The sequence below is a fragment of the Asaia krungthepensis NRIC 0535 genome (genome assembly GCF_025995175.1).
In the GTDB taxonomy this organism is placed as follows: Bacteria; Pseudomonadota; Alphaproteobacteria; order Acetobacterales; family Acetobacteraceae; genus Asaia; species Asaia krungthepensis.
This window is the reverse complement of record NZ_BAPV01000003.1, coordinates 230687-272055: the sequence shown is the minus strand read 5'-3', so window position 1 is coordinate 272055 and position 41369 is coordinate 230687. Positions and strand designations below refer to the sequence as shown.

30 protein-coding genes, 1 tRNA gene and 1 pseudogene (1 of these 32 cut by a window edge) are annotated in these 41369 nt (G+C 60.5%); 20 read left to right on the top strand and 12 right to left on the bottom strand.

Features of this window, described 5'->3' with window-relative positions; translation table 11 throughout:
* Positions 1–409: 409 nt before the first annotated feature.
* Positions 410–483 (bottom strand) — tRNA-Cys (locus AA0535_RS02475).
* Positions 484–690: 207 nt separating this feature from the next.
* Here AA0535_RS02475 and AA0535_RS02470 point away from each other — a divergent pair.
* The 3 genes from AA0535_RS02470 (at position 691) to AA0535_RS02460 (ending at position 8481) form a co-directional block, all read left to right on the top strand.
* Positions 691–2145, top strand: a complete 1455-nt coding sequence (locus AA0535_RS02470) for a TolC family outer membrane protein (RefSeq protein WP_373319258.1) — start codon at positions 691–693, stop codon at positions 2143–2145.
* A 256-nt stretch (positions 2146–2401) separates the two neighbouring features.
* Positions 2402–5089, top strand: coding sequence for a valine--tRNA ligase (locus AA0535_RS02465; RefSeq protein WP_264814317.1), 2688 nt, complete (start codon positions 2402–2404; stop codon positions 5087–5089).
* A gap of 1019 nt (positions 5090–6108) precedes the next feature.
* Positions 6109–8481 carry a TonB-dependent receptor gene (locus AA0535_RS02460; protein WP_264814316.1) on the top strand — a complete coding sequence of 791 codons (2373 nt, stop codon included), beginning with the start codon at positions 6109–6111 and terminating at the stop codon, positions 8479–8481.
* A gap of 95 nt (positions 8482–8576) precedes the next feature.
* On the opposite strand, the gene AA0535_RS02455 is transcribed toward AA0535_RS02460, so the two are convergent.
* Together AA0535_RS02455 and AA0535_RS02450 are read right to left on the bottom strand one after the other, a co-directional pair.
* On the bottom strand, positions 8577–9392 hold the full coding sequence (locus tag AA0535_RS02455) for a DUF1868 domain-containing protein (protein WP_264814315.1): 816 nt from the start codon (positions 9390–9392) through the stop codon (positions 8577–8579).
* Positions 9393–9562: 170 nt separating this feature from the next.
* Positions 9563–10633, bottom strand: coding sequence for a hypothetical protein (locus AA0535_RS02450; RefSeq protein ID WP_264814314.1), 1071 nt, complete (start codon positions 10631–10633; stop codon positions 9563–9565).
* A gap of 300 nt (positions 10634–10933) precedes the next feature.
* Between AA0535_RS02450 and AA0535_RS02445 the strand changes: the two genes are divergently transcribed.
* Complete coding sequence (locus tag AA0535_RS02445) at positions 10934–12067, top strand: porin (protein ID WP_373319257.1); 1134 nt, start codon at positions 10934–10936, stop codon at positions 12065–12067.
* A gap of 95 nt (positions 12068–12162) precedes the next feature.
* Positions 12163–12543 carry a hypothetical protein gene (locus AA0535_RS02440; RefSeq protein ID WP_264814312.1) on the top strand — a complete coding sequence of 127 codons (381 nt, stop codon included), beginning with the start codon at positions 12163–12165 and terminating at the stop codon, positions 12541–12543.
* A 125-nt stretch (positions 12544–12668) separates the two neighbouring features.
* On the opposite strand, the gene ilvD is transcribed toward AA0535_RS02440, so the two are convergent.
* Positions 12669–14519 (bottom strand): dihydroxy-acid dehydratase, encoded by a 1851-nt coding sequence (gene ilvD / locus AA0535_RS02435; RefSeq protein ID WP_264814311.1) that lies wholly within the window; start codon positions 14517–14519, stop codon positions 12669–12671.
* Positions 14520–14746: 227 nt separating this feature from the next.
* Between ilvD and AA0535_RS02430 the strand changes: the two genes are divergently transcribed.
* Both AA0535_RS02430 and msrA read left to right on the top strand, forming a co-directional pair.
* On the top strand, positions 14747–16648 hold the full coding sequence (locus AA0535_RS02430) for a CocE/NonD family hydrolase (protein WP_264814336.1): 1902 nt from the start codon (positions 14747–14749) through the stop codon (positions 16646–16648).
* A gap of 7 nt (positions 16649–16655) precedes the next feature.
* Entirely contained in the window at positions 16656–17201 is a 546-nt protein-coding gene (gene msrA, locus AA0535_RS02425; protein ID WP_264814310.1) for a peptide-methionine (S)-S-oxide reductase MsrA, read from the top strand.
* A 115-nt stretch (positions 17202–17316) separates the two neighbouring features.
* On the opposite strand, the gene AA0535_RS02420 is transcribed toward msrA, so the two are convergent.
* Genes AA0535_RS02420 through AA0535_RS02400 form a run of 5 tightly spaced genes read right to left on the bottom strand, consistent with a single transcriptional unit; the run spans position 17317 to position 22853 of the window.
* Positions 17317–18636: an ABC transporter ATP-binding protein gene (locus AA0535_RS02420; protein ID WP_264814309.1), complete on the bottom strand. Its 1320-nt coding sequence runs from the start codon at positions 18634–18636 to the stop codon at positions 17317–17319.
* Positions 18637–18650: 14 nt separating this feature from the next.
* Positions 18651–20354 (bottom strand): ABC transporter permease subunit, encoded by a 1704-nt coding sequence (locus AA0535_RS02415; RefSeq protein ID WP_264814308.1) that lies wholly within the window; start codon positions 20352–20354, stop codon positions 18651–18653.
* 36 nt (positions 20355–20390) lie between these two features.
* Positions 20391–20852: a dUTP diphosphatase gene (gene dut, locus AA0535_RS02410; RefSeq protein WP_264814307.1), complete on the bottom strand. Its 462-nt coding sequence runs from the start codon at positions 20850–20852 to the stop codon at positions 20391–20393.
* 6 nt (positions 20853–20858) lie between these two features.
* On the bottom strand, positions 20859–22061 hold the full coding sequence (gene coaBC, locus AA0535_RS02405) for a bifunctional phosphopantothenoylcysteine decarboxylase/phosphopantothenate--cysteine ligase CoaBC (protein ID WP_264814306.1): 1203 nt from the start codon (positions 22059–22061) through the stop codon (positions 20859–20861).
* Between the two features lie 6 nt (positions 22062–22067).
* A complete protein-coding gene (locus AA0535_RS02400) occupies positions 22068–22853 on the bottom strand; it encodes a class I SAM-dependent methyltransferase (RefSeq protein ID WP_264814305.1) in 786 nt (261 codons plus the stop codon).
* Positions 22854–22883: 30 nt separating this feature from the next.
* Here AA0535_RS02400 and mutM point away from each other — a divergent pair, with 30 nt between their 5' ends.
* Positions 22884–23747: a bifunctional DNA-formamidopyrimidine glycosylase/DNA-(apurinic or apyrimidinic site) lyase gene (mutM, locus tag AA0535_RS02395; RefSeq protein WP_264814304.1), complete on the top strand. Its 864-nt coding sequence runs from the start codon at positions 22884–22886 to the stop codon at positions 23745–23747.
* A 134-nt stretch (positions 23748–23881) separates the two neighbouring features.
* The gene (gene rpsT / locus AA0535_RS02390) at positions 23882–24151 is read left to right on the top strand and encodes a 30S ribosomal protein S20 (RefSeq protein WP_264814303.1); all 270 of its coding nucleotides are present in this window, start codon (positions 23882–23884) and stop codon (positions 24149–24151) included.
* Here rpsT and AA0535_RS15735 read toward each other — a convergent pair.
* Positions 24152–24208 (bottom strand): annotated as a pseudogene (locus AA0535_RS15735) ((2Fe-2S)-binding protein); the annotation flags it as partial.
* Between the two features lie 227 nt (positions 24209–24435).
* On the opposite strand from AA0535_RS15735, the gene dnaA reads away from it, so the two are divergent.
* The 7 genes from dnaA (at position 24436) to AA0535_RS02355 (ending at position 34808) form a co-directional block, all read left to right on the top strand.
* A complete protein-coding gene (dnaA, locus tag AA0535_RS02385; protein ID WP_264814302.1) occupies positions 24436–25845 on the top strand; it encodes a chromosomal replication initiator protein DnaA in 1410 nt (469 codons plus the stop codon).
* A gap of 70 nt (positions 25846–25915) precedes the next feature.
* On the top strand, positions 25916–27040 hold the full coding sequence (gene dnaN, locus AA0535_RS02380; protein WP_264814301.1) for a DNA polymerase III subunit beta: 1125 nt from the start codon (positions 25916–25918) through the stop codon (positions 27038–27040).
* Between the two features lie 23 nt (positions 27041–27063).
* Entirely contained in the window at positions 27064–28170 is a 1107-nt protein-coding gene (gene recF, locus AA0535_RS02375) for a DNA replication/repair protein RecF (RefSeq protein ID WP_264814300.1), read from the top strand.
* Between the two features lie 474 nt (positions 28171–28644).
* A complete protein-coding gene (locus AA0535_RS02370; protein ID WP_264814299.1) occupies positions 28645–29793 on the top strand; it encodes a hypothetical protein in 1149 nt (382 codons plus the stop codon).
* A gap of 238 nt (positions 29794–30031) precedes the next feature.
* A complete protein-coding gene (gene guaB / locus AA0535_RS02365) occupies positions 30032–31540 on the top strand; it encodes an IMP dehydrogenase (RefSeq protein ID WP_264814335.1) in 1509 nt (502 codons plus the stop codon).
* 23 nt (positions 31541–31563) lie between these two features.
* Positions 31564–32856: an RsmB/NOP family class I SAM-dependent RNA methyltransferase gene (locus tag AA0535_RS02360; RefSeq protein ID WP_264814298.1), complete on the top strand. Its 1293-nt coding sequence runs from the start codon at positions 31564–31566 to the stop codon at positions 32854–32856.
* 50 nt (positions 32857–32906) lie between these two features.
* Entirely contained in the window at positions 32907–34808 is a 1902-nt protein-coding gene (locus tag AA0535_RS02355) for a cation:proton antiporter (RefSeq protein ID WP_264814297.1), read from the top strand.
* Between the two features lie 186 nt (positions 34809–34994).
* Here the strand turns inward: AA0535_RS02355 and AA0535_RS02350 are convergent, their stop codons facing one another.
* Entirely contained in the window at positions 34995–35498 is a 504-nt protein-coding gene (locus tag AA0535_RS02350) for a L,D-transpeptidase family protein (protein ID WP_264814296.1), read from the bottom strand.
* A 200-nt stretch (positions 35499–35698) separates the two neighbouring features.
* On the opposite strand from AA0535_RS02350, the gene AA0535_RS02345 reads away from it, so the two are divergent.
* Positions 35699–36418 (top strand): response regulator transcription factor, encoded by a 720-nt coding sequence (locus tag AA0535_RS02345; RefSeq protein WP_264814295.1) that lies wholly within the window; start codon positions 35699–35701, stop codon positions 36416–36418.
* 253 nt (positions 36419–36671) lie between these two features.
* Here AA0535_RS02345 and AA0535_RS02340 read toward each other — a convergent pair whose 3' ends face one another.
* Complete coding sequence (locus AA0535_RS02340; RefSeq protein WP_264814294.1) at positions 36672–37475, bottom strand: exodeoxyribonuclease III; 804 nt, start codon at positions 37473–37475, stop codon at positions 36672–36674.
* A gap of 78 nt (positions 37476–37553) precedes the next feature.
* On the opposite strand from AA0535_RS02340, the gene AA0535_RS02335 reads away from it, so the two are divergent.
* From AA0535_RS02335 to pgsA, 3 genes are all read left to right on the top strand, one after another.
* Positions 37554–38543 carry a dipeptidase gene (locus tag AA0535_RS02335; RefSeq protein WP_264814293.1) on the top strand — a complete coding sequence of 330 codons (990 nt, stop codon included), beginning with the start codon at positions 37554–37556 and terminating at the stop codon, positions 38541–38543.
* A 330-nt stretch (positions 38544–38873) separates the two neighbouring features.
* Entirely contained in the window at positions 38874–40748 is a 1875-nt protein-coding gene (gene uvrC, locus AA0535_RS02330) for an excinuclease ABC subunit UvrC (RefSeq protein ID WP_264814334.1), read from the top strand.
* 113 nt (positions 40749–40861) lie between these two features.
* Positions 40862–41369: the 5' portion of a CDP-diacylglycerol--glycerol-3-phosphate 3-phosphatidyltransferase gene (pgsA, locus tag AA0535_RS02325; protein ID WP_264814292.1), read on the top strand. Its footprint extends 98 nt past the window's final position; 508 of the gene's 606 nt are visible here — the first part of the coding sequence; its start codon is at positions 40862–40864; its stop codon lies beyond the right edge, outside the window.

Below are 41369 nucleotides of genomic sequence, written 5' to 3'. Positions count from 1 at the left end.
GTCAGCACGCCACAAACCAGAAATCAGGAGCCAGCCGCGCCAATCAACGGTTCTTCGAACCCCCCACCTGATAGCGTTCGGACCTGTGCTTGCCGGTATGTGCAGACTGACGCGAGCGGCGGTTGCCAGACCTATAAGTGTGCGGGTCGAACTTCGCTATTTGGTGCGTGCCATTGATGTACGACAGCGGCGCGATAGGTCTGCGTGCTGCTGTACCGCAGTGCCCGCAACATGCTGCAACGAGGTCGCTTCCTTCATCTGCGTGCAGCAAGCAGAAAATCGCCTCGTTCATGATCGCCGGGCCCGTGCCGTCAGGGTCAGGAAGAAAGTTTACATCCTGCTAGGCAGTCCACATGCTACGGGGAGGGACCGCAGGAACTGCTATCTATTTGTGATTTTTCAGGGAATATGGAGGTCCGGGCGGGAATCGAACCCACGTACGCGGATTTGCAGTCCGCTGCATCACCATTCTGCCACCGGACCGGCTGGTGTGTGGGCTATATCTCTTTCTCTGCGTCTGCGGTCAAGAGGTCATCTGAAGGGAAAGCGAGAAATAAGAAGAAATTTCCGAACTCGTCTAAATATGGCATAGGAGCCGTGAGGGACGCCTGAAACCGTGCGGATGATCTGTACCATTCCGTGATTGCAGCGCCGTCGTCATTCGAGAGGGCATCCATGAAAGCGGACCATTTGAAAGTCTATACTTCGCTCGGCGTTGGCCTCGTCGTGCTTCTTAAAAGTACGACTTCTCTCGCTCAGACCTATGACGGCAAGGGGGCCCCTGAATTCATTCCCCATACGCTTCAGGAAGCCCTTGCAACTGCGTATCTCACGAATCCGACGCTCCAGCAGGAGCGTGCGAAGCTTCGTGCAACCGACGAGCAGGTTCCTCAGGCTCTGGCAGGCTGGCGGCCCCGTATTCAGGGGCAGGCCGCGCTCACCTATTATAAAGGCATCAACGCCTATGGTGCGCAGGGGCCGGAGCCTGGCTCCAATTTCGGTACTCCCGCCTATAATCGTACCTATTCCACACCGGGTTATCAGGGTGGCGTGACGATTACCGAAAATATCTATCAGGGTGGACGCACCACGGCTCAAACGCATCAGGCCGTCAACACGGTGATGGCGGAACGTGCCCAGCTGATCGAAACAGAGCAGCAGGTGTTCACTGATGTGGTGAATGCCTATCTCGGCGTGGTGCGTAGCGAGCAAATTCTTCAGATCAATATCAATAACGAGCACGTGCTCGAAGAGCAGCTCAAGGCCACGCAGGATCGTTTCCAGCAGGGGGAAATCACCCGTACAGACGTCGCACAGGCTCAAGCCGCGCTGGCGACGGCAAAGGCAACGAGACAACAGGGCGAGGGCACGTTACGCGCCGCTCAGGCGACATATCTTCAAGTTGTAGGGGTGCCACCAGCGCCCAATCTCGTAGCGCCCCAGCCTCTCGCGTTGCCCATCAAGGCGGAGAAGGATGCTGTGGCTGAGGCCACGCGCAACAATCCGAACATCATCAATGCGCTGTTTAATGAGGCCGCCCAGAAAGACAATTTCTCGGTCCAGTTTGCGGCCATTCTGCCCAAGATCACCGCGACGCTTGGTTATTCCTATGTGAAGAACCAGGGCTACGGAAAAATGGTCACCGACAACAAATATGGCATGATCAATTTCGACGTTCCGATCTATCAGGGCGGTTCGGAATATGCGGCCGTGCGTCAGGCGCGACAGCAATATCTGGCAGCGCGTCGCGCAACCGATATCGCCCGTCGTTCTGCGGCGCAGACGGCCTCGGCCAACTGGCAGCAGTTCCGCTCCTACACGGACTCGATCTCGAGTAACCGCACGGCAATCGCGGCAAACGTGATCGCACTCGATGGCGTTGAACGTCAGGCGATTGTCGGTACCAGCTCCACGCTCGAGGTCCTTCAGCAGCAGCAAACCCTGCTTCAGGCACAGACGGCACTCGTCCAGAATCTCAGCGGTCTCGTGCAGTCTTCCTATGCTGTCGCCGCTGCCATGGGACGCCTCACGGCGGCGGACCTGAAGCTCGACGTGCCCGTGTACGACGAAAAGGCGTATTACAAGGCGGTCAAGGACCGTCTCTGGGGCATCAATGACTACGCCGTCAATCAGCCCGGCCGCTGAGCAGCGCCGGATTGCTTTTTGGGGGGCGCTCGCATCTGGTCGGAGGCCTCTTCGCAGCTTTATGTCACCATAGTTCCGCGCCTCTCACTCTGAGACTGCGCCCATCACGGCAGTTCCGGGGAAACGCTATCGCGCCCCCTGGGCTGGGGTTTGGCTTAGATCGCCAGAAACGGTAGACTGGCCCTCTTAACAGAAAGACCCGCATACGAAAGGCCGATCAGGCTCCGCATGCGACCAGACAGGTGACAGGAAGACGATGCTCGAGAAGACCTTTGACCCCGCAGCGTGCGAGGCGCGCCTTTATGCCCAGTGGGAAAAGTCCGGTCTTTTTGCGGCGCATCCCGAGCAGCCCGGCACGCCTTTCTCGATCATGTTTCCCCCGCCGAATGTCACCGGGACGCTGCATTTCGGCCATGCGCTCGATTTCGTGCTTCAGGATATCCTGATCCGTTCGAAGCGTCTTGGAGGGTGCAATGTGCTCTGGCAGCCGGGCACAGACCATGCAGGTATCGCGACCCAGATGGTTGTCGAGCGCGTGCTCGACAAGGAAGGCCTGAGCCGCAAGGATATGGGGCGCGAGAAGTTCCTTGAGCGGGTCTGGGCCTGGAAGGAGCAGTCGGGCGGTCAGATCATCCAGCAATTGCGTACACTTGGCGCCTCGGCCGATTGGGAGCGCGAACGCTTCACCATGGATGAGGGACTGTCGCGCGCCGTGCGTGATGTGTTCGTCACCCTGCACCAGCAGGGGCTGATCTATCGGGCGAAGCGCCTCGTGAACTGGGATCCGGCATTCCGCTCCGCCATCTCCGACCTTGAGGTCGAGAACCGCGAGACCAAAGGCTCGATGTGGTATCTGCGCTACCCTGTCGAGGGCGGCGGCATGATCGTGGTGGGGACGACGCGCCCGGAAACCATGCTGGGCGATACAGCGGTCGCCGTTCATCCCGAAGACGAGCGCTATACCGGGCTGATCGGCAAGTTCGTCACGCTGCCCCTGACCGGGCGCCGCATCCCCATCGTGGCAGATACCTATTCCGACCCTGAGAAGGGTAGCGGGGCGGTCAAGATCACGCCGGGTCATGACTTCAACGATTTCGAGGTCGGTAAACGCCATGATCTGCCCATGCCGAGCATCCTCGACGAGGCCGCTGCCATCTGGCTCGATGAGATCGCCAGCGAGTTGCAGGATATCGAGGGGTTGTCCTCGATCGCCTTCGTGCGCTCTCTCGAAGGCATGGATCGTCTCGAGGCACGCAAGCTGATCGTCGAGGAACTTGAGCGTCTCGAGCATATCGAGAAGATCGAACCGCACACGCTGCAGGTGCCGTACGCCGAGCGTGGCGGGGCGATTGTCGAGCCGCGATTGACGGAACAGTGGTATTGCGATGCCGCTACTCTCGCCCAGCCCGCCATCAAGGCCGTAGAAGAGGGCCGGATCCGCTTCGAGCCTCAGCAATGGGAAAACACCTATTTTGCCTGGATGCGCGATATCCAGCCTTGGTGTATCAGCCGTCAGCTCTGGTGGGGCCATCGCATTCCTGCCTGGTATGGCCCGGAAGGCAGCGTGTTCGTCGCGCGCAGTGAGGAAGAGGCGTTCGAACAGGCGCGCGCGCAATTCGGCGCTGAGGTCAGTCTGACCCGCGACGAGGATGTGCTCGATACGTGGTTCAGCTCCGCACTCTGGCCTTTCACAACGCTGGGCTGGCCCGACAAGACGCCTGAGCTTGCCCGGTATTACCCGACCAGCGTACTCGTGACCGGCTTTGACATCATCTTCTTCTGGGTGGCCCGGATGATGATGATGGGTCTGCATTTCATGGATGACGTACCCTTCCATACGGTGCTGATCCACGGTCTGGTGCGTGACGAGCGCGGCCAGAAAATGTCCAAGAGCAAGGGCAATGGGCTCGACCCGCTCGATCTGGTGGCCGAATTCGGTGCCGACGCCACGCGTATGGCGATATGCGCTTTGACCGGTCCCGGTCGCGATATCAAATTCGGCCGCAAGCGTGTCGAAGACTACCGCACTTTCATCACCAAGATCTGGAACGCCGCGCGCTTCTGCGAAATGAACGGTGTCAAGCCGGTCGAGGGGCTCGATCCCTCTGCGGTCAAGAGTGTTCTGGGGCGCTGGCTTCTCGATGAAGCATCGAAGGCTGTCAGCGCAGCCCGCGGCGCTCTGGATTCCTACCGCTTCGATGAATATGCGGGCAGCTGCTATCGCTTCGTCTGGAACGTGTTCTGCGACTGGTTCCTTGAACTGGCCAAGCCCGCTTTTGCCGCCGAAAACACGCCGGAACAGGACGAGATTCGGGCGGTTGCCGCCCATGTGCTCGGGATGATCCTGCAGATCATGCATCCGGTCATTCCCTTCGTCACAGAGGAACTCTGGCAGTCGTTCGGTTTTGGCGGCAGCGTTGCGCAATCGGCCTGGCCGGCTCTGCCGCAGCCTCAAGGCGCCGCCGAGGCATCAGCGGAGATGGATTGGGTGATCCGTCTGATCAGCGAAATCCGCACCCTGCGCTCGGAAATGAACATTCCTCCGGCTCAGATGGTGCCTGTGCTTCTGCGTGACGCGACCCCAGAAACCCTTGCGCGTGCCGAGAACTGGGCTGCGGTCATTGGCCGCATGGCGCGTGTGGCCTCGGTCTCACCCTTGGCGGGTGAACCGCCCAAGGCCGCAGCGCTGACCGTGATCGACGAAGCAACGCTCGTTCTGCCACTCGAGGGGCTGATCGATATCGCTGCCGAGATCCAGCGCTTGGAAAAGGAAATCGATCGTCTGGGCAAGGAAATCGACAAGGTCGAGCGCAAGCTGGGCAATGCCGATTTTGTTGCGCGTGCCAAACCGGAAGTCGTCGACGAGAACCGTGACCGCCTCACGAGCTTCACCCATGATCGCACGCGGCTTCAGGCTGCCCTTTCCCGCCTCTCCGGCGCCTGAGATGAATGGGGCGTCCGTCACGGGACGCCCCGTGGGTCCTGAGGCGAAACGCTTGGGACGGATCTCGGGGAGGCGGCGAATGGCGCTTTGATTGATTTGACGCCGCTTGTCAGGCCGGTCTCAGGCTCATGCTTTTCCTTACGAAGTCGGATTCATTTCTGAGGGCTTTTCTCGCGCCCGCGATGATCCCCCTGGTGAGAGAATTCCAACCGTCACTCGAAGCTGATCACATCTTCTGAGCCCAGGCGTGTCGACGGCATGGGTTCAATCCGCCGTCGCTCCGGGGAGAGACGGCGTTTCGATGCCCACACCTTTTTCCAATCTACGCAATTGGGGTGATTTACGGTGCGCTTGGCGTCATTCGTGTTCGGGAATGCGGCTGTGTGGCCGGTCCGTTCAGGGCCGTTGCCATGCATCTGATGACACGGTGCCAACGCTCCGTTCCATCCGAAAACCTGCGGCTCTGTGTGGGTCGTTGAATACACGCCGTTCCATTGGGCGCCCTCTCTTTTCCGCATTCCATCCTTAAGCCGCCTCGCGGAACGCTTACGTCCCTGATGCATCGTATTGCGGCGTCCTGAATCATAATTTGATCCCGAGACCGTCGACCAGGCGTGCTTCGGTCACTCTGAATTTGCCTTCCGCAAGGGGAAAAGCGGTGCCGCGAGAGGCTATAACAAAAGGCCGGACCAGCTTTGAGACTTCGTAATCCCCACATAGTGGTAGGGCCGCACAAGTCTATTCTCGGCCCACAGGACAAGGAAATCGGCACCTCACCGTCAGACCTGCCTTGCGGCTTAGTCACGGGGCCTCGCGCCGACGATCAGGGCGATGCTGCGGCTTATCCAAGTAGTGGGATCATCCTGAATGACGATGATCGCCAAAGGCACGAGACATCGAGTGTCGCACATTGGCAACACAAAGACATAAACGCGCTGACTGCGATTGCGAGCGGATTGCAACGATGAAGGGCGGAAGATAGGAACCATTCTCAATTGCAGAATGATTTCCCTGTCTGAATGTGGAGACCGCTTTTGTCCAAGAAATGGGTCCGCCCCGCCTATCCCGTGTCCCTGCTGGCCGGGATGACGCTTGCCTGTACCACGGCGCATGCGCAGCCCGTGCAACAGGATGACGATGTCCCGCATCGTGACAAGGTGAAGGGCACGGCTCGACCCGACATCAAGGCAAAACAGCCCGATACCGCTGATGCCGTGTCCGGCAAGGGAGGGGAGGAGCATCTGCTGGTACGTGGCACCGGCATGAATATTCTTCATGAGCCGATTGGTCTGGGGCGTATGCCTGAGGACATCATGCACACGCCGCAGACCGTCAACGCGGTTCCTCAGATCCTGATGCAGCAGCAGAACGTGAAGTCGCTCGACGAGGCTCTACGCAATGTGCCGGGCATCACGGCGTCTGTTGGCGAGGGTGAGGGCGGCATGGCGGGCGATCAGTTTCTGATACGTGGCTTCGCGGCCCAGAACGACATCTACGAAAATGGTCTCCGTGATTTCGGCGTCTATACGAGGGACAGCTTCGATTACGACCATATCTCGGTCATCAAGGGCCCGTCCTCCGAGGTGTTCGGTAATGGCACGACGGGTGGTGCTATCAATATCGTAACCAAGGTCGCTCATCTTGGGGACAGCTATAGCGCGCAGTTCTCGGGTGGGTCAGGCGAGTATTATCGCGGTACACTCGACGTCAACAAGCAGATCGGTGAGGCCTCGGCCATTCGCATAACCGGCATGGGCAACGAGAATAACGTCGTCGGACGCGACAACATCTATTCGCACCGATGGGGCCTTGCCCCCTCTATCGGCTTCGGGCTCGGACGCCGCACAAGCTTCACCCTCGAGTATTTTCATCAGTCGGATAATCGTATCCCCGATTATGGCGTCCCGATCGTCACGAAGCCGGGCGGCACGATTGGGCGTCCGGCGACGGAATATGGACTGAACCGTCACAACTGGTATGGCACGAATTATGATCAGGATGTTTCCAATGTGAACATGCTGACTGCGCGCCTCAATTCCGAAATCAGCCAGCATCTGACGATTTCCGATGATCTGCGGGGCGGGTTGTACGATCGCTATTTTTCGGCATCGCAGCCGGGTTGCGATGCGACGTGCCAGAAGCTGTTTTTCACTAATCCTTCGGCAGCCCAGGTCAACAGGCGCGGACATCTGGGCGGCCCCGAACCCTATCAGCAGAATGACTGGTCCGTGCAGAATGTGTTTTCGGCGCGTGCCAATTTCCGCACGGGCTTTATCCGTCAGCAGATCATCGCTGGCTGGGATGTCGAGCATATCTATGACCGTCGAAAAAACTACGCGTATAATTTCAACGGGCAGAACGGCACGCGCACCGATACGACGAGCCTGATCAATCCCTCGCATGTTCAGCCGGGTCTGCTGCTCGGTGGTTTCGGGCAATATCAGTACGACCTGGTCAATCTTTCCGGCGGAGCAGGACGTAAACTCTACAAGACCGGTGATGCCACCGATGTGGGCGCATTCTTCTCAGAGCAGATGTGGCTCGCGCCTTGGTTCTCCATCCGTGGTGGCTTCCGTTGGGATCACTGGGACAGTCATTATTCCGCTACTGAAGGGGCGACGGCTGCCGATACGCGCCTGTCCCAGCAGCAGAACACCATCAACCCGACCGTCAGTCTGATGTATACGCCCAGCGACAACACGATGGTCTATTTCAACTGGGCGCGTTCGACCACGCCGCTTGGACTTTATGTGACCAATAGTGCCGAGCCGCTCAAAAGCTCGACCCAGGGATTCAAGCCAGAAAAGGCAAGTCTGTATGAAATCGGGGTCAAGCAGCAATTCCTGCATGGCCGACTGGGCGCGACGGCCTCGCTGTTCCGTCTGGAAAAGGGCAATGCCCTGATGACCGATCCCTCCACCGGAAGTGTGTCGTCATCGAGCGACAGCCAGCGCAATCAGGGCGTGGAACTCAGCCTTTCGGGGCAGATCACCCGTAACTGGAGCCTGATCGGCACTTATGCCTATTACGATGCCACGACGACGGGCTCGCTGACACCGGCCGATATCGGCAAGCGCATCCAGTATGCGCCCAAGAACATGGCGACGATCTGGAGCACCTATACGATCGCGCCCGACAAGCCCTGGAACCTGACATTCGGCGGCGGTCTGACCTGGCGTGACTCGGTCTGGCTCGACGCAGCCAACACAGCGCGTGTGCCTCATACGACGGAATGGGATGCCATGATGTCGCATATGGTCGGGCATCGCTGGCGCCTCGCGCTCAATGGCTACAATCTGGCCAATCGTCTGAACTATTCAAACCTGTTTAGCGACCGCGCCACGCCTTCTGTCGGACGGACCTTCCTGGGGAGTATTTCCTTCACCTATTAACCGTAGGGGCGCGCTACGCTCTCTTCAGCCGGGGTCTCTGCCAAAGCCATGACCGGAGCGCCCTCCACCCACCAGGTGAGAGGGCGTTTTGCCGCTCAGCCCTTGTGCAGAAGGGGCAGGAGCGGGGTGAAAGCAAACATCGTTTCGAAACTGCAAAATACCGGGGCAGGAATCTCGATAATGCCCAGTTTCTCGGATGTGACACGGCGCCATTCATGGACCGCCCTGCGGAGCGGGGCTTTCTGCGTATGGGGTATATGGCGGTACTTGTAACCATAGGTCGCGTGGAACATGAAGCTCATCAGATTGTCAGGGTGAAACCCGATGGCCTCCGCAAGCTGACGGCGCAGATCATAGAGAGCCGTGGCCATTGCGGCATTGGCTGGGCGCAGGGGGACCCCGACGAGCGGCGCATGAAAGCGATCCGCGTCGATTTCCATCTCGATCTTTTCCGGGAAATCGAAAGTGGTGGCCGCGATGCGCTCGCGTAGGATCGGTGTCGTTTGCGCGAGCGTCACGGAAGGGGAAATACCTGACGGCCAGTTATTCTTGGCCTTTTGTTCCGGATCGACCCCACCGAGGATGGTCATGTGATAGCTCGATGGCGGGGTCGGGACGATATGGTCCGACCAGTCGCGGCGTATCAGCGCATTCATCTCGAGCATCGCGACGGAGAGGGGGTGCGTCTCGGCGAAGGGGCATATCGTTGTATTCCCTGGCCAGAGCAGAGGCTTACCTTGTGCATCGAACTTGCCCTGGCGGTCTCCGCCGCCCTCGGGCATGGGGGGGCCATCGCAGCTCGGCTCTTTATCCTCTGGCGAAGCCGGGGCAGCGCCAGTCAGAAGCAGAGCCCCCAAACCAAGCAGGAGGGTACGCCTGCGTGAGGCAAATGGGGCAGGGAGGCTGTGCATGGAAGGTATTCCGATGGGCTGGGGCGCTTTTGCCCGCGGCAGGTAACGAGGAGGTATCTCCATGGCACGAAATATCACTTCTGTGCATGACAGCTTCACTAAAGATCTGTGAGAAAATGCGGTCTCTGCATGGGCAATCATGCCGAATCAGCGCGTTTCTCAGGGGCCGCTCAATTCGTGCCGGACCGCTCAGCTGTTGCCTGTCGGGGTGTGTCATGCACCGTGGCAATGCCCTCATGGGAAGCATCGAAATGCAGCCCCAGATCAGGCTGGTTCACTTGAGATGTCGCAGGTGCGAACAGAAACTTTCCATGATCGAAATCGATCAGCGTGACCTCACGACGGAAAAAGCTCGCGCCCAGAGCCCCCTCGTCGAGATTTTCCAGCACGAGAAATTCTGTCGCACCAAGATCGCGCGAGCCCAGGCGCAGGCTTTTGAAGCGATGGCGCACTCCGCGCTCCATCGTCCCGAACTGCGTGACCACGGGTTGATCCTGTCCCAGATCCCCTGCCGTAGCGAGTGTGCCGAGCACCACGTCCCTAGGCAGTGCGCTGCGCACAAGGTCCGGGTCCAGCCTGATGCGGACAGGGTGATTATCGATGAGCGCCGTGATCCGGGCATCCGCGTCCAGATCGATCACCACGGGCTTGCGAGTGAAAAGTCCCTGAGGCCCTGCAGCGCATTGTGGCGCATCGCGCCAGACAAGCAGCCCGAGTTTCTCATGCGGTACGTCGAGCATGAGCATGAGCCTGAAATGTTGAAGTAGGGGCCTGCCAATAACACCCACCAAGGGGCGTCCCTTCACTAATCTGATCGGCGCATCCTCCAAGCGTTCGGCAAGCAGGTCATGAAGGACGATCGGTCCGATCTCGAGCGTATCAACTTTCGTGATTTCTGTCAGGGTAACGGCATGATCCTGGGCGATCATCTTGTGCGTCGGCCCCTGTTCGAACCAGATTGCCCCCGCATTCCTTACAAAGAGATGGCCGAAAAGCGGACTGACCACCATGGCAGCGTCTTTCCCCTCGATCCGCACCGGAATGACGGGGGCATCGTCCGGCCCGCCCAGAAGCGGAAGGGTCGTGGCGCTCTCGACGCAGGTTTCCGCCAATGAGGCCGCGAAACGAGCACGATCTTCCGACAAAGTTTGCATCTCAGCCTGAGCAGGGGGGAAACCGGGTGGAAGGAAACCGCATAGAACGAGTATCGGCAGGAAAAGAGACGGCTTTAGGCGAGGCATGGATGTGCTTCCCCTTCATGAGTGAGCGGTGCTCCAAGCCCATGCAGCGCACCCGTTCTGACAGGCCATCGGCAAGGCGACTCTTTTTCGGGAGTGCTCATGTTACTCACTCTCAGCATGGGCAGGGCCGCCAATCGCCCCCGGCATAAGTAATTCTACGCATTTATGCGGAATGATCTCAAACCGTAACGTCTCCTCAGTTTCCGTTAACGCCTCGGGGCGATCAGGAGGATGGGAGACATGGAAAAGGGACGGACTCGTACCCGCGGAGGTCCGATTGCGAGGCGGAGTGGCGTGATGATGGTCGCCTTGATGGGCGCTGGCCTGGGTGCCATGCCGAAGGCCGAAGCATCGGTCACGGTCAATCTCGGGCCGGAACAGTCATTCACGATGGGGGTAGGAGTCCGGGGGCAGTATATGACTGCTGATCCATCGACCCCGGATGATGGCAGTGCAGCCGCTGCCAGCGATCTGCGTATCTACATGGGTGGCCAGATCATCAAGACCGTCAAGGCCACACTCAATCTGGAGCGCATCCGCGACGGCAACTGGAACGTACTCGACGGTATCCTGCAGATCGAGCCGTTGAAGGGGCTCAATCTCTGGCTTGGGCGCATGTTACCCGGCAGCGACCGATCCAATCTCGACGGACCCTATTTTCTGAGCACCTATGCGTTTCCGATTGTGGCGCAGTATCCCGGCATGTGGTCAGGCCGCAATGACGGCGCAACCCTTTGGGGCAAGCTCGCCCATGACAGGTTCCGGTACATGGTGGGCATTTATAAGGGGCATAACTGGGTCGATGGAGGTTCTGGAACAGGGCATAATCCGCTCTTCGCAGGGCGTCTCGAGTATAATTTTCTCGATCCCGAGCCGTCGCCGGCCTATTACACGGCAAGTACCTATTACGGTAAGGCCGATATCCTGGCCATCGGCCTGGCGGGGCAGTATCAGGTCAATGGCGTCGGTACGGCGGCCCTGAAGGGTGATTACAAGGCCTGGAATATCGATGGGCTTTTTGAAAAGCGCATTGGCAAGAAAGCACGCTGGGGCGTTTATACGCTCGAGGCCGCCTATTATCAGTACCATACGGATGGCGTGAAAGATGTCGCCCCCGGCTTTGGCAATCGCAACCCGGATTATGGCAATATCGGCGGTATCAACAGCGGAACGGCGTTTCTGGTCAGCACCGCCTATCTGATCCCGTGGCGTGTCGGGTGGGGGCGGATCCAGCCCCTCCTGCGCTATCAGCAATTCCGATACGCTCATGACCTGTACGGACCAGGCAACCCCAGGACGCGTCAGTTGGATGCAGGCGCGAATTATGTGCTCGACGGTCATAATCTGCGTTTCACGCTCGATTATGCCCGGTACACGCCAGCCGGGGCGGCGCAATCCAACGCCTTCCTGCTCGGCATGCAGCTTCAATATTGAGGGGGGCTCTCATGATCTTTCGCTCTTATGCCCGCAGGGGCCGCCGCACCCTATGCTCAGCGAAGCGCGTGTGTTTCGGGAAAGGCGCGTTTCCCATGATGGGGGTTCTGACCCTGTCGGTCCTTGTTCCGGCCGCGCGGGCTGTGCCGACCCAGCCAACGCCGTCAACGAGCATTGCAACTCACACCGATCCGGTCGATTGCGCCCATATGCTGTCAGCGGAGGCGCGGCTGATCCATCGTATCAACAAGAGACGGCATGAGCCACGTCTGCCCGCCAATGCGCCGGGCTATGCCGGTCTGGCGGTTCGGCTGGACCCGATGCCCGGTCTGGGGATCATGCAGGGCGGGCTCTGGACCTCCGAGGCGGGCTGGGAGTCCGATAAGGAAGTGGCCGAAACCCTCGAGGCTCTTGAGAGCCAAAGGCACAGGCTGCATGACTCAGAGGTTACCGCCCATTGTCCGGTGGCACCCTGATCTAGCGCTCAAGGGGGCTCCGGCGCACGGCGAAATATGGTGCAGGCAGGGTGTAACGAATCCCGTTCGTGACGGCTCTGCCCTCGCGCGGCCCCGGGCTGCGCCCGGGGCCGCGATCTGCGGGCTCAGCCCCGGCGCGTGATCTGGCTCAGATCGCGCACGGCGCCGTTGGCGGCGCTTGTGGTCAGCAGACCATAGGCACGAAGGGCCGGAGAAACCTCACGGATACGGTCAGGCATCCAGGCGGTATCGCCCCTGGCCTCCATCGCAACGCGGCGCGCTTCGAGCACGTCATCCGCAATGACGGCGCGCAGAACGCGGTTCGGGATATCGATCTCGATCCGATCGCCATCCTCGATCAGGCCGATCAATCCACCCTCAGCGGCTTCGGGTGAGATGTGACCGATCGAGAGACCCGAACTGCCCCCCGAGAAGCGCCCATCCGTGATCAGGGCGCAGGTCTCTGCAAGGCCTTTCGATTTCAGATAGCTGGTCGGGTAGAGCATTTCCTGCATGCCCGGTCCGCCCTTGGGGCCCTCATAACGAATGACCACCACATCGCCATCCACGATCTTGTTCGCCAGAATGCCCGATACGGCGTCTTCCTGGCTTTCGAACACGCGCGCCCGTCCCGTGAAGGTCAGGAGGCTATCCACCACACCTGCCGTTTTCACGATGGCACCAGCCTCGGCGAGGTTGCCATAGAGGACAGCCAGACCGCCATCCTGCGAGAAGGCGTGAGCACGGTCACGCAGCACGCCGTGTTGGCGATCTGTATCGAGCGCGTGATAGCGGCTCGATTGTGAGAAAGCCTGGGTGGTGCGCACGCCGCCCGGTGCGGCCAGAAAGCGCGTGCAGGCTTCCTCGTCGCCCTCCAGGACATCCCATTTCGTCAGGGCGTCCTTGAGGCTCGGCGCATGGACGGTGTGGGCGCTTGTGTCGATGAGTTCGCAGCGTGCGAGCTCGGCCAGAATGGCCGGAATGCCGCCTGCGCGATGCACGTCTTCCATATGCACGTCGTTCTTTGCAGGGGCGACCTTGCACAGATTGGGCACCTTGCGGGACAGGCGGTCGATATCGGCCATATGGAAATCGACCCCGGCTTCACGTGCGGCCGCGAGAAGATGCAGAACCGTGTTGGTCGACCCCCCCATGGCGATATCGAGCGTCATGGCGTTTTCGAAAGCGGCCTTGGTCGCAATGCTGCGCGGCAGGGCAGTGGCATCGTCCTGCTCGTACCAGCGGCGGGCCAGCGACACCACAAGACGCCCGGCTTCCAGGAACAGCTCGCGCCGATCGGCATGCGTAGCCAGAAGGCTGCCATTACCGGGCAGGGAGAGACCCAGCGCCTCGGTCAGGCAGTTCATGGAATTGGCGGTGAACATGCCCGAGCAGGACCCGCAGGTCGGGCAGGCAGAGCGCTCGATGGCTTCCGATTCTGCATCCGACACTTTCGGATTGGCGGCCGCAACCATGGAATCGACGAGATCCAGCTTGCGATTGATCCCAGGACCATCCAGCTTGCCCGCTTCCATGGGGCCGCCCGAGACGAACACCACCGGGATGTTCAGACGCAGCGAGGCCATGAGCATGCCCGGCGTGATCTTGTCGCAATTACTGATGCACACCAGCGCATCGGCGCAATGCGCGTTGACCATGTATTCGATCGAGTCAGCGATCAACTCTCGCGACGGCAGGCTGTACAGCATGCCGCCATGGCCCATGGCGATGCCGTCATCCACCGCGATGGTATTGAACTCACGCGCAATGCCGCCAGCTTCCGCAATCGCCCCGCCAACCAGCGACCCCATATCCTTGAGATGCACATGACCGGGCACGAACTGGGTGAAGGAGTTGGCGACCGCGATGATGGGCTTGCCGAAATCCTTGTCCGTCATGCCCGTGGCGCGCCACAGGGCGCGGGCACCGGCCATGTTGCGGCCGTGGGTGGTGGTACGGGAACGATAGGCAGGCATGACACGGATCCAAAGCTGCTGGGGAGGGAGGGCGTGTTGCGCATGAAATGCAATGGCAACACGGCTGGGAACGCATTTTTATTACCCTGTGCGAAATAACGTGGCCAATCGCTTGCCGCAAGGGGAAGTCTGTTCAATCATCGCGCCGCTTGTCATTGAACCAGAGGAAAAACCGCGTGCCCGTTGGCCATTTGACCCGATCCCTGCTTCTTGTGACCTCCTGTCTGCTGGGGGCCTCGCAGGCCCTCGCCCAGGGAGGAAACGGTCTTCCCGTCACGCCTGATATGGTGCAGCGCGGCTCCGATATTCCGGCTCACGTCCAGATGCCGGAGACGGCGCGCGACTATATCAAGCAGGATGTCATGATTCCGATGCGCGATGGGGTGAAACTGCATACCGTTATCGTTATCCCTAAGGCGGCGAAAGACCATGAGGCGCCGATCCTGCTGACACGCACGCCCTATCATGCTTCCGAGCGCGCCGATCGCGTGTCGGGCGCTGCCGAAATGCGCAATGTGCTGCCACAGGGTGACGGGGTTTTTGTCGAGGGCGGCTATATCCGTGTCTTTCAGGATGTGCGCGGAAAGTATGGGTCGGAGGGCGATTATGTCATGACACGCCCGCCTGTCGGCCCGCTGAATCCCAGCAAGACCGATGACACAACCGACGCTTGGGACACGATCGACTGGCTGATCAAGAACGTGAAGCAGAGCAATGGCCGTGTGGGCATGACCGGGTCTTCCTATGAGGGCTGGACCGTCGTCATGGCGCTCCTCAACCCGCATCCCGCACTCAAGGTGGCCGCCCCTGAGAGTCCCATGGTCGATGGCTGGATGGGCGATGACTGGTTCCATTACGGCGCATTTCGCCAGGGTAGCTTCGACTACTTCACCATGCAGATGACCAAGAAGGGGGAGGGCGACGGCATTCCCCGCCAGAACGCCGATGACTACACGAACTTCCTTGAAGCGGGATCGGCCGGGGATTTTGCCAGCAAGGCCGGGCTCGACCAATTCCCGTGGTGGCAGCGTACCAAGGCTCACCCGGCCTATGACGCCTTCTGGCAGGATCAGGCGCTCGACAAGCTCCTCGCAAAACATCCGCTGACCGTACCGACCATCTGGGAGCAGGGTCTCTGGGATCAGGAAGACATGTGGGGGGCGATCCATAGCTGGATGGCGCTGCGCAAGGATCATCCCAAGGTGCCGAATATTCTCGTCATGGGACCGTGGCGTCATAGCGGTGTGAATTATGACGGCTCGACGCTCGGCCCGCTGCATTTCAATGGCGATACGGCGCTGTGGTATCGCAGCCATGTCATGCGCCCGTTCTTCGACCAGTATCTCAAGCCCGGCAGCGCCAAGGTCAATTTCGACGACGCGATCATCTATAATACGGGCGACAACCGCTGGGATCATCTGCGCGGCTGGCTCGGTAATTGCGGCGAGAGCTGCATCGGTACGGGCGAGCGCCTCTATTTGCGCGAAGGCAACGGGCTGAGCTTCGAACGCGCGAAGCCCGGCATGGATAGTTTCGTGTCCGACCCAGCCCATCCGGTGCCGTTCATGACCCGGCCCTACAGCTTTTCGGATGGCGCGCGGTGGAAGCCCTGGCTGGTGAGTGACCAGCGTTTCGCGGAATCCCGCCCCGATGTGCTGACCTATCAGACGCCCGTTCTCGACCACCCGGTTCGCGTATCGGGCGTGCCGACGGCCGATTTGTTTGCAGCCACGACCGGCACCGATGCGGATTGGGTGGTCAAGGTGATCGATGTCTATCCGGGCGTCACCGCCGACCGACCCGAGATGGGCGGGTATGAGCTGGCAGTATCCATGGATATCTTCCGTGGACGCTATCGCCATGATTTCGCTCATCCCGAGGCGATCCCCGCGAACAAGGTCGAGGAATACAAGTTCACCCTGCCTGCGGTGAACCATGTCTTCCTGCCCGGGCATCGCATCATGGTGCAGATCCAGTCGAGCTGGTTCCCCCTTTACGATCGCAACCCCCAGACCTATGTCTCGAACATCTTCGATGCCAAGCCTGCCGACTACAAAAGCGCTACCCATTCCATCGCGCATGGTGGGGCGCAGGCTAGCAGCATCTATCTTCCTGTCGTGAATCAGTGAGGCGAGCGTGAGCGAGGCAAATCTGGAAAAAGCCCTGATCGGGGGCGGGTGCTTCTGGTGCACCGAGGCGATCTTCACCGGGTTGCGTGGCGTCAAATCCGCGCAGCCCGGCTATGCGGGCGGTCGACGCGAAAACCCGAGCTACGAGCAGGTCTGTAGCGGCGCGACAGGTCATGCCGAGGTCGTGGAGGTTGTATTCGATCCGCGTGAGATTGATTACGGTGATATTCTTCGCGTGTTCTACACCACCCATGATCCGACGCAGCTCAACCGTCAGGGCAACGATGTGGGCACGCAGTACCGATCGGTAATCTTTGCGCTCGACGCCGCGCAGGAGGCGACTGCTCGCGCCGTGACGAAAGAGATCGCCGAATCCGGCATCTGGCCCGACCCGATCGTGACGGAAATTGCCGGACCGGCCGTGTTCTGGGAGGCGGAAGAAAAGCATCACGACTATTTCGCCCGCAATCCCGAGACAGCCTATTGCAGTGCCGTAGTGGCTCCGAAAGTGGCAAAGGCGCGCAAGATGTATCGCGACCGGCTCAAAGCCTGATCGTCTCTTGGGGGAGAGCCGTCTTCCTCCCCGGCGTTGCGGCTCGTGCGTGTGACGTACCCAACGCTGGCCGGGGAGGGGTTCGTTCTCCCTGCGGGCAGTTTGCTCGACAGGTTCAGTAGCCCGCCCCCTCATGGTCGAGCATGAACTGGTCTGCTTCTTCATCGAAGTCGAAGAGTTCGGTGTAGCGTGCCCAGTTCGTGGCCGTCATCAGCGTCTGCTCGGCATAGCTCGGTGACATACCGGCTTCGAGTTCCTCACGGAACCGGTCTGCACCCGTCCGATGGCCCGATCGCTCATCCAGCACGGCGCGGATTGAGCGTATCAGAGGAACATGATGCAGCAATGCTGCGCGCATGATCTCACGCCTCTCATCCTGATCGGCCTGCACGAAACGTGCCCCTGCCTCTGTGATCAGGATGTCGCCGTCCTCGAGTTCTGCCAGTTCGAGAAGCTGGAGCGATTCCCCGAGCGGAAAAAGATCGTCCAGCGCCATCTGCAAACGCTCGGCCAGATGGGGCAGGTCTGCGCGCCCATTCAGGGGAGCTGCCGCGAGACTCTCCAGAAGGCCTACCAGCACATTGATCGGGATAGGCGGGAGAACGAGGGCCATCGGGTTTGCCGGCGGGGCCGTCGAGCCTGCCTCGAGGCTGGCTTCGGACACGATCGGCGCCCGGCGCGTCATCAGGGTGTAGATCTGATCGACGAACTGCCTGAATGCTGAATCATCACGGTTGCGCGGATGCGGGAGGGGCACGGTCAATTCATGCAGGACGCGCCCGGGGTTGGACGAAAAGAGCAGGATGCGGTCGCACATGAGAACCGCCTCCTCGACATTATGGGTCACGAGCATCATGGCTCGTGTCGGCAGGCGCTTTTCCGACCACAGTTCGATGAGATCGGTACGAAGGTTTTCCGCTGTCAGGACGTCGAGCGATGCGAAGGGCTCGTCCATGAGCAGGAGGTCAGGCTGCATCACCAGAGCCCGTGCCAGTCCGACGCGCTGTTGCATCGATCCGGACAGTTCCTTGGGAAGCGCATTTTCATATCCGCTTAACCCGATGAGATCGATGATATCATCGCAGCGCTCTTCGCATTCCAGCCGGGGCACACGCTTGGACTCAAGTCCCAGAGCGATATTCTGCTGCACGGTAAGCCACGGAAACAGGGCGAATGACTGGAACACCATGGCGATATCGGGCGTCGGTCCGTCCAGCCTGGCACCTTTCCACGTGATCTCTCCTGCGCTCGGCGGGATCAGCCCGGAGGCGATACGCAGCAGGGTGGATTTTCCCGATCCTGACCGCCCCACGAGGCCGACGATTTCACCGGCGTGCAGATCGAAGCTGACATCTTCCAGCACCGGCAGATCGGTGCTGCTTTCCTTCTGATAGACCTGAAGGCAGTTGCGGATCGAGAGCAGGGTCTCCTGCATGACGGGCTCCATGGTCAGTTCAGGGAAGTCTGTATGCGTCGCTGGATCTGCAGCCGGATCGGATGCCAGACCAGTATCTCGCCAAGGGCTATACACAGAGTGAGAACCGCAGCGCCGAGCACGACGCGTGGCAAATCACCAGCCTCGATCGCGCGCGCCACATAAGCGCCTATTCCTCCCCCATCCTGACCCTGGCTCGCCCATGAAGATCGTTCGGCGAGGATGAGAATTGTCCAGCCGGTTGCCGAGGCTGCACTGGCCGCATCGACCAGCGCAGGCGCCAGCCCCGGCAGCACCACGCGTTGCCACCACAACCATCCGCGAACCTGCAGATTGCGGGCCGCTTGTAACAGATCGGGAGGATAGCTTCTCATACCGCGCAGGATCTGGGCCAGAAACAGCCACAGGATGAAAAAGAGACACAGGAGTGTTGGTCCGATCTGCCTGGGAATCCCTGCGGAAATCATGGCGAGGCCGAGAACCGGGAACAGGATGTTCTTGGGGTAGAGCGTCAGCAGGCGCGCAACGATCCGAGCCGGTGCGGCCCGGCGCGCCGAGAGGCAGAGCCAGACCCCAAGCGGGACTCCGATTACCGAGGCGAGGACCAGAGCAACGGTCATACGCAGCGCCGAGATAAGGCTCTGGATTGTGACCACCAGCAGGTCATGCAGGTCGAGCGCATGATGGTTATAGAAGAACCCCATCACGGTTAGAAGAAGAATGAAACCGGCACTGAGCCCAAGAAGCGGGGAGGGAGCGCGCGCGAGGGTAACCGGACGAAACCCCGTGCGACCCAGACGTATGTCCCCCACCCAGGCGAGGCAGCGCCGCATGATCTCGCCAGATCGTTTGAGCAGGCGTGTCCGGCGCCAGAATTTGAGCATCCACGGGTCGGGCGCATGATCGAAGATAGGGGTAAGGCGGTACCGATCTGCCCAGATCTGCCATGGGAACACCAGGCAGCTATCGTACAGAAAAGCCAGCACGCCAGTCAGGAGCACCGCCAGAAAGCTCTGCCAGAGCGATCCGATCGACGCTGCCTGAGCCGCATGGACACCAAGGCCAGGCCGCGCCGGCAATGTGCCATCCACAGGAAGCATTTCACTGGCAATGAGCACGCACCACGCCATTGGCATGGCCTTGGCGAGCGAGGTGACGCTCTCCGGAATAGCGTAGGGAGCCTCCAGCCGCCAAAGGCGTTGCCACGATGTCAGCCCAAGTGCCCGCGTGGCCTCATCGAGCGTGCGTGGAATGACTGCCCAGGCGTTGAGCGTAGCGGTGGCGATGGGCGCAGCAAGGCAGAGTGCGGGGACGGCGATGGCGGAGAACTCGAAGCCCATAAGATGAAAAAAGGGCAGGAGGCAGAGCAGCGGGACCATATGCAGGCCGCCAAGGGCGGTGCGGATCGGGCTACCCAGCAGGGGAATTTTCGCAGCACCAAGTGCGAGAATCGCCGCAATCACCGCGCCTGTCATCGTCGCCAGGATCATGCGCAGAAAGGTGTGGCCCAGATCCCCGGTCAAAACGCCGATTCCGGCGAGGGAGCGGAAATGGGGGGCGACGAGCCCATGATGATGAAAGGGAGTCAGCCGCGCCGGGAGGAAGCGCGAGAAGATCGCCAGGGCCGCTACCACGACAAGCGTGCCCACGAGTGATGCCGTCAGTCCTGATCTTCTGTCCGGTCCGCGTGTACCGCGTCGCGCCCGCAATGGCGACATGCTCTCCTTCCCCGCGCCTGATGCCTGACGCCGCTATCAGGGAATACGGGCCGTGCCCGTGCTTCCAAATCCACCCGCGCCGCGCGCCGTTTCATCCAAGGCGGAAACCTCGACCCATGTCAAACGAATGACAGGGGCCAGAACCGCCTGGGCGATGCGCATACCCCTCGTGATCACGAAATCCTCGTGTCCGGTATTGAGAATGATAACGCCGATTTCGCCACGGTAATCCTCGTCGATCGTCCCCGGCGTGTTGGGCAGGGTGATGCCATGCTTGAGCGCAAGTCCCGAGCGCGGCCTGATCTGCAATTCGTATCCGGCAGGCAGTCCGATCTTCAGCCCGGTCGGTACAAGGGCGCGCTCACCTGGTTTGACGATCATCTCGGCATCGATGGCGGCGAGGAGATCCATCCCGGCAGCGCCGCTGCTGGCGTAATGGGGAAGGTCGAGCCCCTCGGCGTGAGGAAGCCTGACGAGTTCGACGGGAAGCGGTGACATGAGGTCCTACCTTGGGGATGAGGAGAGATGATCGGCGATCAGCGCGGCCAGTTTCGCCGCGATATCGGTCTTGGGCATCGAGGCCCATGGCTCGATACGCGTTTCGCTGACAAACAGGATGCGATTATGGTTGCCACCGAATATGCTCGTATCTGCACCGACGTCATTCGCCAGCAGCCAGTCGCATCCCTTGCGGGCGCGTTTGGTACGAGCATTGTCTTCCAGTGCTTCGGTCTCGGCAGCGAAACCGATGACGAGCCCCGGCCTGGTGGGTCCGGCATGTGACAATGTGGCAAGAATATCGGGATTTTCGACAAGGGCGAGGCTCACGGCCTGACCCTGCTTCTTCTTACGTTTGTGGGCGCTCGCCTCCGCCACCCGCCAGTCCCCGACCGCGGCCGTGCAGATGGCGACATCGGCAGGCAGGGCAGCCCCGCAGGCAGCCAGCATTTCCCGGGCCGTCTGGACCGGGACGCGGGTCACCCCGGCGGGACAGGGCAGGGCAGTCGGCCCGCTGACCAGCGTCACCTGTGCTCCCAGCCGCGCGCAGGCAGCGGCAATGGCATAGCCCTGCTTGCCTGAAGAGTGGTTGGCGATGAAACGTACGGGATCGATAGGCTCATGGGTCGGTCCTGCTGTGACCAGCACATGCCGCCCGGCAAGTGGTGTTGCCGGAAACAACGCGGCCTCGACCGCCTCGAGAATCGCCTCGGGCGCGCTCAGCCTGCCGGGGCCAAATTCGCCACAGGCCATGTCGCCCTCATCAGGGCCGGCGAACAGGCAGCCGCGTGACTGCAGCGTGGCGTGATTGGCCTGCGTGGCAGGATGTCGCCACATGCGCACATTCATGGCGGGGGCGAGCATGACCGGCGTGTCGGTGGCCAGAAGGAGCGTGGTCGCCAGATCATCTGCCAGCCCCCCGGCCAGTCGGGCCATGAGATTGGCGGTAGCCGGACAGACCAGTATCAGGTCGGCGCTGCGAGAGAGGGCGATATGATCCATCTGGCTGTCTTCTGCCAGAGAGAGGAGTTCGGTATGCACGGCGTGGCCCGAGAGCGCCTGAACGGAGAGCGGCGTGACGAAATGCTTGGCGGCATCCGTCAACACGGTCTCCACCGCGATGTCGCGCTTACGCATCAGCCGGATGAGTTCCAGCGATTTATAGGCAGCGATTCCGCCGCCGATGATCAGGATGACCCGGGCGCGCATGCAGGGTCAGAGTTTCCAGCCCGAGTGAATGGCAGCGATACCGCCCGACAGGTTCTGATAGCTTACCTTTTCCAGCCCGGCGTCACGCATCATGGCTGCCAGCACATCCTGCTCGGGGAATGTGCGGATGCTTTCGGCAAGATAGCGATAGCTCTCGGCATCCTTGGCGATGATCTGGCCCATTTTCGGCAGAACGCCGAATGACCACGCATCATAAACGGGAGCGAGCGCGGCCACCTGCACGCGGGAGAATTCGAGACAGCAGAATTTGCCGCCCGGTCGCAGCACGCGACGCGCCTCGCGCAGCACGGCATCCTTGTCGGTACAGTTGCGCAGCCCGAACGCGATCGACACGCGGTCCACGCTACGGTCTGGCAGGGGAATGGCTTCCGCATCAACCACCGAAAACTCGATATCGCTGAGATAGCCCTTGCTCGCAGCGCGCGTGCGTCCGACTTCGAGCATGGAGGCGTTGATGTCGGTCAGGAGAACCGGGCCCCCATTATTCCGTAGCCAGCCGAAACTGATGTCACCAGTGCCGCCCGCCAGATCGAGAAGCTTCAGATCGCGACGCGGCGCCAGGGTATTGATGAAGATGCGCTTCCAGACGCGATGGATGCCAAGCGACATGACATCGTTCATGACGTCGTAGCGGCCTGCCACGCTATCGAACACGGCGCGCACCAGCGGCTTCTTCTCGGCCCGTGGCACCGAGCGATAACCGAAATCGGTCGTCTCCTCGCGTGCGGGGTGATCTGATTCGGAATGGGGAAATGATGCGTTGTCGGTCATGTCTCTCTGGATATAGTGTCAGCACCCAAGATGCCAGAGCTACCAGAAGTTGAAACCATCCTGAACGGGTTGAGGGCGGCGCTTGCCGGGCGCCGTATCATCAGAACCGAAATCCGCAACGATCTGCGCTGGCCCGTGCCCGATGATCTCTCGATCAGGGCCGACGGTAAAAAGATACGTGGTGCCCGGCGTCTGGGCAAATACATGCTGATCAGTCTCGTCCGCGGCCCCACGCTGCTGATCCATCTCGGCATGAGCGGACGTATCCGGATAACCCCGGGTCCGGAGCAGGATTACGAACCCCTGCGTCATGAGCATGTGACGCTTCGTCTTGATAATGGCACCCATATCGGTCTGGTCGATCCGCGTCGGTTTGGCTGTTTCCTCCTGGCCGATTCAGGCAGGGAGCGCGACCATGCCTTGCTGCGTGCACTCGGTGCTGATCCGCTGGAGCCCGAATTCGACGCGGCCTATCTTCATGCCCGGCTCCACCGCAAACGAAGCCCCATCAAGACCGCGCTGCTCGACCAGCACGTGGTGGCGGGGCTAGGCAATATATATGTGTCCGAAATCCTCTTCCGGTCGGGAGTTCATCCGGAGCGTCTGGCCTCATCCCTGACCCCAGGCGAGATCGGGAAACTGGCAGAGGTGACGCCAGCCGTACTGCTCGAGGCGATCAACGCGGGAGGCTCTACCCTGCGGGATTACGTGGACGCCGACGGTAATCCCGGAGCCTTTCAGGATCTGCATCAGGTCTATGGCCGCGAGGGACAGCCTTGCCCCGAATGTCCGGGTTATCCCGCCTGTGCCGGGATCAGGCGTCTGGTGCAGGCAGGCCGTTCCAGTTTCTATTGTCCGAGACGCCAGCCGCCACTTTCTTTAGAGGACGCTTGACTGGCAGCGTGAAACTGGACTAAAGGCGAGCCCTCCGCTGGCTCTGCGTCTCTTACGGGACGATTGGCCGGTATGCTTTATTGTCATCGCAAGATGACCTAACAAGCCGAACAGAACAGGGCTGAAGAGTAGAAATGGCTAACACCGCCTCTGCGCGCAAGCGCATCCGTCAGAACGAGCGTCGTCGTGAGCGCAACGTTTCCCGCATGTCCCGCGTCCGCACCTTCGTCAAGAAGGTCGAGAGCGCCATCCTTTCGGGTGACAAGGCTGCTGCGAACGACGCATTCCGTGCCGCCCAGCCGGAAATGCAGCGCGCTGTCGGCAAGGGCGTTCTGGCCGCCAATACGGTCAGCCGCAAGCTGTCGCGCCTTTCGGCTCGCATCAAGGCTCTGGCTTCGGCCTGATCAGAACAACGGACAGCTCCCGCAGCGGGATCTGTCTTGTCTGAGCCTATAAAAGAACGGGTGTGGTCACATGACCATATCCGTTCTTTTTTTTCGCCGGTGGTCCAGCATCATGGCCCGCCGGATAAGCTTGCCTCCTGCAATCCGTTTGCCCTATCCTGTCAGCCCTTTAATCGGGCCTCAGGTCGGTCGAACGTCTTGTGTCGTGCTGGCTCCTGTCGTGTCTTTTGGTACAACTCGGGGGAGTGATGGCGGACGAAGGGTCTCATACGGATCTTCCTGCAATGACAGAGACGGTTTCATGCACCACCGGGACCGAGCCTGCACTTGCGGCCCAATGGCTCAAGGTGCGCGAAAGGCTGCGTGTCGAGGTCGGCGATGTCGAATACCGTACCTGGCTTCAGCAGATTGTGCTCGGCCCGCTTGAGGAAGATGAGATAACGCTCTTTCTCCCGACGCGCTTTCTGCGTGACTGGGTGCGGGGCCAGTACGGCGACCGTCTCCAGGAATTGTGGCGCAACGAGAATCGGGCTGTTCACCACGTCGAGCTTCAGGTCCAGCGCGTCGGAGACGGTCTGGCCGCGCCGGTGGCGGTTGAGGCCCCTGCGCCAGTTGTCGAGGTTGAAGCACCGATCGCTCCGGCTTCGACCGTTCAGGATGCCCGCCACGATCTGGCCGCTCCCCTTGACCCACGCTTCACTTTCGACAGTTTTGTGGTGGGCAAGCCGAACGAGTTTGCCTATGCGTGCGCCCGACGTGTGGCTGAAAAGCCGTCGAGCCCGGGTTTCAATCCTCTCTTCCTTTATGGTGGGGTCGGGCTGGGCAAGACGCATCTGATGCATGCAATCGGCTCGGAACTGACGAGTGGCGGACGCGTCTCGGTGGCCTATATGTCCGCTGAGAAATTCATGTATCGTTTCATCGCGGCCATCCGCTCGCAATCGACCATGGAGTTCAAGGAGCAGCTTCGCTCGGTCGACGTGCTCATGATCGATGATCTCCAGTTCCTGATCGGCAAGGACAATACGCAGGAAGAATTCTTCCATACGTTCAATGCTCTGGTCGATGCCGGACGGCAGATCGTGGTCAGTGCCGATAAATCACCCTCCGATCTCTCCGGGCTTGAAGACCGCCTGCGCACCCGTCTCGGATGCGGCATGGTGGCAGATATCCATGCCACGACGTTCGAGCTGCGTATCTCCATCCTCGAGGCAAAGGCGCAGGCCTCTGGTGTGGCCGTGCCCGCCAAGGTGCTCGAATTCCTCGCCCACAAGATCACCTCGAATGTGCGCGAACTCGAGGGTGCGCTCAATCGTCTGATCGCGCATGCCAATCTGTTCGGCCGCCCTGTCACGCTGGAAAGCACGCAGGATGTCCTGCATGACATCCTCAAGGCGCATGATCGTCGTGTGACGATCGAGGAGATCCAGCGCAAGGTCTCCGAGCACTGGAACATCCGCCTGACGGACATGTCCTCGGCGCGTCGCGCGCGGGCCGTTGCACGGCCGCGTCAGGTCGCCATGTTCCTCGCCAAGCAGCTCACGAGCCGCTCCCTGCCAGAGATCGGGCGAAAATTCGGCAATCGCGACCATACGACAGTCATGCATGCCGTCTCGCGCGTTCAGGAGTTGATGGAGCGTGACGTTGCTTTTGCTGAGGATGTGGAACTGCTGCGTCGCATGCTCGAGGGCTGATCTTTGCCGCCGCATGCGGCTCTGCTAGACTGATTTTTTGTTATTCGGGTGTTCGAGGGTCTACGATCATATGAAATTCCAGGCTGACCGCACTACGCTGATCCGTGCCCTTGCCCATATCCAGAGCGTTGCGGAAAAGCGCAACACGATCCCCATTCTGGCCAATGTCATGCTCTCCGTCGACAGTAACCTGCTTCGGCTGACCGCCACCGACATGGAGATCGCGGTAGTCGAGGAAGTTGCCGCAGAGGGCGCTCGCGATGGCGCTGTGACCGCTCCGGCCAGCGTCCTCTATGAGATCGTGCGCAAGCTGGCAGATGGCTCCATGGTCGAGCTCGATCATGGCGGTGGCGATGCCCCTCTTGCCCTCCGTGCCGGACGCTACGCCACCAGCCTTAACGTGCTTCCTGTCGAGGACTTCCCCTCGATGGTGGCGGGCGACCTGCCGCACGAGTTCTCCATCCCGTCAGCCGTACTGCGTGGTCTGGTCGATCGAACCCGCTTCGCCATCTCTACCGAAGAGACGCGTTATTACCTCAACGGCATCTACTTCCATGTCGCGAAGGATGGTGACACGCCCAAATTGCGTGCAGTCGCGACGGACGGCCATCGTCTCGCCCGTGTCGAGACGGATCTGCCCGCAGGGGCAGGCGACATGCCGGGCGTCATCATTCCGCGCAAGACAGTCGCCGAGCTTCGCAAACTGCTCGACGAGGGTGCCGGTGCGGTTCAGGTCAGCCTGTCGGAAACGCGTATCCAGTTCCGCGTAGGCGCTGTGATGCTGACATCGAAGCTGATCGACGGAACTTTCCCGGAATATGAGCGCGTCATTCCCAAGAACAACGACCGCTTCCTCAAAGTGAACAAGCAGGCCTTCGCCGATGCAGTGGCCCGTGTGGCGGCCATCAGCCAGGAGCGTTCGCGTCCGGTCAAGCTTGCTGTGCAGACCAATCTGCTGACACTCTCCGCGATCAGTCCCGATCAGGGCATGGCGAAGGAGGAACTCGACGAGACAAGTGTCTCCTATGATGGTCCCTCGCTGGAGATCGGCTTTCAGGCGCGCTATCTGAACGACATCACGGACCAGATCGATGTTGAGGCAGAGTTCGCCTTCGCGGATAGTGCCGCTCCGACTCTCGTGCGTGATACCAACCTGCCGACAGCGCTTTATGTGCTGATGCCGATGCGCGTCTGAACCCGGAGCGCAGCACCTCTCCCTTGCAGATCAGCAGGCTCGTCCTCACCGATTTCCGCAATTACGAACGGCTTGCCTGGTCCCCCCAGAGCCGGCTGGTCGTTCTGACAGGCGAAAACGGGGCAGGAAAGACCAATCTGCTTGAGGCCCTGTCGCTCCTTGCGCCCGGCAGAGGGTTGAGGGGCGCGAGTAACGCGCAGATCCAGCGCCAGAATGGCGGGGCCTGGGGGGTGGTCGCCAGACTTGGCGCCGGGACTCTCCCAGAGAGTGAACTTGCGACCGGAACGGACCCCGCAAACCCGGTGCGCAGGGTATTTCGTCTCAACGGCGGGGTAGTGCGCAATCAGGGCGAGATTGCACCGTATTTTGCTGCAACCTGGCTTACGCCTCAAATGGACCGTCTTTTCACGGATCCGGCTTCCGGCCGGCGGCGCTTTCTGGACCGGCTCGTTCTTTCTCTCGACCCCAATCATGCACGTGAAAGCGCGGCGCATGAACGGGCGGTGACGCAAAGGAACCGATTGCTGGTGACCCGTCCCGATCAGGGATCGTGGCTCGATGCGCTTGAAGACAGCATTGCGCGTCATGCCATCGCCATGACAGCTTCCCGCCTCTCCCTGATAGAGGCCATGAATCATGCCCCACATCAGAGTGCGGGCGAATTTCCTGCGGCAAGACTTCGCCTTCTATGTGATCAGGCGACAGCCTTGTCTTCGCGCTCCGCTCTCCAGGTCGAGGATGATTTGCGTGGACGCCTCAAGGCATCCCGCGATGATGACGCAGCACGCGGGGCGACATCTTGCGGCGCACATCGTGCCGATTTTCAGCTTGAGGATGCTCAATCGGCGCGTCCCGCCGCCCTGTCGAGCTCCGGGCAGCAAAAAGCCATGCTTGTCCACGTGATACTTAACCACGCCTCGGTTGTCATGGCGCGCTCCGGGGCGGCGCCGATGATTTTGCTTGATGAACCCCTCAACCACCTTGATGCGCGTCGGCGTAGCGCCTTGCTTCATCATCTGAAGGATCGCAACATCAGTGCCATGCTGACGGGGACGGAGAAGCACGACTTCGCGGCTTTGGGAAGAGAGGTCGATCATCGTCACGTCGAGCAGGGGCATTTCCTGGCCTGACGGCTTCTGACCCAGCCAACGTGCGCGCAAGCGGGAAATTCTGACTTCCTGATCCCTGTAAAATTGTAACCGTTCCGTTACAAGGCTCTCGGTCTGGAAAGCTTCAGTCTTGGGTCGGTGGCATGCAAATGCGTGTGCGTGGGCAAGGATCGCACCAGACCGGCCTCAAGACGGCTCGAGCGAGGACGATCAGTCACGGACCTGATCTTTCGATCACTTGCTGAACTCGCACAAGAGCGGTTGAGCGCGAGTATTCTCGATTTTGAAGGATCGATCTGGTCAACTTAACGATTTCCAAAGGTCACTCGATCTAACTATCTCAACATGACAAGCATATCCCAAGATGAAGCCCAACAGGGTCCGACAGGATTTGTAAGCTTCGGCTCTGCTCCAGCATCATATTGTTACTTACGGTCATCGCTTTGCCGCATACATAAGTCACTCGACCACATGTAATCTGGGAAAGAGGGCGGCATGAAGATCGCGTTTTTGTACGTTGCAGAGCCTTATCAGTGCTATCATGTGGCTGCAGTCTCTTCCGCTCTTTCCCAGATGCCTGACATCAGCGTCACCGAGTTCGTCAGCTTTCCCGAAACCGCACAGCATCTCGATCAGATACGCCGCGCCAATGGATTGGCCGGTACCATTCGGAGAGGGACCCTCAGGATTCCTGCGCGGGCTCAGATCCTCCGTCGCTTGCGTCGTCTGGACACCGAGCGCGAGATTGTCATGCGCGCCAATATCGATCAGCTCGAACAGTATGACGCGGTCGTCGCCACCGAATATTCCGCAGGGCTTCTGCGCGAGATGGGTCTGCGCCGTCCGGCGCTCATCCTGATCCAGCATGGTGCGGGCGACCGGGAGGTCAATGATGAGCATCTGATCCGGCAGTTCGACCTGTCGCTCGTTTCCGGACCGAAAATCGCGGAGTCCTTCCTCGCGAAGAAGCTGGCGACCGCAGCGCAGACGCGGATCATAGGATATCCGAAATTCGATGCCGTCGGGGCAGAGCGCCTTGCTCCGCGTGAGAGCGCAGACCGCAAGCCTGTCGCCCTCTACAACCCCCATTACAAGAAGGGGCTTTCATCCTACGGAAAGTGCCTCGAACCTCTGGTGGATGCGGTCAACCAGCTCGACCATTACGAGTTGCTTATCGCACCCCATATCAAGATCTTTCACAAGGATTTCGGCCGCCGCCGTCGGCAGTTCCAGAAAATGGTCGGCAGTCGCGTCAGGCTCGATACGGCATCGGCCTCGATGCTGGACATGACCCATACCGCCAGCGCTTCACTCTATATCGGCGATGTCAGCAGCCAGGTTTACGAATTCCTGATTACCCCAAGGCCCTGCGTTTTCCTCAATCCTCATGGTGTCGCATGGCGCGGCAATCCTCATTTCCGCCACTGGACGCTCGGTGACGTGGTCGATAGAGCCGAGGATATCCTGCCAGCTCTCGCGCAAGCGCAGTCGCGCCACGAGTTCTACAGGTCACGTCAGGAAAAGGTGATCCGCGAAACGTTCGGGACCCAGCCGAAGCGGGGGGCGTCCAAGCGGGCCGCCCAAACGATACGCGATTTCCTGCGCGGCGACCCTGCGCTCAAAGGGCTTTCTGCAGCGGCGTGACATCGGCAGGCGCTGCTGTCTTTCTCAGCACCTCCCATGAACCCCAAGTCTCCCGTCTATAGGAATGGCTCCGGGAGACAATCCGGTTAAATTTCTGCAGGCCTTAGTAATTCCTGTTTTCAACCCGGACCGCTTTGGTCTAAGAGGACGCGCCAACGGTAGGAAAGCCGCGGGCTTTCCTGATTGATATGCGGGGAGGCTGCGGCAGATGACCACGACCAATGAAACACCGACCGGAATGGCTGGCGAACGGGTTGGTGATTATGCTTCGCGCAGCATTGCGCATGAGCGCATCCGCGAAGCCCTTGCTTTTGACGATGTTCTGGTCGAGCCCGCAGCCTCCAACGTACTGCCTGCTCAGGCCTCGACCCGCACACGTCTGACCCGCTCCATCGAACTGAATATCCCGCTGCTCTCCTCGGCCATGGATACCGTGACCGAAGATGCCATGGCGATCGCCATGGCGCAGCAGGGCGGCATGGGCGTAATCCACAAGAACCTCTCGATCGAGGAGCAGGCGGAGCATGTGCGCCGCGTCAAGCGCTTCGAATCGGGCATGGTGGTCAACCCCGTCACCGTCGGCCCGGAGCAGACCCTGCGCGATGTGCACGCCATCATGGCACAGCACGGGATCAGCGGCCTCCCGGTTGTCATGCCGGGCAGCGGTGAACTGGTCGGCATCCTGACCAATCGCGACATGCGATTCACCAGCGATCTGAACACACCCGTCCGTGACATGATGACGCACGAAAATCTCGTGACCGTGCGCCACGGAGCCGATGCCGTGGTCGCACAGGATCTTCTGCACCGTCATCGCATCGAGAAGCTTCTCGTCGTCGACGACCAGAACCGCTGTATCGGCCTGATCACCGTCAAGGATATGGACAAGGCCGAGGCTCACCCACTGGCCATCAAGGACCAGTTCGGACGCCTGCGCTGCGCCGCTGCAATTGGTGTCGGAGCCGATGGTCTGGCCCGGGCCGAGGCCCTCGTCTCGGCAGGCGTCGATATCGTGATCGTCGACACCGCCCACGGTCATTCGCGCGGGGTGCTCGATACGGTCGCGACCCTCAAGTCCCGCCATGACGGTATTCAGGTCATCGCGGGTAACGTTGCAACCCCTGAAGCCGCCATCGCTCTCGCAGGCGTCGGCGCAGACTGCGTGAAGGTCGGTATCGGCCCAGGCTCGATCTGCACCACACGCGTCGTAGCGGGTGTGGGCGTGCCCCAGTTCTCGGCGGTCATGGAAACCTCCGCGGCCTGCCATGAGGCCGGTATCTTCGCCATTGCCGATGGCGGTATCCGCACATCGGGCGATATCGTCAAGGCGATCGGGGCAGGGGCCGACGTGGTCATGATCGGCTCGCTTCTCGCAGGGTGTGAAGAAAGCCCCGGCGAGGTCTTCCTGCATCAGGGGCGTTCCTACAAGGCCTATCGGGGCATGGGCTCACTTGGCGCCATGGCCCGTGGGTCTGCCGATCGCTACTTCCAGGCCGAGGTGAAGGATTCGCTCAAGCTCGTGCCGGAAGGGATCGAGGGACAGGTCCCGTACAAGGGCAGCATGGCAGCCGTGGTACACCAACTCGTTGGTGGTCTGAAGGCCGGCATGGGCTATACGGGGTCGCCCAGTATTGCCGATCTGCAGGTGCGCACGCGCTTCCGTCGCATCACCAATGCCGGCCTGCGTGAAAGCCACGTTCACGACGTGACCATCACGCGTGAAGCACCTAACTATCGCCAGGACTGACAAAAACTTGTAAGCGCGGGGGCATGACTCCCGCCGCCCGCCTTTCCGCCGCCATCGATCTGCTTTGCGCCATCGAGGCTGCCCCCCGCCGTCCCGCCGATGCGACGGCCAATGCCTATTTCCGCGATCGCCGCTATATCGGTGGCGGCGATCGCCGGGTCATCTCCGCCCGCATCTGGGACGTGCTGCGTCAGTGGCGCCGGTTGCACTGGCATCTGCGTGACATTCCGGGTGGCCCTTCGCCCCGAACGCTTTGTGCAGCATCGCTCATTCTGGGCGGCGAGGAAATCGGCACGGTCCGTATGCTGTTCAATGGCGAGCGCTTCGCCCAGTCACATCTGACGTCGCGTGAAGACGCTGCCTTGGCCGCATTGAACGGACGCGAACTGAACCATCCGGATATGCCCGGCCCGGTCCGTCTGGAATATCCGGACTGGCTGCACCCTTATCTTGTACGCGCGTTTGGAGACCAACTCGACGCGGAGATGGCAGCGCTGGATGGCGCAGCACCGCTCGATCTGCGGGTGAACCTGCTCAAGGGGCATCGTGACGAGGCGATCAGATCGCTGCGCAACGAGCAGATCCTGGCAGCACCGTCGCCGCTCTCTCCCTGGGGGTTGCGTCTGCAGGGGCGTCAGAATGTCACAGCGACGCAGAGTTTCCGTGACGGGCTGATCGAGATCCAGGACGAAGGCAGCCAGCTCATCGTCGGAACGCTCGATGCGAGGCCGGGCGAGCGCGTGGTGGATTTCTGCGCGGGTGCGGGAGGGAAGACGCTGGCCATTGCCATGAGCATGGAGAACAAGGGCCAGATCGTCGCCTGTGATGTCTCCTCGCCACGGCTTGAGGGCGCGGTCAAGCGTCTGCGTCGCGCAGGCGTGCATAATGTCGAACGTCACCTGCTGACGAGCGGTGATAAATGGGTCAAGCGCCGCGCCGGGGCTTTCGACCGCGTTCTGGTCGATGCGCCGTGCTCGGGCACCGGCACGTGGCGGCGTAACCCGGATGCGCGCATCCGCCTGGTTGAGCAGGACATCCTGGAGCTCAAGGTCAAGCAGGCCGATATCCTTGATCGCGCCTCCAGTCTGGTCAAACCGGGCGGCCGTCTGGTGTACGCGACATGTTCGCTTCTGCCGGAAGAGAACGAAGCGCAGGTCGCAGCGTTCTTGGCGCGCAACGATCAGTTCGAGCGCGTGGCAGCCGGAGGCGAAATGCTTCCCGAGGCCCTGCGTGGCGAAACCGGTTTTGCCCTGACCCCGCTTCGTGACGGGACGGATGGCTTCTTTGCCGCCGTTCTTCAACGCAAGGCCGGATAAGGCTTTCAACGCGACATAATCCACGACCGGTCAGGGATGAAGACGTTACCATGGCGCTAGCAATGTTTATCGGGCTGCTGCTCACGCTGGGGGCCGGGATCGGGGCGCAATGGGTGGCCTGGAAATTCCGCCTTCCGGCTATCGTTCTGCTCTTCGCGCTCGGACTGATCTTCGGGCCGGGGCTCGGTATTCTGCATCCCTCTGCCGCGCTGGGCTGGATTTTCCGTCCGCTCGTGTCGCTGCTTGTCGCGATCATCGTGTTCGAGGGCGGCCTGCTTCTTGATTTCCGCCAGCTTCGCGAGGCAGGAGAGGGCGTCACGCGTCTGACCATGCTGGCCCTCCCCATTTCATGGGGGCTGGGCTGGGCCGCAGCGCACTACATTGCCCATATGGAATGGGGGGTCGCCGCCCTGTTCGGCGCGATTATCACCGTCACTGGCCCGACTGTGGTGTTGCCTTTGCTGCGCCACAACAAACTCCAGCCGCGTGTCGCCGCCTTCCTGCGGTGGGAAGCCATCATCAACGATCCGATCGGGGCCATTCTGGCCGCCGTTGTGCTGCAGGTGGTCGCCACGCGCGTACCGATCGGCACGGATGTCTTCCTGACCACCGTGCTGCCTGATCTGCTGGCCTCCACGGCGGAGTCACTGGCTGTGGGTATTCTGCCTGCCTATCTGGTGCGCTACCTCTTCGTGCGCGACCTGATGCCAGAGCCGCTCAAGACCCCGTTGCTGCTCACCCTTGCCTTGCTGATCTTCAGCATCTGCAACATGAGCATGGAAGGGGCGGGTCTGGTTGGCGCGACCGTGTTCGGTATGGCGTTGACGAATCTGCATGTGCCAGGCCTGTCCGAATTACGCCGCATGAAGGAGTCCCTGGTCGTCCTTGTGGTGGCGGTGCTCTTCATCATGTTGACCGCCGATCTGCATCGCGACGTGCTGGCTCATCTGTCGCTGCCGATCTTTCTGCTGACTGCTGCCGTCATGTTCGGCGTCCGGCCACTGGCCATCTTTCTCTCCACCATCGGGACCGGTCTGAAATGGCAGGAGAGGCTGTTCGTGGCATGGATCGCCCCTCGCGGTATCGTGGCTGCCGCCGTAGCTGGTGCTGCTGGATATCGTATGACCGATGCGGGCTATCACAGTGCCGATCTGATCATGCCAGCCGTTTTCGCCATCATCGGCGGCACCATGATCTTCCATGGTTTCTCGCTGCGCCCCATTGCCCGTTACCTGAAGCTGACCCTGTCCAACGAACCGGCTCTGGCCATTGTCGGGGCGTCACCCTGGTCGATCGATCTCGCCAAATGTCTGAGTGGCAACGGTATTCCCATCCTGCTGGTTGATAACCGCTCGAGCGCGCTGATTCCCGCCATGCGCAAGGGTATTCCTGTGCTGCGTGCCGAATTGCTGTCTCAATATGGCGAGGAGGCGCTCGAGGAGCGCCCAGCGGATTACCTGATTTCGACCACGGCAGATGCGATTTATAACGGTCTCGTATGCGCCCACATGGCGCCGCATATGGGACGTCAGCGCGTGTTCCAGATCAGTCCCGGCGTGGCGCGTCTCGATTTCTATCATGGGCTGTCACGCGATGCGCGCGGCAAGCTGCTCGGTGATCCTTCCTGGAACTTCACCCTGATCGACATGCTCTTTGAAAAGGGGTGGCGGTTCATGACCGCCATGGCTGACGAGGCAAGCGCTGCAGGTTTTGGCGCGGTGCAGAACCGTCTCGATTTCCTGTCTATCCGCCGCGGTCAGTCGATCACGATCCGGTCCGCCGAGGATGAGTTTCCGGTCAGTCCGACCATCGGCGACATGCTTGTCTATATGGCACCTCCTCCGCCGCCGCCACCTCCCGTGACGACCGAGGATCTTCAGGCGCAAGCCGCCGCCGAGGCGGGCTCGGGCGATACTTCTGGCGTCGTTCCTGTCAGCGCCCCGGAAGGCTGATAGCCGAACACCGGTCTGAGCGATGTGGGGGTCGGGCTGATTCCCGATCCCCATTCTGTATTGGATGGTTTCCATGCTGCCCTCAGGGGCCTCGCCACAGTCTAGTGGCTGCGGCCTCAAAGGCCGCGCTCAGCCCGACACCACCGAACCCGGCGTCGGGAACCGCTCCCAAGCAGATCAGACGGTTCAGTCGGTGCGAACTTCTATCCCTGTTTCGCTCCCACTGATCAGTTCGCGCAGGAGCGGCTCGGCCAGGGCGATGCAGCCCTCTGTCGCGCCGCTCTGCGGGGGAAGATGCAGGAAGATTGCCGAGCCTCTTCCGGCAATGACCGGGTCATCGTTCCATCCCAGCACAACGCACAGGTCATAGCAGTGATCGTCGCGCCAGAGCCGTTCGTGACGCCCGTCATGGGGCAGAGTGACCTGCCGGTTGTAGTCCCGGTGCGACGGGTCATCGCACCACCCGTCATCAGGCGCGAGCGCCTCCACACGTAGGCGGGTGAGGGGGCGGGCGATCCGGTCTGCCCGGTAGAATACATGGCGAAAAGGCAGGTATCCAATGGGGGTCGCCTGATCTCCCTCGGTCTTGTCCACGCGTAAACCCCCACCTCCGATCAGGGCAGGAATGGTCCTTCCGTTGATAAAAAGCGTCGCCAGAGCACCTGAATTATGTCGCAGGATGACACTCATGTCACAAACCTCACGTCTGAACATTAATTTATGGGTAAATGACGTCTAAAGACCGGTATCGAGCGGGCTTGACGTTCCGATCGGATTGGCGTTGTCACGATATCCGTGTAAGGCTCACAGTCAAAACGGGGATCTACCTTCCACGGAAGTCTGGTCCTGTCTCTGGGGCGTCGTCCTCAGTAGGTGAGAGAAGAATATACATGCCTGGTCCGCGTCCTGTCCTTATTGTTGACGATGACGATACGCTTCGCCAACTCCTGGTCGAACAGCTCAAGCTTGAAGGTGAGTTTGAACCCATTCAGGCTGTTTCCGTCGCCGACGCCAAGGAAAAGCTTGCCGTTCCCGACGTGCGTGTCGACGCAATCCTCCTCGACGTGACCCTGCCGGATGGCGACGGGCGCGATTTCTGCGCTGAGCTCCGCCGCCAGGGCATTCGCATGCCGATCATCATCCTGACCGGTTCGGATGACGAGGCCGATGTGGTGCGCGGTCTCGATGCAGGCGCTAATGACTACGTCGCCAAGCCGTTCCGCATTGCAGAACTTCTTGCTCGCTTGCGCGCGCAGCTTCGCCTGTTCGAGAATAGCGAGGATGCTGTTTTCCCCATCGGGCCTTATCTGTTCCGCCCGTCTTCCAAAATCCTGCAGGAACCGGCCAAGAACCGTCGTATCCGCCTCACGGAGAAGGAAGCGGCCATTCTGAAGTATCTGTATCGCGCCGGGCATCGTCCGATTGCGCGTCAGGTGCTGCTGAATGAGGTCTGGGGCTATAACGCGGCTGTCACGACGCACACGCTCGAGACGCATATCTACCGTCTGCGCCAGAAGATCGAGCCCGATCCGGCAAATGCCTCCCTGTTGCTCACGGAAGGTGGCGGGTATCGCCTCAACCCCGAGGGCAGCGACGCCCTGATGGGCTGATAGCACCCCCCGATGTCCCCTCCTCTTTTCTTGTCAGGAGAGAGGAGGGAGTACGGCCTCGAAGTCCTTCGCAAACCGCGCCATCCGTTACAGGGCGCAAAAAAGGGCCAAAGCATGCGGTCGGGGTCATCATCCCCGCTTGGTATTTATCCCCTTCCAGACGCATCACAGCCACCGGTCAGATCGCTGTGAATGTTCGGGCGCCTGATCCGCCCTCAGGCGACTTCCAGTCTCCCGCAGCCTGTTCGTCTTTTCAGGCGGGGTTCAGCGCGAGATCGACGATCACTGGAACATGATCGGATGGGCTCGACCAGTCCCGCACGTCTTTCAATACGGCGACATCCTGCAGATGCTCGCGCAGATCCGGTGTGAGCCATACGTGGTCGAGGCGTCTCCCACGGTTCGAGAGTTTCCAGTCGCGATTGCGATAGGACCACCAGGTGTAGAGCTTCTGCTCAGGCGGGACGACCAGACGCATGGCATCGACGAAGCCTGTATCGCTCCAGGCTTTCAGGCGCTCGATCTCTGGCAGTGTGTGGCTGACCACATCGGCAAGCTGCTTGTGGCTCCATACATCGTGCTCGAGCGGAGCGATATTGAGATCGCCAACCACGATAGAGCGCACAGGCGGATTTTTGCGGAACCAGCTTGTGACCTCCTCGAGAAATGCCAGTTTATGGGCAAACTTGTCGTTCACCGCAGGATCGGCAATGTCGCCGCCCGCTGGAACATAGAAATCATGCAGGGTCACGGTGCCCCTGTCGGTCTCGACTGTGATCCCGATATGACGGGTATCGCTCTTGCCGCACCAGTCCGGTACCGCGTCAAGCGCTCGGATCGGGTGGCGGGAGAGGATGGCAACGCCATTATATCCCTTCATGCCCATGAAATGCTGGTGGTCATATCCCAGCTCCCGCAACGCCTGCGCGGGAAAGAGCGGGTCCGGAACCTTGGTTTCCTGTAGGCAGATGATGTCGGGACTTTGCTCCTCGATCAGCCGCGCGAGGAGAGGGAGGCGCAGACGCAACGAGTTGATATTCCATGTCATCAGCCGCATCGGTTTCGATCCTCCAAATTGCCGCGAAGAGCAGGAATGCCTCTTGCCGCTGCGTTCGGATAGCCCATTTATGCTCTCATGACATCCGCGACACACGACCAGCTCCTGACCCTCGACTCCCACATTGATATTCCCTGGCCTGATCGTCAGGATTTCGAGACCGGTTCGCCCGCGCGTCAGGTCGATCTGCCCAAGCTTCGAGAGGGCGGCCTGAAAGCCGTCTGCCTCGCTGCCTATATTCCCCAGACCCGTCTGGAAGCTGACGGGAGGGCCGAGGCCTGGGCGAGAGTGCAGGCGATGCTGGCCGTGATAAATGGCCTTGCCAGCGATGCTGTGACCGTCTGCCGGAGCGCCGCCGATGTGAGGGCAGCATTCAGCCAGGACAGGACCGTGGTGGTGCCTGCTGTGGAAAATGGACACGCTCTGGGCGGCGACCCGTCCCGTATCGAGGTTCTGGCGTCGATGGGGGTGCGCTATATGACGCTCACCCATAACGGGCATAACGATCTGGCCGATGCGGCAATTCCGCTCCCCGCGCTCGGTGATGAACGCGAGCTGCACGGTGGCCTGTCATCGCAGGGGCGTGATGCGATAGCGCTCATGAACACACACGGCATACTGGTCGATGTCTCCCATGCCGCGAAGACGACCATGCTGCAGGCTGCTGAAGTCTCGAGCACCCCGATCATCGCCAGTCATTCCTGCGCCCGGGCATTGTGCGATCATCCGCGCAACCTCGATGACGAGCAGCTGCGCAGGCTTCGAGACACCGGGGGGGTCATCCAGATCACAGCCATGTCCTCATTCCTCAAGCCCAGTGCTGCAGGTCGCGCCGGTGTTCACGACCTCGCCCGTCACGTGCGTTATGTTGCTGACCTGATCGGGGTGGATCATGTCGGGGTCTCCTCCGATTTCGATGGCGGCGGCATGATCGAGGGCTGGGCCCATGCCGGGGAGACGCCAGCTGTGACGGAAGCGCTGCGTGCTGCCGGCTTCACGGAGGCCGAACTCTCCGCAATATGGGGTGGCAATTTCCTGCGGGTGATGGCGCAAGCTGAACAGAGGTAGAGGCAACTTCGAACAAAACAGGATCGTTCTGTCACGTGGAACGTGAATTTTGTCCACTTACGGTGATGTTCGGGGATTGACTCCCTGTGTTTCCAAGGTCTTGGCGCTGTTTCTTCGATGCGGATGAGCAAAATTGTTCAATATCAACTGCTTAATTCTGGTTGCACAAAATTTAGGCAAAGCGTCGCAAAGCGCGCCAAACTGCGCCCGTCATCAATTTGTCATGCGATGCCCCACAGACTTATCCACATGTTCCGTGGATGAACTGGCGATCAGCCTGTGTCACGGGGGCGTAGCTTGAGCGCCGGGACCCCAGTCGCGCTCGAAGGCGTGGCTTCCCCCGCTGGCGAGGTTCAGGTATCGCCGCGCAAGGAGGGAACAGAAGCGATACGCGAGGCCCTGAAGACGATCCCGCTGACACCGGGCGTCTATCGCATGCTGGGTGAGAAAGGGGAGGTGCTCTACGTTGGCAAGGCGCTGAGCCTGAAGAAGCGCGTCTCATCCTATCTGCGACTGAACCAGTTGCCTGAACGCCTGCGCCGGATGGTCGGCCTCACGCGATCCATGGAGATTGTGACGACCCGCACCGAAGCGGAGGCGCTGCTTCTCGAAGCCAACTACATCAAGAAAATGAAGCCGCGCTTCAACATCCTGCTGCGTGACGACAAATCCTATCCCTGGATCATGCTGACCGAGGGGCACGACTATCCGCAGATCACCAAGCAGCGAGGGCGTCCGGTCAAGAACGCCACTTATTGGGGGCCTTTCGCCTCGGCATGGGCAGTCAACCAGACACTGAACCTGATCCAGCGCAGCTTCCTGCTCAGATCATGCAGCGACGCAGTTCTTTCGTCGCGCACGCGACCCTGCCTGCTGTATCAAATCCGTCGCTGCTCGGCACCCTGCGTGGAACGTGTCACGACAGCTCAATATGCGTCGCTCGTCGAGGAAACGAAGCAGTTCCTCTCAGGCAAGAGCACCGACGTACACAAAACGCTCGTTGAGGAGATGGAAAAGGCCTCCGAAGCTCTGGAGTTCGAGCGCGCTGCGACAATCCGGGACCGTATCCGGGGGTTTTCGAGCATGCAGGAATCGGGGATCATCAACCCTGCCTCGATCGGCGACGCCGATATCATTGCCCTGTGGCAGCAGGCAGGAAAGACCTGCATCCAGGTCTTTTTCATTCGTAACAGCCGCAATAACGGTAATCGCGCGTTCTATCCCGATCACGCAGAGGACGATCAGGCTGCAGATATCCTCTCCGCATTTCTGCTGCAGTTCTACGACGACAAGCCGCCGCCGCCCCAGATTCTGCTGAACACCGACCCGGCCGAGCTCGATCTGGTTTCCGAGGCACTCACGCTCAAACGTGGCCGCAAGGTGGAATTGCTCCAACCCCAGCGTGGCGAACGGCGCGATGTCGTGCGCCATGCGGAGACCAATGCGCGTGAGGCTCTCGAGCGCCGTCTGGCGGAAAGCGCCGGTGTGAGCAAGCTGCTGGATGGTGTCGCGTCCGCTTTCGGGCTTGAGGGACCGCCGGGCCGCATCGAGACCTATGATAATTCCCATATCATGGGGCAGCACGCCTATGGTGTGATGGTCGTCGCCGGACCGGAGGGGTTCACCAAGCGCGCCTACCGCAAATTTGCCATCAAGGGGCCGGTCACGCCTGGCGACGATTTCGGCATGATGCGCGAGGTCATGGAGCGGCGTTTCGGCCGACGTGACCCTGCAGCGCCGGATGAGCGCCCTCAGGACTGGCCGGACCTCCTGTTGATCGACGGCGGGTTAGGCCAATTCAATGCCGTGCGGGCAGTGCTCGAGGAACTGAACGTGCGCGATATCCCGATAGTCGCCATCGCCAAGGGCCCTGACCGGGATGCCGGCAGGGAGTGGTTTTTCCAGGAGGGGCGTGCGCCCTTCCAGATGCCGCATAACGACCCGGTCCTGTACTATCTTCAGCGCTTGCGTGACGAGGCCCACCGCTTCGCCATCACCACGCACAGAGCAGGACGAAGCAAGGCCATCAAGACTTCCGAACTGGACAGCGTTCCGGGTATCGGCGCCGTCAGGAAGCGCGCGCTCCTGACACGGTTCGGATCGGTGCGCGGTGTACGTGGCGCAAGCGTCGAGGAACTGGCAACGGTCGGGGGAATCAATTCGGAGATCGCCCGCACAATCTACGCCTTTTTTCACCCCCAATAGCAGGCAGGCGCTATGGTGGAGCGAAACCGAGCCTATCATGGTGACGCGATTCATGCTTATGGCTGGAAGCGCGCAAGGCTGATTGATTTCAATGGCGGTACCGGGGACGATTCATGCTGACAGATCTGCCCAACATCCTGACCCTGCTTCGTATCGCCTCGATACCTGTGCTCGTTGCCCTCATCGCTTTCGCCAGCCCGCTTGCTGATGGCATTGCCTGCATTCTTTATGTCGCCGCATGTATCACCGATTATCTTGACGGTATGCTCGCGCGCAGGTGGAAGCAGGGATCCGAGCTCGGGCGAATGATGGATCCGATTGCTGACAAGCTGTTGGTGGGCGCGCTTCTTCTGGCCCTGGCGGGCTATGGTCGACTGACCGACGGCGCGTTGTTTGCCGCAATCATCATCCTCATTCGCGAGATCATGGTCAGCGGCTTGCGCGAGTACATGGCAAGTCAGCGAGCCACACTCCCTTCCACGCGCCTTGCGAAGTGGAAAACAGGTATCCAGATGGTCGCCATCGGTTTCCTGCTTGCAGGTGATGCCATGCCCCGTCAGATCGGGCTGGGTATGATCTCCTTCACGCAGCTTGGCGCGCTCATGCTCTGGATTTCGGTTG

Coding starts and splice junctions, on each gene's coding strand:
- AA0535_RS02465 (WP_264814317.1), top strand. CDS start 2,402: ATGCTCGAGAAGACCTTTGACCCCGCAGCGTGCGAGGCGCGCCTTTAT.
- AA0535_RS02460 (WP_264814316.1), top strand. CDS start 6,109: ATGTGGAGACCGCTTTTGTCCAAGAAATGGGTCCGCCCCGCCTATCCC.
- AA0535_RS02455 (WP_264814315.1), bottom strand. CDS start 9,392: ATGCACAGCCTCCCTGCCCCATTTGCCTCACGCAGGCGTACCCTCCTG.
- AA0535_RS02450 (WP_264814314.1), bottom strand. CDS start 10,633: ATGCCTCGCCTAAAGCCGTCTCTTTTCCTGCCGATACTCGTTCTATGC.
- AA0535_RS02445 (WP_373319257.1), top strand. CDS start 10,934: ATGGTCGCCTTGATGGGCGCTGGCCTGGGTGCCATGCCGAAGGCCGAA.
- AA0535_RS02440 (WP_264814312.1), top strand. CDS start 12,163: ATGATGGGGGTTCTGACCCTGTCGGTCCTTGTTCCGGCCGCGCGGGCT.
- ilvD (WP_264814311.1), bottom strand. CDS start 14,519: ATGCCTGCCTATCGTTCCCGTACCACCACCCACGGCCGCAACATGGCC.
- AA0535_RS02420 (WP_264814309.1), bottom strand. CDS start 18,636: ATGCAGGAGACCCTGCTCTCGATCCGCAACTGCCTTCAGGTCTATCAG.
- AA0535_RS02415 (WP_264814308.1), bottom strand. CDS start 20,354: ATGTCGCCATTGCGGGCGCGACGCGGTACACGCGGACCGGACAGAAGA.
- dut (WP_264814307.1), bottom strand. CDS start 20,852: ATGTCACCGCTTCCCGTCGAACTCGTCAGGCTTCCTCACGCCGAGGGG.
- coaBC (WP_264814306.1), bottom strand. CDS start 22,061: ATGCGCGCCCGGGTCATCCTGATCATCGGCGGCGGAATCGCTGCCTAT.
- AA0535_RS02400 (WP_264814305.1), bottom strand. CDS start 22,853: ATGACCGACAACGCATCATTTCCCCATTCCGAATCAGATCACCCCGCA.
- mutM (WP_264814304.1), top strand. CDS start 22,884: ATGCCAGAGCTACCAGAAGTTGAAACCATCCTGAACGGGTTGAGGGCG.
- rpsT (WP_264814303.1), top strand. CDS start 23,882: ATGGCTAACACCGCCTCTGCGCGCAAGCGCATCCGTCAGAACGAGCGT.
- dnaA (WP_264814302.1), top strand. CDS start 24,436: ATGACAGAGACGGTTTCATGCACCACCGGGACCGAGCCTGCACTTGCG.
- dnaN (WP_264814301.1), top strand. CDS start 25,916: ATGAAATTCCAGGCTGACCGCACTACGCTGATCCGTGCCCTTGCCCAT.
- AA0535_RS02370 (WP_264814299.1), top strand. CDS start 28,645: ATGAAGATCGCGTTTTTGTACGTTGCAGAGCCTTATCAGTGCTATCAT.
- guaB (WP_264814335.1), top strand. CDS start 30,032: ATGGCTGGCGAACGGGTTGGTGATTATGCTTCGCGCAGCATTGCGCAT.
- AA0535_RS02360 (WP_264814298.1), top strand. CDS start 31,564: ATGACTCCCGCCGCCCGCCTTTCCGCCGCCATCGATCTGCTTTGCGCC.
- AA0535_RS02355 (WP_264814297.1), top strand. CDS start 32,907: ATGGCGCTAGCAATGTTTATCGGGCTGCTGCTCACGCTGGGGGCCGGG.
- AA0535_RS02350 (WP_264814296.1), bottom strand. CDS start 35,498: ATGAGTGTCATCCTGCGACATAATTCAGGTGCTCTGGCGACGCTTTTT.
- AA0535_RS02345 (WP_264814295.1), top strand. CDS start 35,699: ATGCCTGGTCCGCGTCCTGTCCTTATTGTTGACGATGACGATACGCTT.
- AA0535_RS02340 (WP_264814294.1), bottom strand. CDS start 37,475: ATGCGGCTGATGACATGGAATATCAACTCGTTGCGTCTGCGCCTCCCT.
- AA0535_RS02335 (WP_264814293.1), top strand. CDS start 37,554: ATGACATCCGCGACACACGACCAGCTCCTGACCCTCGACTCCCACATT.